The organism is Phenylobacterium sp. (assembly GCF_030693625.1).
GTDB classification, from domain to species: domain Bacteria; phylum Pseudomonadota; class Alphaproteobacteria; order Caulobacterales; family Caulobacteraceae; genus Phenylobacterium; species Phenylobacterium ferrooxidans.
The window spans coordinates 1-56,725 of record NZ_JAUYAF010000065.1 but is presented as its reverse complement, the minus strand read 5'-3'; the positions used below and the strand labels follow the sequence as shown (position 1 = coordinate 56,725).

Here is a 56,725-nt window from a genome sequence, read left to right as displayed (position 1 = left end):
GCGCCTCATCGCTCATCTCATCGAGATCGGCCCCCGTCAGCACCTGATCGGGATTTTGAAGCCCAATCTGTCTCCCGATGGCGGCGGCGGTCTTGCCGTGATCGCCTGTGATCATCTTCACACGGATGCCGGCGCCCCGGCATTCCCCAACGGCCGCAATGGCTTCCGGTCTTGGCGGATCGATCATTCCCACCATACCCAGCAAGGTAAGCGTGCCCTCCACATCGCGATGCTCCAGGACCGTGTGACCCGGCTTCACCGATCTCACGGCGAAGGCGAGCACGCGCTGACCAAGGGCGGCGATCCTGTCGGTTTGTTGGCTCCAGTAGACGTCGGCCAGCGGTTCGACGCCGCCCGCAGCCGTGCGTTGATCCTTGCACATCGAAATAATCCGCTCGGGCGCGCCCTTCACGAAGACACAGGCATGGCTCTCATGATCGTGAACCAAGGTCGCCATGAAACGGTGCTGGGAATCGAAGGCGATGGCGTCCGTGCGCGCCCATTCCGCCTGTTGCTTGCGGACATCGGTTCCGATCTTGCCGGAGAAGGTCAGGAGCGCCCCTTCCATCGGGTCGCCTTCCACCATCCAAACGCCTTCATGTTCCCGCAGGCCGGCGTCGTTGCAGAGGGCGCTCGCGCGGGCGAGTTCATGCAGAATATCGTGTTCGCTTGCATCGACCGCCGCATCCTCCAGCCGGATGACGCCCTTCGGTTCATATCCTGTGCCGTCCAGCGTAAAGAGGTGCTGAGGCGTGAGGACCGAGGCGACCATCATCTCATTGCGTGTCAGGGTCCCGGTCTTGTCGGTACAGATCACCGAGACCGCGCCGAGAGTCTCGATGGCCGGCAGGCGGCGCACAATGGCGTTGCGCCGCGCCATGGCTTGCACGCCGATGGCGAGCGTTATGGTCAGAACCGCAGGCAGTCCCTCCGGTATGGCCGCCACCGACAAGCCCACCACCATCATGAATATTTCTTCGAATTCGTAATGGCCGACGAAGTAGCTGTAGATAAGCAGCAGCGCGGCGAGCATGAGAATGAGGACGGTCAGCCACTTGGCGAACACGTCCATCTGCTTCACCAGCGGCGTGGTGAGCGTTTCCACCGTCGATAGCAGTCCACTGATGCGCCCTATTTCCGTCGCACCGCCTGTCGCCACCACGACGCCCTTGCCCTGGCCGGAGGCCACCAGGGTGCCGCTGTACGCCATGCCGAAGCGGTCACCCAGCGGGGCGTCAGCGCGGACCGGTTCGATGTGCTTTTCCACGGGCACGGATTCGCCGGTAAGGATGGCTTCCTGCACTGAAACGCCATGCGCCGAGAGCAGCCGCAGATCGGCAGGGACCTTGTCGCCTGCTTCCAGCAGCACGATATCGCCGGGCACAAGCGCCTCGCCCTCGACGCTCCGACGCTCGCCATCCCGCAGCACGTTTGCGTGGGGAGCCAGCATCTGACGGATGGCGTCCATCGCCTTCTCCGCCTTGCCCTCCTGGATGAAGCCGATGAGGGCATTGGCGACCACCACCGCCAGAATGACCAGCGTATCGACGAGATGATTGAGAAGCGCCGTGATGACGGCCGCCCCGATCAAGACGTAGATCAGAATATGATGAAACTGCATTAGGAAACGCAGGAACACGCTGCGCTTCTTGGCCTCCGGGAGGCGGTTCGCGCCGTAAATCTTGAGCCGCGCCTCAGCTTCCGCCTGGCTCAGGCCCGTCGACGTCGCCTTTAGATCTTGAAGCGTCTCCCCCGTTGAGCGGGCATGCCAAGGCGTATGACTTTCAATCATAGCTAAGGGCCTTTGCTGGAGAGACGAGACCGCTTTGCTTCAGCATCCCTGTTGATAAGGGCGGATGCGGCGCCACGCTCGCAGCCGCTTGTTCGAAGACAAGGCGGCGCATCACGCGCGCGACATTCAGGCCTCCACTCCCGGCATCAACGCGTGGCCCCGAACAGCGGAGTCCGCGCGCGGGGGCCAGCCGGGCGACGGAGGTGGCGACATCGAGCGCGGGATTCAGGGTGAGGGTCACGACATTGAGGTTCGGATTCATCCGCAAGGACTTTAGGCTGCGAAATCCAAGCGGATTTGACTGGGATCAAGAGTATTGTCCCCGTGTAGCATCACAATAATGTGCCGTTTTCAGGATGAAATCGTCCCATAAGGGCATGGGCGCGGCGCAACAGAGTGGATCAAACTCAAGGTAAGGCGCCCGATTGCCGTTCACCGTTGCTTCTTCTGCAATGAAGAGTGCCCGAAATGGACGCACCCGCGGTTAGCGCGAACCCGACGAACGGGCTGAACTACATTCGACCGTTCGGCAGTCTCGGGCTCGGCGACCCGCCTCTCGTCGGTGGCAAGACAGCGTCACTCGGCGAGTTGCGGGACCTGCTCGGCTCGGGTCCGATCGGCGGACCTGACGGGTTCGCCGTCACCGCCAAGCCTTATCGTGACGCCCTGACGGCAGCGGGCTCCGGGACGGAACTCCACGCCCTGCTCGATGATTTTGATAGCTCCAACGTCGCCGAACTCTCGCGACGTGCGGCGTTGGCGCGCGACATTGTCTACTCGATGAGCCCCTGCGGCCTCGCCCCTCGCCGCCAGCTCGCAGGCCTGGGCCGGACGGCTTCGTGACCGTGTTCGACGGCGGTGCGCAGGGGGCTGAACCTCAGCTATCTGGCGGCTGGCGTCGCCTCCGGGCGCGCTCATCTGCGCCCGATACGCATGGTTGGAGTTGATGCGGATCAAGCCGCGATCCACCTAACACCCGTATGGATATGTGAACTCGAAGTGGAGGTTTGTGCGGGATTTCGTGGCGGCATGGACTAAGATGACGGTCCTTGCTCGCTTCGACCTCCATTTGTCACTGCGCAGGGAGACCCCGCGCTTTACAATCATCTAAAGACGAGGAAATGCACATGTACAGTCACGTTCTCATCTCTACTGACGGTTCCGAAGTCGCGCAGAAGGGCGTGGAGCACGGCCTGTCACTTGCCAAAGCTCTGGGCGCCAAGGTGACGCTCATTACCGTCACGGAGCGCTTTCCTGTCTATGCCAGAGGTGTCGGCCTGGAATACGCGATGAGCCAACCCATGACGGCTGAATACGCCACAGGTCAGAAGGAGGCTGCGAATGCCGCACTGGCCGCCGCCAAGCAATTGGCCGACCGCCTCGGCATCTCGACCGAAGATTTACATGTGCCGGATGCTCATCCGGCCGATGCGATCATCGAGGCTGCAAGATCGCGCAATTGCAGCCTTATCGTCATGGCCTCGCATGGCCGTCGAGGGCTTGGCCGCCTCTTGCTGGGAAGCACGACCTCGGAAGTGCTCGCAGCAAGCCCCGTGCCGGTTTTGGTCGTGCGTTGATGCCTTAGGTGGAGCGAGCCACTCCTCGGTCATGTAGTCGGCCGACGTGAACGACGATCCCGGCGTCGGCCCGCCTGCTCGCATTCGCATAGGTCCCAGGCGGTGTCAGGGGCCCGGCAGGCGATCATCAGCGCAGAGCCGTCGGCGGGGCGCGCCCTAAGACCGCTTCCTGCTCGGCGGGCTGCAGAATCGCCTCAAGCGGAATCCCGAGCAATTCGGCCGCTGACGCGGCCAAGTGCGCCCAGGTGCAGCGGTTGGCGAACAGCATTCCGGGGGCGTCCAATGTCCCGCCGCGGCTGATATAGCCGTGAGCCCTCAGGCGCTTGGGCCCGCCATCAAGGCGACGAAGCACACCCAGGAGAGGCTCTGGACGTGTGTGGGTGACGAGCACCCGGGGGAGATCTGGCGGAAACAGCGCCTCGATCGCGGAGTCGGTCAGAACGAAGCGAGCTTCGAACTCATCGCGCGGCGACCGAAGTCGACCCGGCTCAAGAATGCAGCTGACGCTTACCCGGGTACCGCTTGCGCGAAGGCGTTCGGCCGCCCGGCGCGCCTCTATCAGTTGATAAGCGCCGACCGCCACCAGTTGAAGCTCGGCTTGCTCATCTGCCTCCACGACCGCCGCGCCTACCGTCACGGCCGCCTGCGCCTCGACGGGTCCAAGAACGCAGGGTGTGGACCGCTTAGGCGCAACTATGCAGCCGACCACGCCCCTGTCGGCATAGATGGCCCGTAACGCTTCCACCGCCGTGGCGGCATCGACCGGGAACATTACGCGCGAGACATCCGACATTTCGCCCAGCAGGGCCTCGCCGATGGTCGGGTCCTGATGGGACTGCTGGTTCTTGCCGTTTTCCCAAGTGTGGGACGTCGCGATGAGCGGCATGCCGATCCATTGCGGCGGCGCTCCGGCCTCGGTCTGCTGCCGTGCGAAGATTATATCCTGGCGCAGCGCGCCAAGCATTTTCACGGCAAACGCCTCGTAGGAAACTGCCAGGTTCAGTCCCCCCTTGTTGCCGAGCGCGGCCCCGATCACCGCTTCTTCGTTGAGCGCCGTGACGACGGCGCCTGTCACGGATTCTGGCGCACCGGCCTCGGGTCGGTTGACCCGATGCTTCAGGAGGTCGAGCGTCCCGCCCATCTGGTTGCTGCGCAGCTCGTCGGGGTTGCCGATCCTGAAGCGAGAGCCGGGGTTAGCCTTTACGAACTCCGTGAACCAGGCGTCCATCGCGGCCATCGCCGAGGCGTTGCCCTGGGAGGGCGCATCGGAGGCCGGAAGCGTCGGCGCCGGCGGGTTGCGATGGGCGAGCGCGTTGTCCCGCTCCTTGGGCCGCCCCTGCGCCTCATGTTGTAGGAACGCCCTGCGCGAGACGGCAAGGGTGTCGGCGGACACATGCAGAGCCGCCGCCCCGGCGTTGAACGCGGCGCGGGCGACCTCGTCCGTCCGAGGTATCGCGCTCAGCGGCAGATTGTGTGCGGCGTTCGAGCCTGCGCCCGGAAAACCATAGCCTTTCACCGTAGTCGCGATGACGAACGGAAGCCGGACGGGATAGGTCGCGCGCCCTGCGGCGACCTCGGCGGACGCCAAGCCGAGGCGCTCTTCAGCTTCCAAAATCGCCCATGCGTAGGCGGCCGGGTCCCGCCCGTCGATGATGATCGGGTCAAATCCATTGACGTCCAGGTGACGGCTGAGCCAAGCCGCGCCGCCGTCCTGCGCGACCTCCGTGCGCTGCTCGATGCGCCTCCCGTTGAGCACCATCATCGGCGCTACCAGCCCGCAGTCTTCGGCGCGCCACCACCGCTCCGACCAGTCGCTCCCGCGCTGCTCCTCGAACGCCCCGTCGCTTAGAATCGCCACGAGGCGTTCCCCTGGAAGCGGCATGTGGACGTACTGAACCTCGGCGAACCCGAGATATCCGCCTTCGGACACCCCACCTGCGGTATAGGCGTTCACGTGGCTGCCGACGGGGACGCTGGGACGACCATCCGGACCGATGGCGTAACTGTAGAAGTCGGCGCAAAGCCGGCTTAGTCCCGCATCGTCGGGCCCGTAGCGACCTTGTTGGGCGGGCGACAAATTGTCGACGAGGGCGTTGGCCGCTTCAATAGCCGCGACGCAATGGCCCTGGCCGAGGATCCAACCGCGTGTCGCGCCACTGAGCGCATTGGCCGCCAGATATCCGATGTAGGCCGGCGCGACATTCAACGCGCCGCCGGTATGGCCTTCCGGCGCGAGCTTGAAGGCGTCGGCCGGCAGTGGCGCGCCCGACAGGTCAACCCGCTCGGCATAGGTCATGTGCACCACCGTCCACATGGTCGCGCTGGCAAGTCGGTCAGCCGCGGCCAGCACAGCGAAGACCTCCTCCTGATCACGGGCGAGGCCCCGCGCCGCGAGCTGCTCGGCGAGGCGGAGCACTCGCACGCACGTCTCCGGCGCATGCTGGATCACGCCATAGCCACTCTTCCACTGATCGAAATTCATGCCGGGACCTTTTCCTCAGGCGCGGGGCGCCTGCGCCCAAACAGACTTCAGCGCACGGTCACCGTCGCTTTCATTGCGCGAGATCAAGTCGGGCCACAGTGGGTCGTGTTGAATAGGCTGAAACAAGCCAACCGGGACGAGATGAGATGACTAATCCATCGTGGCGCCAGGGACCGCCTCGAACAATTCTCTTGGCGACGGACTTAAGCAGTCGATGCGACAGGGCGGTGCAGCGCGGCCTGCAATTGGCCAAGCTCTGGAACTCACGCCTGATCATCTTGAATGTGATTGAGCCGGTCCACACGACCGACCGGAATGAAATGGGGGATCTCCCGATCTGGCGGCGCCCGGCGGATCCCCGCCGGGTCGCCCAGGATCAGCTTCGACGCCAGTTCGGCGAAAGTGTCCAAGGCGCTGAAGTCAGGGTTGTCGAAGGTGAGCCTGTGGCGGCGATCGAGGAAGCGGCCCGCGAACTCGGTGCGGACCTGATCGTTACAGGTGTGGCGCGGGACGAGGCCTTCGGTCGCTATGTCCTGGGCTCAACAGTGGACCGGCTTGCGCGGCAAACGTCCGTCCCATTGCTGGTCGTAAAGAGCCGGGTCTGGCCCTACGAGGAGATCCTCGTAGCCACCGACTTCTCGGAGGCCTCACAACAGGCGCTGACCGCCGCAGACCGGTTTTTCCCGACTGCGCCGCTGACGGCGCTGCATGGGTGGGAGGTGCCGTACGCCGGCTTTCTCGACGCGCCTGGCTTCCGCGAGCAATGGAAAGAGCAGGAGAAGCAGGGCTGCGAGGATTTCCTTCAGCGCTCGCAGCTCTCCTTTGAGGGTCGCGCACGCGTGAGGGTCCTTGTCGAGCACGGCTCTCCCGAGGTGCTGGTTCGGCAGTATATGCTCGACAAGGAGGTCGACCTCGTCGTGATCGGCACACACGGGGGAAGTGGACTGTTCGACAAGCGGCTGGGTGGCACGGCCAAGCGGATTCTCGAGTACGCGCCCGCCGATGTGCTCCTGATCCGGGAACCGCGCGCTGTGCGCCGCGGGGAGCCGTCCCGCTGACGTCGTGCGATCCGCTGGCTCAAACGAGGGATCTTTGGAGGCCTGCTCACCCCGCTGAAGGCTGCCAGGAGAGGCCGGAGAACAAGCCCGACCGTCGGCGCCCACCGGCGGTCGAAGGCGAAAGTCACGCCTCTGGAATGGCTCCAGGATGCGGCAGGCGAAATGGGCGAATGAGGGCGGGTTGGCGGCTCTCGGAGAGCCCGGCGCGCGTACCAGTATCCGCCTAACCGGCGGACTGCTCGGGACGAATTGGGCGCGGGAAAATCCGCCCGCGTCAGCGAGGGAAGAATTGGTCGTGGAGCCAGTCGGCGACCAAATGGTCTCCCGTTCCGATTGGCGATGGTCCTGCATCTGTCATCAGTTGCAGAGTCTAGCCAAAGACCTGCGGCGTCTGCGCAGTGCGCCACCATCCATTCTCTGCTTTTCCCTGTTTTGATATTTATCTTCCGCCGGATGGCGCGCGCCTGACGCTGCCTCGCCGGGCTCGCCTCGGGGGAACGGCCCTTTCGTCATCGGCTTGTACGTCGGGCCGGTGAAATAGCGTTTCAAGAACAGGGGATCGTTTGTTGCAGAACAGGGATGCCTCGGCAGCAAAACAGGGGCCTTCGTCATGACCGTGATGTCTCGCCAGGCCCTGTTCGAGGCGGCCTGGAAACGGCCCCTGACGGAGATCGCCGATGAACTGGGCATCACCTCGACCGGCCTGAAGAAGATCTGCGATCGCCACGATATCCCAACGCCGGGTCGCGGCTACTGGGCCCAAGTGCCGGCCGGCAAGACATTCCCCCGCCCGGCGCTTCGCCCCGTCAAAGATCCGCGTTTGGAAGAGGTCGGGATCCTTGGGGCGCGACCTTTGTCCCCCCTGTCGCCGCGGCTGTCCAAGCCTCGCGCGCCTTGGTGGCGGAGCGGCGCGAGACTCCATCGAAGCTGCCGGAGGCGGCGGCGCCCCCTCCACCCGGCGCTGCGCCCGCGCCCGCGGAGACCGTCGAGGCCAAGGCCGCATCGCTGGACCATAAGGATCTCGCCGCGACCCGCCGGGCCTTGTCGAAGGCCCGTCCCGATGGCGATGGATTCGCCTCCGTTTCCGGCGCGGGCATCGTCCCGATAAAGGCGGGGTTGGCCTCGCACCTGACGAACCAGCCTGCAGCAAACGCCGCGCGGTGATCGATCGTCGTTCACCCCTGGTGCAGGTGCGCACGGCTAGTTTGAGGGTTCGGCAGTCTACGCTGCGTACATTTCACAGAAGCTCGTTGGGAGTCCCACATGAAGAACCGCTTGTTCAGTCTTGCCGTCCTTGCCGGCGCAAGCGCCCTCCTCGCCACCAGCCCCGCCTGGGCTCATGCTCATCTGGTGAGCTCCGATCCGGCGGCCAGCGCCACCGTCGCCGCCGCCCCGAAGACGATCACCCTGAAGTTCAGTGAAAAGCTGGTGCCTGCCTTCTCCAAATTCGAAGTCACCATGCCTGAGCATGGCGGCATGAAGGTCGCTGTGAAGACCGCGGTCTCTGCGGACGGCAAGAGCATCACTGGGACGCCCCAGGCGAGTCTCGGCAAGGGCGCCTACAAGGTTGTCTGGACTGCCGCCTCGGTCGATGGCCACAAGATGAACGGCGAAGTGGCCTTCAAGGTCGACTGAAATGCTTGAGCCTGCGGTCGTCGCCCTGAGGCTTTTGCAGTACGCGGGCGCGATGGTCCTGATGGGATCATCGCTCTTTTTCATCTACGCGCTCCCGTCCTCTGGCGACGGGTCGGCAGCTCAATCCAGATGGACGCGCCCGCTGCTCATCAGTGCCGGGTTGGTCTTGGCTCTGGCTGCGATCCTCGGGCTCGCCGCTCAGTCCAGCGTTCTGGCCGGCTCTGTTAGCGAGGGCCTGAAGGTCGAGACGTTGAAGGCGGTGGTGTCTGGCATGGACCTGGGCAAAGCGGCCATCGTCCGGGCGGTCGCGGCGATACTGGCTGTCGTCTGCCTGGTGGCTTTCAAGCCCGACCGGCGGTCATGGACCGTCGCCGCCGCCCTGGGCGCGATCGCCACCGCTAGCCTGGCCTGGATGGGACACGGCGCGGCCACCGAGGGGGCGCTGGGACAGTTGCACCTGGCAAGTGATGTTTTGCATGCGCTCGCTGCGGCCTTCTGGATCGGCGCCCTCGCGGCCTTCTTCGGTCTACTGGCCGCCCCACCGGCGGCCTCCGCTGCGCGTCAGACCGTGTACCGCGCTCTGCACGGGTTTTCCGGCATTGGCTCAGCCTTGGTGGCCGTTCTGGTGGTCACCGGGTTGATTAACAGTTGGATTCTGGTGGGGCTGGATCACTTGTCGGCGCTTTGGACGACGCCTTACGGGCGGCTCCTGAGCCTGAAGTTGATCCTGTTTATCGCTATGCTGGGTCTCGCGGCGGCGAACCGCTTTCGACATACCCCGGCTCTTGGCCGGGTGCTGGGCGACAACACGTCTTCGGAACCGGCCCTCCGCGAGCTTCGGCGGAGCGTGGTTCTCGAAACGGCGCTCGGAGTGGGAGTCCTAGCCACCGTCGCCTGGCTAGGCGCCCTGGCGCCGCCGATGGCGATGTAGCGACCTATTGATGCCGGGCGAAAATCCGGGTCTTCCCCCCGGCGAGCAACAGCAGCGTATTGTAAGGTTCCTTGCGCCCATCAGGCGTTTCCATACCCGGCGAGCCAAGCGGCATGCCTGGAACGGTCAGGCCAAGCGCCTTGGGACGCTCCTTCAAGAGGCGCGCTATATCGGCCGGCGGTACGTGCCCGACAGTGACGTAGCCGCCAATGGTGGCGAGATGGCACGAGGAAAGTTCAAACGGCACGCCATGCTTCTTGCCGATCGGACTGACGTCTTCGATCACCACCACCTTCGGGCTGTAGCCGGCCCGGGCCATGATGGTGATCCAGCCTTTGCAGCAGCCACACGAAGCGGTCTTGTAGACCGTGAGCGGTGGGGAAGCAGCCCAGGCCGGAGGCGCGCAGACAAGCAAGGACACGGCTGCCACGAGCGCGCGCCGAGTGATCGTCGGGCCCGTCTGCCCACGAGGGACGGACGCCAAGCCCTGCTCGTGATCAGTGCTGGTGCTGCGGGGCACTGGCAGGCGCGTTCGGAGTGGTGGCGGGCTTCTTTTCACAGCAGGCCATCTTGCCGTCCTTGTCCTTGCAGCAGCAATCGGCGGCAAGCGCGGAACCAGCCGTAAGCGCCGTGAACGCGATGGCGGCGAGTGCGGAATTAACGATCGTCTTCATTGGATTGGTCCCTTGGCTCGAGACGAAGGCGATCATGCTCGCCCCAACTATTTTGTACAGCTGCGCGCACAGCGGTCCTTAACAATGGCGCCGTTAGGAGTGGGATAGACCACGCCTTGACCGCTGCGCTTTCGTTAGAACCAGGTCTGCACCCCAACCACAAACCGGGTCGTATCGGCGTCCTCGCCTGCAGCGCGGGCGAAGTCTGCCGTCCGGCCAAAGGTGCGCTCGTACGTTACGCCGACGTAGGGCGCGAATTCTCGACGGATCTCGTAACGCAGGCGCACCCCGAACTCGCCCTTGGAAAGGCCAGAGCCGATCTCACTCCGATCGATATCCTGCGCGGCGAAGTCCAGTTCCGCGCGCGGCTGCAGCACTAGGCGCTGTGTGAGCCGGAAGTCGTAACTGCCCTCGATCCGGGCAAGGAGATCGCCTTCCTGGGACAGGAAGAGCGAGCCCTCGGCCTCGAACCAGTAGGGGAACATCGCGTCGACCGCGAGGACAGCGTAGGCAAGGGAACGCGGCTCCAAGTCGTAACGAACCCCGGCCTGAACGTCGGTATAGCGGGCGACGGCGCGGGAATAGAGGAGCTGCACTTCGGCAGCTTCAATTCCTTCGCCGGACTTGCCCTCGCCTTCGGTTTTGAACGCAAGCCGATTGAGGTCGCCGCCGTACCAGCCTTCGACGTTCCAAAGATAGCCGTTCCCGTCGGGCGCCCACTCGAGCAGGTCAGCTTGAACCTTTTGGACGCGCGTTCCGCCGTGCTCATCGGCAAGGAGCGCGCGAGCCGGTTGCATCGCTCCGACTCCGAAGACCTGATCAGCTAAGGCGTCGGTGATGATCGCCGGCGCCGCTGCCCTGCCGACAGGAAGGTCAGCACCGCTCTGAACGGCGCCTGTCGCGCCCATCGCGTGCCCGGCATGGGGATCGGCTGGCGCGGCGGGCGTCCCTGGCATGGTGTGGCCTGCATGAGGATCGGCCGCGGCCTGCGGCGTCGGCATCTGATGGCCCGCATGCGGGTCGGCCGGCGCTGCAGGCTGCGCTGGCGTCACACGTCCAGCACGTGGGACCGCGACCCGGGGTGGCTGAGCTTTCCTCGGAGCCGCTTTAGGGGCGGCCGGTTTTGCGGGCATGACGTGACCGGCATGGGGATCGGCAGGTTGCGCAGCCGCTACGCTCCCAGAGCCAGCGAGCACGAGTGCGAGGAGAGACGACCGGATCATGCCGCGACTCCTTGCGCCGGCCGCACCTTGAACACTTGGAACATGCCGGCGTGCATGTGGTAGAGCATGTGGCAATGGAAGGCCCAGTCGCCCGCCTCGGCGGTCATGTCGAAGGTCACCTTTCCGCCGGGCGCCACGTTGACGGTGTGCTTTCGGGGCATGTGTCCGACGGGACCATGCACCAGCTCGAAGAAGTGCCCATGCAGGTGAATCGGGTGTGTCATCATGGAGTCATTGATCAAGGTGACGCGCACCCGCTCTCCGGTGCGGAACGCGTAGGGCGGCGGGTTCTCGCTGAACTTCCAGCCGTCAAAGCCCCACCAGAAGCGCTCCATGTTTCCGGTCAGGTGGATATCCAAGGCTCGATCGGGCGGCCGGGAATCGGGGTTCGGCTCGAGAGCAACCAAGTCCTTGTAGACCAGCACCCGGTGGCCCACGCTTTCCAGTCCAAGGCCGGGCTCGCCGGTGCGGTCCATCGGCATTGGCGCGATCATTTGCACGCCGGGGCCCTTCTTGACCCCGGGCGCCTTCGACCAGTCGAGCATGTTCATATCCATGCCGCTCATGTCGCCCATGACGTCAGAGCCGCGCTTGCGCGGCGGGGCCATGCCGGGCGGCGGACTGGCCGCCATCGCCTGGTGATCCATCCCTGGCATGCTGGCGTGGTCCATTCCAGCCATGGCGTCGTGGCCGCCGTGCGCCGACATGTCCATGCCCATATCTTTCATGGTCAGGATCGGGCGCTCACGCAGGGGCGGAACGGCGGCCCTCATCCCAGCGCGTGGCGCGAGGGTTGCGCGCGCCATGCCCGACCGGTCAATGGCTTCGGCGACCAGGGTGTAGGCCCCGTCCTCCGTCGGCTGGACGATGATGTCGTAGGTCTCGGCGTTGCCGATCTGGAATTCGTCCACCTCGATTGGGCGCACATTCTGGCCGTCCGCCGCCACGACCGTGAGCTTGAGGCCCGGAATGCGGACATTGAAGATCATCTGGGCCGCGGCGTTGACGAAGCGCAGCCGCACCCGCTCTCCGGGGCTGAAGAGCCCGGTCCAGTTGTCCTTGGGACCATGGCCATTGACCAGGAAGGTCTGCGCCGAGCCGGTGACGTCGGAGATGTCCGTCGGGTCCATGAGCATCTTCGCCCACTCGATCCGCTCGGCAAGCGTCTGGTCCTTGCCTGCCAGCAGGCCGGCGATCGTCTGGCGCTGGAAGTTGAACACCCCCGCCTGCTGCTTCAAGCGCTTGAAGACCAGGTGCGGGTGCATCTCGCTGTGATCGGCGAGCACGATGACATGTTCTCGCTCGGAGACGACCGGATCGGGCTTGGCGGGCTCGATCACGATGGGGGCGTAGTGGCCCTCCGCCTCCTGGAGCGAGGAATGGCTGTGATACCAGTAGGTCCCCGACTGGATGACCGGGAACTCGTAGACGAAAGTCTCCCCAGGCGGGATGCCGGGGAAGCTCACGCCGGGCACGCCATCCATCTGAAACGGGACGAGGAGGCCATGCCAGTGGATGGAGCTCTCTTCGTCCAAAGTGTTGGTCACCGAAATTCGCGCGCGCTGGCCTTCCCGCAGCCGCAATAGCGGACCAGGGACCGTGCCGTTGATGGTCACCGCATGCTGTGACTTGCCGTCGATGGTGACCGGCGTGTGGCCGATGGTGAGTTTGATGTCGTCGCCTGACACCGTCGGCAGGGTGGAGACCACCCCTGGAGAGGCGCTGAGCGCCCAACTAGGCAGCAGCGCACTAACCGCCGCGCCGGCGCCGAGAATGGCGGCGCCTCGAAGGAGCGAGCGGCGGTCAAAGTGAGGTAAGGGCCGGGGCATCAGCTGTCCTGCGTCGTGAATTCAGCGGTATCGGGCTTCCCGCGGGGGGAAGGTCAAGCGCCCACTGCACGATAGAACTACGCAGCGTGAGGCGGCCGCCCCTGAGGAATGTGGAGCTTAAATCGCGGTGCGGTCGAGAAGCTCAGCGAGTCGCTGCCGGGCGCGGTACACGCGCGTTTCGATGGCCTTCACGGTGACGCCCAACAGGTCTGCGGCCTCCTCCTGGGTCAATTCATCGAAGTAGGTCAGGAGCAGCGGCTCCTTGAGTTTCGCAGGAAGCGTCTCAATCGCCTTTTGGATGATGGCCCGGCGCTCGGCGGAGATCAGTTGCGCTTCGCCGAGAGGTGCCGGATCAGGCTGTGCCTGGGCTTCAGGCGAGAGGTCGTCCTTATCGCCCAGGATGAAGCGGCGAACGGCTAACCGTCTTCCTCGGTCGCGGCACTTGTTCAGCGCAATGGCGCGAAGCCAGACCCGGAGTGGTCGGCGCCCGTCGTAACGCGCGAGCGCTAGCCATGCGGCGATGAATGTCTCCTGGACCACGTCGACCGCAACGTCGGCGTCGCCGACGTATCGGCGCACGAAACCGAAAATCGCTGGTTTGTAGCGTCGTAAAAGCTCACCGAACGCTTGGTCATCACCGTCCCGCGCGCGCGCGACGAGATCGGCGTCGAGATCTACGTCCTCTTTCACGTGGCCTGTTCGGTCAGGGACTCGGCGATACGCTTATCGAACCGCACCGCCTGCTCGGGCGTCATGACTGCGCGCATGGCAAGCACGTGGAGAATTGTCTCCTTTTGCAACTCGCCCATAGCGTCATGGAAGCGTTCCACAGCCGCCTGCACTTCAGGTGAGTACTCATGGCGGGCCTGGATGGCGCGGGCCAGTTCGGCGTTGGCGGCGCGAAGCTCCGCCTCGCGTGCGCGGCGACGCACCGCGAAGTCTTGCTCGAGGACCTCAAGCCGGGAGTTCTGCTCCGCCGTAAGCCGTAGCTCTTCGTGCACGAACTCATGCAGCGAAGGTTGGTGACGTTGGTCGTAGATGTAACGCGCGCCGATCCAGGTGCCGGTGATCGCCGCCAGGACAGTCAGGATGAGGGTAAGTACGAGCCCACGGCCGATCCCTCTCACCTTTGGTGACCCAGCAGGGTCGATGGCGCGAGCTCCGCCTGAACTGAAAAGGCGGAGATCTCCCGGCCCTCGGCGGCTACCGCTACGGCAGCGGCGGCGCCCGTCGCGACCCCGAGGCTCAGCGCCCCGACTAGCGCGGCGGCGCGCGCGGCGTACAGCGCCGGCGCCGCCTCTCGCGCCTTACGCGCGGCGGCGATGCCGCGCAAAACGCGAGGCTCAATCAGCTCATACGACGCTGGTGTTTGCTCCGCCCTTAGCGCTCGTAAGTCGTCGTCTAAGTCCAAATTCATCGTCGGTCCCCGATCTCGCGCCCCTGCGAATCTATACGCCGGGCGCACGCCGCGCCCCTCACTTATGGGGCCCGCGGGCGCGTTGCGCTTCTTCACGATGGGCAGCGCGGAAGGGAGGCACGGTTTAAGTGCGCGACCGTCGATCTGACTTTCGACGATCCGCAGGCGCGAGGCGCGCGCTTCTACGCGCGCTTCTAACGGTGTCGTGGCGTGACTAGCGCTTAGCCGCCGCAGCCCGCGACGACCAATGCACATGGACGATCCGCCAGGCGCCGGCCGTCTTCCGCAGGATCATCGTTTCGGTGGTGATCTGATCCACGTCGCGGTCCTTGTATCGCCCTCGGGTGCGCCCTTCGCTAGCCACCCAGGCGATGTCTGCGCTTGCGCCACCGGTGCGTCGCGTCAGCTCCGAGGGCAGAGCTTTTGCGAAGGTTGCGTCGGCCGCGAGGTGGCTCGCGGCGTACTCAGACCTAGATCGCTCAGCCCCTCCTCCTTCGAAGATGAGCACCGCCTCGCTTAGCATCTCGGCGGCGCGCGCCGTATCGCCGCTGGTCAGCGCCGCATGGAAGTTGTCGACCACCGTGGCCGCGTCCACGGGGGCCGCAGCAGGCGCGCCTGTCGCGGGCGCGTGGTGAGATTCGGAATGGGCGGAGGCGCCGGCGGGCGTGGCGAGGAGCAAGGCGCCGAGGATCAGACCATTGCAGCGAGCAGTCAGGTTCATCGATGATTTCCAGCGTGGAGGGTTATCGGGTGCGTCGGCGTGGCCCCATTGACGTAATCTGATCGTGTCCGTCGCGCGCCGTATTCAACCTCGTTAGCCGAGCTCTCGTCCAGCCATCTGATCGTCGGCCCTGTGCCGAATGTTTACACAGAGAGCAACGAATCGACGCTGCCGGCGGTTCAGTGGGTGAGACCGCGGCTTGATTGACTCGAGCCGGGGCCAAAACAGAAACTGGAATGTAGAATGCAAAAGTCTCTTGGCGTCCTTGCCGCGATTTCCGTCTTCGCAATCGCCCCGGCCTCCGCGCTTGCTCACCCGCAAGGAGAGATGGACCACGCCAAGATGAAGGGCATGGACCACTCGAGAATGGATGGCATGAACAAGGGCACGAAGGGGGTGAGCTCGCACATGGACAAAGCCATGGACGGTTTCATGACCTCCATGAAGACAATGGACCACGCGATGATGAACGCGAAGGGCGCGACCATCGACTCGACCTATGCTCGGAAGATGATCGCCCACCACCAAGGGGCCATCGACATGGCCAAGGTCGAGCTCATGCACGGTTCAGACCCCTCGGCCAAACGGCTGGCGCAAATGACCATCGATGAAAACACAAAAGGCATCGCCGACTTGCGCGAATATCTGCGGCAGAAGGAAGGGTGACCGGGCGCCCCCGCCAGCCCTCCCGCGCCTAGCGGCCACTCCAAAGCCCCATCTTGCGCGGCATCACTTTTCCGACCCACGAAGAGACGCTCACACCAGCCGTTTCAGCCCGTCGAAGTCACCTGTTACTTTCAGAGTGACCGTAACTGGTTTGCCGGCGCGGTTCCGCCAGAACCAACCGTGCGAACCATCGAAGGCGGCCGTGAGGACCCCTTCTGACCGGCTTTCCGAGCCTTTGCCGTAGCCGTGGTATGAGATGCCGGTCCCGTCGCCGTGGGTATCGAAGTTCAGCTTCGGACCATCGGTGACCCAGACATAGGTCACTGAAGCGCCCTTGCGCATCTTGGCCTTGATTTCCACGCCTTGCCCGGGGGCGAGGGTCAGGGTCGTCTCTTCGGTCTTTGGCGCGCGCACCGTCTCTACTGGAGCGGTAGCTTGGACTCGCGCAGGGACGGCGGCGTCCGGCGCGCGCGGCGCTCGGGCCGTGAGTACAGCTGCAGACGCCGTCGCGGCTGTGGCCTCCTGTTCAGCCTCCCTCAAGGTGGCCATCTTCACTGTCCCCATGTCAGTCAGGCCGAGCAGACGGCCCATTCCGGTGGGATCCACGGCGTATTCGGCGGGAAGCACCACCGTGACCAGCAGGGTCGCAGCGACGCCCACAGCGATGGCGGTGGAGCGCAACAGCCTGCTCGTGGTGGGCAGGTCGGCAGGGTCGGGCTTTTGATTGTTGTACATAGGTGTGATCTCCGGTCAGGCGACGAAGTAGCCGACGAGTTGGTAGCCGGTGAGGACGAAGCCGGCGATCATGAGGCCGACGTTGGCGGTGTAGGCGTGGGTCCAGAACCCGGAAGTGCGCCGCCAGAAGCCCATGGCGATCAGGATCGCGCTGAGCGCCAGGATCTGGCCGAACTCAACACCAATGTTGAAAGCGACCAGGTTGACGAAAAGCCCGTCGGGGGAGAGCTGGAAGTCCTGCAGCTTGGTGGCCAGGCCAAACCCGTGGAACAGGCCGAAGATCAGGGTGGCGGCCTTTGTGTTGGGCTGCACCCCAAACCAGCGTTGAAATGCGCCGAGGTTGTCGAGCGCCTTATAGACAACCGAGAGGCCAATGATCGCGTCGATCAGGTAGGCGCTGACATTGACACCCACCATCACGCCCAGAAGAAGGGTGATGGAGTGACCGAGGGCGAACATGGTCACATAGAGGCTGACGGCCTTGAGCCGGTAGAGAAAGAAGATCACCCCGAACAGGAACAGCAGGTGATCGTAGCCGGTGATCATGTGCTTGGCGCCAAGGTAGACAAACGGCATGAACAGGACGCCGGAACTCTCCTGTATGTAGCCCTTGTCGCCCTCGGCGACGCCGTGGGCCAAGGCTTGTGACAACAGACCGGTGAGCAGCAGCAGAGCGAGGCCGAGCCACAAGCGCCTAGACCAAGTTGCGAAGGAAGTTTGCAGCATGGGAGGTCCTTGGAACGGTCGCCATGACCTTCGTCGGGGCGAGGATCGCGCCGGCGAGTCCGCCGACCGTCATCAGCAACACATTGGAACGGCCATGTCTCTTCGGACTGACGGCGCGTCGGCTCTAGCGTTCCTCACCGCCCTGACATCCGCAGCTGATCCCAAACAGATAGGCCAGTGGAATTCCAAAGACCTTCATTGAAGTCATTTTGCTGAAGAGCACGCTTAAGAGCGCGCCATTCGCCAAGGCGATCAGCGCTGTAAGAACCAACAGCACCCAGCTGGCACGTGGTCCTAGACGCAGAGGCCGTGGTTACTGATTGACTATCACGCGGCGCTCGGCTGCCGGGCCGCTGCATTGCGCGGAGACCATTCGTCCCAGTTCGACCCGCAGGGCCTCAAGCTGGGCTGTCTTGGCTTCCACAGCCTGCAGCTGGTCCTGCGCAATGGTGTTGGCTGCCTCACACGCGCGTTGAGCGCCTTCGTCGCGCCGCCTTGAGGGGTGGGGGCCTCTCTAGACGTATATCCAACGGAGGTGCGGTGGGCATGAACATCGGTCGGGCGGCGGAAGCCTCAGGCGTCTCAACCAAGATGATCCGCTATTACGAGCGGATCGGCTTGGTGCGTCTCACTGACCGGACCGAAGGGAACTACCGAAACTTCGGCTCGCGCGAGGTCAATGAGCTGACTTTCATACGGCGCGCCCGAGATCTTGGGTTTTCCGTCGAAGAGATAGCTCGGCTTCTCGGGCTCTGGCGTGAGCGCGAGCGCCCAGCAGAGGAGGTTCGGGCGACAGCCGACCAGCATCTCGCCGACCTTGAGACGCGCATCGCGGGGCTGCAAACCCTGGCCGACGTGTTGCGCGACTTGTCGTCGGCCTGCGCGGAGGGGGAGCGCCCGGAGGCGCCTATCCTTGGCAAGGTCGAACGGACCCCACCCACCGGCTCGCGGTGAAGGTGAAGTCCGGCGCTGAACTACTTCCTTTGGATCGCTGTCGCCGTGGTCGCACCGTTCATTTGCATAAGCTTGATGCGGACGGCCTGGCCGGTCTTTGCGCTCTGCAGGGTCGAAGGCGGTGTCGCCTTGAACGGAATAGTCATGGCCGGCCACTTGAGCGCGGGGATGGGGGCGAGCTGGATCGTCGGTCCCGACCCTGGCGTCGACCGACTTCACCACGCCTTCGCCGTCGGCCAGAGTCATGCCGGCGTGGTCTGCAGCATGCGCGCCCGGCCTGGCCTCTATAGCTCCGCCGGTCTGAGCGACGGTCGCTCCAATGGCCGTGAAGGCTAGGGCCGCGGCTAGCAGCAGTCTCATGGTTGATCTTCGTTGAGCTTTGTTTGGCCCCGCGCAGGGGCGAGCAAGGCGGTCTGGGGAATATGCACGGCGCCTGCCGGGTCCCTCGCGGGGTTCGGCGAAGGCGCGCGATGGGCGGCGCGGCGAGCACACAAGCAGAGCGCTTTGTGGGCTCCTGGGTGACGGACAGGAACGGGACGGTCGCGCGGAAACGCCGACGAGTGGTCGTGAGCACCCGTCGGCGCCCTCCGTCGCCGCGCCAGGGGATAACCGGCGTGGCGGGGAAGCTGGCTAGCCGGGCAGACCCGGTGTGGCGGGCTGAGCCTGCGGGTCGCCCCCGGGCGTCATGGGCCGCCGGTGCAGGGCGCCGGCGTCCTTCATCATCGGGCAGACGCAGTGGGTCTCGCCTTGGTTGGGCTTGGCGACCCGATCGGGTGCCGGGCGCGGGGCTGGCGCTAGGCTGTAGTTGCCGCCCTTGCCATAGGGTTGGGCGGCGGCCGGGGCGGTAAGGGTCAGGACAAGGCCGAGCGATAGCGCGCTGGCGGCCAGAAGATCACGGATGGACATGGGAAGGCTCCCTTCAAGGTTCGATGGCTATGGCCGGATGGAGTCCGGCCGGCTGGCGCGCAGGTGCGCGCGATCCCGCCGGCGCAAAGCGCCGCGGGTTCAGCCGATCGATTTGGGAGGTCGTTCGAGCCGGGCCGGCGTCTGCGAGGTCGGCGAGGTCATCGAGGTCGGGCGGACAGCGGCGGCGGTCGCATAGCAGGCGACGGAGATTGCCGGGCTCGGCAGGGCCACAATGACAGCGCAGGCTGCGGCGCAGGCCCGGACGCAGCTCAGGTCAGCCGTCTTGGACTTTCCCGATTGGTCGCAGCAGGATTCGGCGGTCGCCGTCTCGGGGCTTGCGTGAGACATGTCCGGCATCGTGGCGATGCCCATGCTGCTCATGGCAGTCGCGTCCCCATGGGCGGTGCAGGCGACCTGAGCGGCCCCCGCGGTCGCCGGGTTCCCGAGCAGGGCCAGGACGGCCAGAAGGGCGAGCAGGAGTCGCATCGTCTCGTTTCTACAGCTCTGGCGCGCCAGGTCGCATGATCAAGATCAATTGCCGGCGGCCACCGCCGCCGACCGCGCTCCAAGCCGGGTGCGGTCGCGTTGGAAGGGGAGGCCGTGGCGGCGCATGGCGTCGCGCGCCGGGCGTTCGACCAGGTGGTGCAGGACCATCGCTGCGGGAACGACGCCGACGACCAGGGCGAGCCAAAGCGGCAGGGGCAGTGGCCCGTCGGGGAGACCCAACCCCCGGTGGGCGGCCTTCACGAAGACCAGCTGCCAGGGAATGCAGACCATGTAGACGGCGAAGCTGACCTCGCCGAGATAAACCAGGGGCGCGGCGGTCAGCAGTCGCGACCCGGCGCTGGCGAGGCCGGCCAGGCTGAAGATCAGCCCCCCGAAGAGCCCGATGGCAACCGCGTCCGGTGCACCGGCCTGAAGAGCCAATAGGATCGCGCCGAGGCTCACCGCAGCGCCCGCGATCGCCAAGGCCGGCCGGCGGATCGGATGGGCTGACCACAGGAGGTAGACGGCGCAGCCCAGGGCAAAGCAGGGTACGATTCGCAGCGCGCCCCAGGCGATGGTCGCCTGAGTGAGAGGGAAGCCAGCGAGCCGCTCGAAACCGGTCTCCAAAGCCGCAACGAGCACTAGGGCCAAGAGCACGGCGACGCCGGGGCGGTGGCGCAGACGCCAGGCCGCCCACGCGAAGACCGGGAAGGTCAGGTAGGCGAACCATTCGGCCGAGATCGACCAGGAAGGATGGTTCCAGCCGCCCTGCAGGCCCAGACCCCAGGCCTGGGTGAGGGTGAACTGGGCCGGCAACGAGGACCAGACCAGCACTTTGCCGCCGGCCTCAACGCCCAGCAGCGTGGCGCCGGCGATTAGGGCTCCCATGCCGAGGAGAGTCGCTAGGTGGACGGGATAGACGCGCGCCAAGCGAGCCCAGAGGAAGTCGGCGTAGCGGAATCTGCGCGCCCCAAAGCCCTGCAGATAGACGTGGCTGAGAATGAATCCGGACAGCACGAAGAACAACTCGACGCCGAGATAGCCCTTGCTCACCAGGCGCGGCGTGACGGCTGTGAGGTCATGCCAGTAGTCGAAACTGACCACCCACATGGCCGCGATAAAGCGCAGACTGGTCAGGGCTTTGAGGTTCTGCGGCATCGCGTATCCGGCGTGTTGGCGCGGCCTTGGACAGAAGGCCGCCTCCAGTCTGCCGTCTTGGTCCTAATGGAAAGCAAATGTCGAAGAGAATTGGAGAACATTGACACGGTGGGAATGTTATATCGCAGCGCTGAATACAATATGATTACATGCCCCGTTGGGCTGGTCCGACCATTCAGGCGTGAATCTGGGGAACAGCGCTCCGTCTCATGGCTTGCCGGCGTAAGCTTCGCGACCGCCTAAGTCCGTGGCTGCCGGCGGGGCCAGGGTTCCCACTAGGCTGACCAGGCAATCCGTTGATCGGGCCGTAAGCGTCCCGCGTCTGCCGCGTCCTAACCTGCGTCGCCCTTGAGGGCGCGTGGTGGAGGCAGGCGCGTGACCCACGATTGGGCCGAGGTGTGGAAGGACGGCTATGGCGTCCTGGAGCGCCAACCGGACACGGTGGCGAAGGTCGAGGCGCTGGTCGAACGTCTGGTGCGGCGCGGCGGCTGGCCAGACGCTGAAAGCATTTATCGCGTGCTGGCTGCGGCCGACCGTCTGACCCGCGCGGCCATGTGGCTGATCGTTCACATGAGCTACGCCCGCAAGGTCGATCTCAGCGGGGCGGCGCTGCCGGCCCAGAGCTTCAAGTCCGATCCCGAGGGCCATACGGGCGGATCGCTCAACATGGCCCCCGCCTTCGCCGGCTACCTAGCGGCGAATGTGCTCTCAGGCGTCACCCGCGCGTGGGTGATGGGGCAGGGTCATTGCGTGTCGGCGATAGAGGCGATCAACGTCCTGACGGGCGATGTCTCGCCGGCCCAGCGCCAGCGCTACGACCGCACCGAGGCCGGCCTCTCGCAACTGGTCAGCGACTTCTACGGCTACGGGATCCGGGCGGACGGGACGCCGGCGGCGCCGCTCGGCAGCCACGCCGGGCCGCAGACCGCCGGGGCGGTCTCAGAAGGTGGCTATCTCGGCTTCGCGGAACTCCAGTACGTCCACATGCCGTTGCGCGGCGAGAGCCTAGTGGCCTTCCTAAGCGACGGCGCGTTCGAGGAACAGCGGGGCTCCGACTGGGCGCCGCGCTGGTGGCGCGCTGAGGACAGCGGCCTGGCGACGCCGGTGATGATCCTGAACGGCCGGCGGATCGAGGAGCGCTCCGAGATCGAGCAGGAGGGCGGAGAAGTTTGGCTGGAGCGCCACCTCGCGCTTAGTGGCTTTGACCCCGTGGGGATCGATGGGCGCGATCCCGCCGCCTTCGCCTGGGCGATCCTGGAAAGCGAAGAGCGCCTGAAGCGGTTCAGCGCCGACCCGGAGCGCCGCTATCCGGCCCCCTTGCCGTATGTGATCGCTCGGACGATCAAGGGGTTCGGGTTCCCGGGCGCCGGGACGAACCGCGCCCACAATCTGCCCCTCTCCGGAAATCCCAGCACCGACGCTGGTGCGCGCGAGGCGTTCAACGCCGCGACCGCGCAGCTCTTCGTGCCCATGGCCGAGCTCGACGCCGCCGTGGGTGTCCTGCGGACCCATGCCCTGCAGCATCGGCCGCCCGAGAGCCTGCACCCTGCCGCCACCCGTCGGCCCGAGGCGCCGCGCGAGCCCGCGCTCAACCCCGTCATGGGCGAGGCCTCACCGATGGAGGCGCTGGACGCCTGGTTCGTGGACCTTGTGGCGGCGAACCCGCACCTACGGCCCCGGGTCGGCAATCCGGACGAACTGCGCAGCAACCGCATGGGCAAGACCCTCGACCGCCTCAAGCACCGAGTGAACCGACCCGAGCCGGGGACGGCCGAGGCGGTGGATGGGGCGGTGATCACGGCGCTGAATGAAGAGGCGGTGAGCGGGGCGGCCCTGGGCAACAAGGGCGGCCTCAACCTGATCGTCAGCTACGAAGCCTTCGCCATGAAAATGCTGGGCGCGTTGCGCCAGGAGATCGTTTTCGCCCGGCGCCAGCGGGAGGCCGGTGCGCCGGCGGGCTGGATCTCCATCCCACTGCTCGCAACCTCCCACACCTGGGAAAACTCCAAGAACGAGCAGTCTCACCAGGACCCGACCCTGGGCGAGGCCCTGCTGGGCGAAATGTCCGACACCGCGCGGGTCCTGTTCCCCATCGACGCCAATAGCGCCGTGGCGGCGCTGCAAAGCGTCTATCGCACCCGCGGCCAAATCGCCTGCCTAGTGACGCCCAAGCGCGTCCTGCCTTGGCTGCTCGACGCGGCAGGGGCCGCGGATCTGGTGGCCCGGGGCTGGGCGCATCTGGCCGGGGCGCCGGACGACGCCCAGGTGCAGATCGTGGCGGTCGGCGCCTACCAAGCGCTTGAGGCCTTGAAGGCCCGCGACAGGCTCGAGGCCCGCGGACATCGCGCCTGCGTCACCGCGGTGCTCGAGCCCGGCCGCCTGCGCGCGCCGCGCGACGCCCTGGAAGCCGAATGCACGCTCGCCGACGCCGAGATCGAAGCGGCCTTTCCCCGCGCGCTCCCGCGGGTGCTGGTGAGCCACACGCGGCCCGAACCGATGCAGGGGCTCCTGCGCAGGATCGACGGTGGCGGCGATCAGCTGATCTCGCGGGGCTATATCGGCCGCGGCGGCACGTTCGATGTGTTCGGCATGCTGTTCGCCAACCGCTGCACCTGGGCCCACCTGATCGAGGCGGCGGCGCGGAGCCTGGACGTCTCGCCCAGCGACCTACTCACCGAACCCGAACTGAAAGCCGTGGCCGGTCGCGCCAACCCGCGCGCCCTCGACATGGCCGCATTCTGAGGAGGACAAAAACGTGATCAGTCTCACAAGTCTCGGCGGCGCCGGAACCGTCACCGGCTCGAAGCACCTCTTGGAGACGGACGGCCAGCGCCTGCTCGTCGACTGCGGCCTGTTTCAAGGCCTGAAGGCCCTGCGGGAACAGAACTGGCGTCCCCTCCCGGTCCAGCCGGGCTCCATCGACGCCGTGGTCCTGACCCACGCCCACCTCGATCATTCGGGCTATCTTCCGAAGCTGGTGAAGGACGGTTATCGCGGACGGATCCACGCCAGTTCGGCGACCCAGGACGTGGCGTCGCTGATCCTGCGTGACAGCGCGCACATCCAGGAGAAGGATGCGGAGGACGCCAACCGCCACGGCTACACCAAGCATAAGCCGGCCCTGCCGCTCTACGGGGTTCACGACGCAGAGCGGACGATCGAGCAATTCGAGACAGTCGCCTTCCACGAGGAGGCTCGGCTGGCCGGGGGCGCGCGGCTCACCCTGCGCCGGGCGGGCCACATCCTGGGGGCGGCGACCGCGCAGGTGGATTGGAAGGGGACCAAGGTCGTCTTCTCCGGCGACCTGGGCCGCTATGGCGATGCCACCATGCTCGATCCCGAGCCGGTGGAGGACGCCGACTACCTGGTCATCGAGTCGACCTATGGCGACCGCAAGCATGATGACCGCGACTCCGACGACGCCCTTGGCGAGATCATCGAGAGGACCACCGCCCGGGGTGGGACGGTGATCATCCCGACCTTCGCCGTGGGCCGCGCGCAATCGCTGCTCTATCACCTGTGGCGGCTGAAGCAGCAGGGCCGGCTGGGCCTAATCCCGATCTTCCTGGACAGTCCCATGGCGATCAGCGCCACGGACATGCTCTGCGCCCACCTGGAGGACCATCGGCTGCCCGCGGACGTCTGCGAGGCGTCCTGCGCGGTGGCGACCTATGTGCGCGACGTTGAGGCCTCAAAGGCGCTGACGTCCAACACCATGCCCAAGGTGATCCTAGCGGCCAGCGGCATGGCCACCGGCGGACGCGTCCTGCACCACATCAAGGCTTATGGCCCGGACCGCCGCAACACCATCCTGTTTTCCGGTTTCCAAGCCGCCGGCACCCGCGGGCGGGCCATGGTCGAGGGCTCCAAGGAGGTCAAGATTCACGGCCAATGGATTCCTATCAACGCCGAGGTGCAGAACCTGCAGATGCTGTCGGCCCACGCTGACGCCGATGAAATCCTGCGCTGGCTCTCGGGGTTCCGCCGGCCGCCGAAGAAGACCTTCATCGTGCACGGTGAGCCGAATGCGTCGGACGCCCTGCGCCTGCGGATCACCGATAAGCTGGGATGGGATTGCGTGATCCCGCAGATGATGGAGCGGCACGAGCTGTGAGCCTTCGCCCACCAGACCTCGCGCCCAGTCCGCAGCTTCGCGCCCGGCGGCTTGGCCTGTTCGCGCAGCATGAGGCCATCGTGCTGATGCGGCGCGACTGCCATGTCTGCCGCTCCGAGGGGTTGTCCGCCCGCGCCCAGGTCTTGCTGACCGCGGGGGACCGGGAGGTCTATGCGACCCTCTTCCAGCTCGACGGCGACCTGATCGCGCTCGATGAGGCGGCGCTCTCGGAAGAGGCCTGGCGGCTGCTTGGCGTGCAGCCGGGCGATCCCATCGGGGTGCGCCATGCTCCGGCGCTCGAATCCTTGTCGAGCGTCCGCCGCCGCATCTATGGCAGCCGGCTCGACGCGCCGGCCATGGCGGCCATCGTCGGCGACGTCGCGGCGGGGCGCTACACCGACATCCATCTGGCGGCCTTCCTCACTGCGTCGTCGGCCATGCCGCTCGACGAGGCCGAGACTGTGGCCCTGACCCAGGCGATGGTGGACGTCGGCGACCGGCTGACCTGGGACGCCCCGGTGGTGATCGACAAGCACTCGATCGGCGGCTTGCCGGGCAACCGCACGACCCCCATCGTAGTGGCGATCCTCACCGCATGCGGCCTGATGGCTCCGAAAACCTCCTCGCGCGCCATCACCTCGCCGGCCGGCACGGCCGACACCATGGAGACCCTGGCGCCCGTCGACCTCAACCTCGCCGCCATGCGCCGGGTGGTCGAGGCGGAAGGGGGATGCCTAGTCTGGGGCGGAGCGGTGAGCCTCAGTCCGGCCGACGACATCTTCATCCGCATCGAACGCGTCCTGGATGTGGACACCGAGGGCCAGCTGGTCGCCTCGGTGCTGTCGAAGAAGATCGCCGCCGGGTCAAACCATGTGGTTCTGGACCTGCCCGTCGGCCCGACGGCCAAGGTCCGCTCCGAGGCCGCCGGCCAGCAGCTCGCACAGCGCCTCACCGAGGTCGCGGCGCGTTTCGGGGTCAAGGCGCGCTGCCTGCTGACGGATGGCAGCCAGCCGGTGGGGCGCGGCGTCGGCCCCGCCCTAGAAGCCTGGGACGTCCTAGCGGTGCTGCAAAACCTCTCGGACGCGCCCCAGGACCTGAGGGCCCGGGCCTGCCTGTTGGCCGGCGCCGCGCTGGAGCTGGCGGGCGCCGCGGTCGCCGGGACAGGCGCCGGCGTCGCCGAGGCCGTGCTCGCCAACGGTCGGGCCTGGACCAAGTTCCAGCGGATCTGCGAGGCGCAGGGCGGGATGCGCACCCCGCCCAAGGCGGCGGTCCGCTCGCCGATCCTCGCGCGCCGGGCCGGCCGCGTGGTGCTCATCAACAATCGACAGGTCGCCACCCTGGCCAAGCTGGCGGGCGCGCCGGACCGCAAGGCCGCCGGCTTGACGCTCGAGGCGAGGCTGGGCGACGAAGTGGCGCGGGGGCAGCCGCTGTTGACCGTGAACGCGGAGACCTCGGGCGAACTCGCCTATGCGCTCGACTACGCCACAGCGCACCCCGACATGATCGAGATCGAGGCATGAGCGCCTTTCCGATCGTCATGCCCCTGCCGGGCTCGGAGGCCTTGGGACGGGACCTGGCCGCCCAATTGCGCGCCGAGCTCGGCGTGCTGGAGACCCGGCAGTTCCCGGACGGCGAATCCTATGTCCGCGTGCGATCCGACGTCGCGGGCCGGACGGCGATCCTCGTCTGCAGCCTGGCCCGCCCGGATGCGCAGTTCCTGCGCCTGGTGTTCGCCGCCCGGACGCTTCGCGAGCTCGGCGCGACCCGCCTGATCCTGGTCGCGCCCTATCTGGCCTATATGCGCCAGGACAAGCGCTTCCAGCCTGGAGAGGCGGTGACCTCGACCCACTTCGCGCAGCTGATCTCCGCCGAAGTCGACCGGCTGGTGACCATCGATCCGCATCTGCACCGCCACGCCGCTCTGTCGGAAATCTACAAGGTCCCGGCGACGGCGCTGCACGCCGCGCCGCTGCTCGCCGACTGGATCGCCGCCCAGGTGGACAGGCCCCTGATCATCGGCCCGGACAGCGAGAGCGAGCAGTGGGTGACGGAGGTGGCGCGACGGGCCGGGGCGCCGCACCTAGTCCTGGAGAAGTCCCGGCATGGCGATCGCGACGTCGAGATCGCCATCCCCGACCTGACGCCCTGGCGCGACCGGCGTCCGGTGCTGATCGACGACATCGTCTCCTCCGGACGCACGATGATCGAAGTGGCCGACGGTCTTCGCGCCCGTAGGCTGCCGCCGCCCGTCTGCGTGACCGTGCACGCCCTGTTCGCCGAGGACGCCTTCGCCGAACTCGCCCGGCGCGCCGAACGGATCGTCTCGACCGACACCCTCCCCCACCCAAGCAATGGGATTTCGGTGGCGGGCCTGCTCGCCGACGCTCTGCGGGACGAGGGCGCGGTCGGCTGAGTCGCTCCGCGCCGCCTCAGGCGATGCGGTCGAGGAAGCGTTGGGCGAGTTCACAGCGGGTGGCGCAGGCCGCGCAGCGCGCCTGCATGGCCTGGCGCAGCGCCTCGCGGGCGCGATGCACCCGCACGCCGGCGTTGTTGGCGGTGATCCCCAGATCGCCCGCCAAGCGGCGCAGGGGGGTCGCCTCAAGCTCGGCGCGGCGCAGGAGGTCGCCGGTTCCGGGCTTCAGCTCCGTTAGCGTGTTCGAGAGGCAGGCCAGCGGCGCCTCCAGTTCCGTCTCGGCCTCGACCGGCGCCGCGGGCTCGGCCTGGGCGGCCTGCTGCAGCCGGGCGCGCCCGGCGTTGCGACGGTAGCGGTCGAACAGGGCGTTGCGCAGGGTGACGGCCAGCCAGGCGTCGACCTTGGCCGGGTCGGTCAAGCGTTCGGCGCCCTGGACGGTCTTGAGGGCGAACTCCTGAAGCACGTCCTCGGCGTCCTCCCGCGAGCGCAGGCGGCTGCGCAGGAATCGCATCCGTCCGGCCTGGCCCTCGCGAAGGCGCTGTTCGACCAACCGCAGGATCTCGGCGCGTGGCGTCGGTCGGGCCATCAGGTGAAGATAGGCGCCGGGGGCCGGCGGACCTTCGACGATGGCGCGGGCGACTTGGGTCATGGGGGTCCGATCTCGGTCTGCGAGCGAAGATCAATCGCAACTGGCGAAAACTCTTTGATGGAGATCAACTGACGGTCCGGAAAGGACAGCAATCGATGGAAGGCGACCTGAATCTCGGAATAGTCGACAGAAAAGAACAAGATTCCAATTGTGGTAAGGTTTGAATACATCTCCGAACCCTTGCCGTAACTGTAAGGTTGCGATTTTAGTCCGCGTCGAATTCCTATCCGTACAGATAGATAACTCCATCCAGGAACACCTCGGCCTCGCAGGCTATCGGGCGGGCGCGTCTTCGACGCGCGCCTCCGTCTGGGCGGGCAGGGCGGTGATCTGCGAGCGCAATGCGGACTTCGGCCACGGCCGGCGTGGCGATGGTCGCGCCGACCCACCTCACCAGAAGGGATTCGACACGGAGGACGTCGGGCAGGTCGGCGACGATGCGGCGGGCGACGGCCTGGGCGGCCACGGAGGTGTCGGTCACTGTGAGACAGACTTCGCTGAGGTCGGGGCGGCCGGCCGCGTTCACCGCGACCTCGACCGAGGCGAAACCGAAGCCCGCCGTTTCAGGACCAGGGCCTCCAGCGGGGACTTTCGCCCTGATAGGCTCGAGGTTTGGCAGGTGGCTCAAATCATGGCGCTGGAGAGGGTCAAGCCTACTCGGTCCCCGGATGGGACCCCATGACCTAGACGTCCTCGCCCAGGCGGGGCGCTGGCCCGGCTCGGCCTGGGCCACCACGGCGCGTTCGACGGCGAGCACCATGCGCTCACGCGGGCTCAGGGCGCATAGCCCACGCCTATGGGGGTGTCGTTGGCCCGCGGAACCCCAGCCCGGGCGGTGTCGAACAGGCTACGAAGGTCCGCCGATCCGGGGTGGCGCCTGTGGCGTTTCGGCCCTGCCGGTCGACGTCGAGCGCGTGAAGATGGTTCGCGAGCCGGCGCAGGCGCCTTCGACGGCGATTTCCGCCGACGCACCTCCGCCGAGATCGGCGTGAGGATAAAGGCGTCCATCCGACGCTAGGGAGCGAGCTCTAGGTCCGAGGCGCGGCGAAGACGTTGTAGAGCCAGCCGCAGACCAAGGCGACGTACCAGCCGCAGGCGAACGCCCAGGCGGCGCCGGCGATGATCAGGGCCGGGCTGGTCCAGTCCAGAGCGGGATAGAGCGCCGAGAGGAAGTGCAGGTTCTCTAGGCCGGGAAGGAAGCCACCGAGCGCGCACAGCAGGAAATTGCCGGACAGGAACAGCGAGAGGGTGAGGCCGAGCGGAATGATGGCGACACCGCCGGTCGTAGCGCGCGCGACGCCGGACGGGTGCTCAAGCGAGGCGGACATGGGGTCTCCTCCAGAGGCGCCGCAGGGGCGGCGTGCTTGGGATAAGACGTTGGTCGCGCCCCGGCCTTACAGGCAGGGGTCTTTCTGTCCTGCGAGCGCGTCAGCGCGCCCTCAGATCCCGGGCGATGCTCTGGTCCTGGCGTCCGGGGCGGCGACAGTCTTCGCGCCCAGGCGGGTGCGTTTCAGCATCAGGGCGTTGACCGCCACCAAGGCCGAGCTGCCGGACATCGCCAGGGCGGCGACTTCGGGGCTGAGCGTGATGGGATAGAGCACCCCGGCCGCGAGCGGGAAGGCGACGACGTTGTAGCCGACTGCCCACCAGAGGTTCTGATGCATCTTGCGGAGGGTGGCCCGCGAGAGCTCGATCGCCTTGACCACGTCGGCCGGATCGCTGCGCATCAGCACCACGTCGGCGCTTTCGATGGCCACGTCGGTGCCGGCGCCTATCGCAAAGCCCACGTCGGCCTGGGTCAGCGCCGGGGCGTCGTTCACGCCGTCGCCCACCATCCCCACCTTCTGGCCCTGAGCCTGCAGCTCCTTGACCTTGGTCGCCTTGTCCCCCGGCAGGACGTCGGCGAGCACGATGTCGATGCTGAGCTCGCCGGCGATCCGCTGGGCGGTGCCGAGGTTGTCGCCGGTGATCATGGCGACCTTAACGCCCAGTTCCTGCAGACGCCGGATCGTGGCCTTTGCGGTCGGGCGGACGGCGTCGGCGACGGCGATCAGCCCGATCACGTGTCCGTCGCGGGCGATGTGCACCACCGTGCGCCCGGCGCCCTGCAGCCGCTCGGACTCCGCCGCCAGTTCGCCAAGGTCGACGCCGTTGTCGGCCATCAGCATACGGTTGCCAGAAAGCACGGTCTTGCCCTCGACCGTGGCTCTAAGGCCCTTGCCGCCGAAGGACTCAAAGCCGTTGGCCGCCAGCACCGGCAGGGTCTTCGCCCGTTCCAGGACCGCCTTGGCGATGTGGTGCTCGGACCCGCGCTCGAGAGCCGCGGCCGTGGTCAGGATCATCGCCTCATCGAACCCCGCGGCGGGGGTGACCTGCACCACCTTCGGCTCGCCCAGGGTGAGGGTGCCGGTCTTGTCGAAGATGATGACGTCGAGCTTGACGGACTCCTCCAGCGCCGCGGCGTCCTTGATGAGGATGCCGTGCTGCGCCCCGAGCCCGGTACCCACCATGATCGCCATGGGCGTCGCCAGGCCCAGGGCGTCGGGGCAGGCGATGACGAAGACGGTGATCGTCAGTGTCAGGGAGAACAGCAGCGTCTCCCCGATCACCCAAAACCACACCGCGAAGGTGGCGAGGCCGACGGCGATGGCCGCCAGGACGAGCCACTGCGAGGCCCGGTCGGCGAGCAGCTGGGCCGGGGCCTTGGAGTTCTGCGCCTCCTGCACCAGCTTGACGATCTGGGCGAGCGCGGTGTCGGCCCCCACCTTGGTGGCGCGGTAGCGGAAGGCGCCGGTCTTGTTGATCGAGCCGCCGATCACGGTGTCGCCGACCGTCTTAGACACCGGCAGGGACTCGCCCGTCAGCATCGACTCGTCGATCTCCGAAGCGCCGTCCTCGATGGCGCCGTCCACGGGGATCTTGCCGCCGGGGCGGACGACGACCTGGTCGCCGACCTGCACTTGTGAGGTGGGAACGTCAATCTCGACCCCGTCTCGCAGCACCTTGGCCGTGGGCGGGGCGAGGTCCATCAGTTTGCGGATGGCGTCCGACGCTCCGGCGCGGGCCCTCATCTCCAGCCAGTGGCCGAGGAGGATGAAAACCAGTAACAGCGCCGAGGCCTCGTAGAACTGCTCGGCCTCGAAGAAGAAGGTCGCCCCGACGCTGAAGAGGTAGCCGGTGCCAACGCTCAGCAGGACCAGGACGGCCATGTTGAAAACCCGCCGGCGGAGCGCGCGGACGGCGGCGACGAAGAACGGCCAGCCCGGATAGAGGATAGCCGCGCTGGCCAGCACGAAGAGAGTAGGCTTCAACGGCAGGCCGAAGGGGGGATCGACCCGCATGGCCTCCATGCCCATCGGCGCCAGGAAGAAGATCGGGATCGTGAAGACCAGGCTGACCACGAAGCGGTTGCGCATGTCCCGCGCCATCGCCTGCATGTCCATCCCGGGGCCATGGCCCATGCTGGCCATATCGTCATGGTCGGCCTTCTCTGCGGCCTTCGGCGCCGTACCGCCATGTCCGGTGTGGTCGTGGCGGCCGGGCCCGTGGGACACGGTGTCCTCGCCCGGCGTGCAGACATGGCGCGGGACCACCTCGCCGCGGCAGTGGAATCCGCAATCCCGCACCGCCTGTTCGAGGTCCGCGGCACCCACCCTCGCCGCGTCATAGTCGACGCTGGCGGTGGCGGAGGCGAAGTTGGCGGTGGCCTTGCGGACACCCTTTAGCCCCTGCAAATGCTTCTCGATGACGAGCGAATCCAGCGGCGTCCGGAAGCCGGACACATCGACGGTGATCGTGGACATCGGACCTCGACTAGCTTGGGTGGCGGATCAGGAGCGTCCGGGCGCGGTGTCGGCGCTGCGATCGCGGCGGGTGAGCTTCGGGAGGAACGCCGGGGTGACGCGCGTGTAGGCGGCGTAGCGCGCGCCGAAGGCGGCCAGCGTATCCTTCTCCTCCGACCTCGCCAGGCGCCAATACATGAACACCAACACCGGGAACATCGCCAGGGTGAGGATCGTCGGCCACTCTAGGAGGAAGCCGAACATCACCAGCACGAAGCCCGCGTACTGGGGGTGGCGGACCGATCTGTAGGGACCCGTGGTGGCGAGCTCACCTGTCCGTTGGGCGTTGTAGAGCACCCGCCATGCGGCCGAGATCAGCCAGAAGCCGCCGCCGATGAACAGCGCGCTGATGATGTGGAACGGCCCGAAGTGCGGGTTGGCCTTCCAGCCGAACAGCGTCTCCAGCAGGTGGCCGGCGTCGTGCGAGAACCAGTCGATGCCCGGATAGCGGCTCTGCAGCCAACCGGACAGGACGTAGATCGTCAGCGGGAAGCCGTACATCTCGGTGAACAGCGCCACCAGGAAGGCGCTGAAGGCGCCGAAGGAGCGCCAGTCGCGCGCGGTGTTTGGCTTGAAGAAGCTGAACGCGAAGAAGATGAAAAGCACCGAGTTCAGGATCACCAGGGACCAGAGCCCGTAGGCTTGCGGTTCTAGCATCGCCGGCTCCTTAGGATTGCGGTTGTTGGGGGGGAGTCCGATCACCCGGGTTGGCCGGATCGGGCGGGTGGCCGTGGCCGCCATGTCCCTCGTGTCGGCCATGCATGGTCATGTGCAGCAGCGGGCAGGCGAGGAGGAACAGGAAGGGTAGGTAGCCCAGCAGATGCACCCGGTGCTCGCCGAAGAAAAGATAGGCCAGCGCCGCGCCGAAGGCGGCGATCATGAGTCCGCGAAGCAGGCTGCGTGAATTGGGGAGGTCGGGCACGGTCTTGTGTTCCTCTCGGCTAGGCTGGCCGTTCCAGCGTGAAGCGGGCTCCTACCGGCTGGTGCTTGCCGGATGGCGTGACGCGGAATTCGAGCCGATAGGGGCCGGGTTTGGGCAGCACGACGTAATGGCCGTAGCTCGCCTGGCCGTTTACCGACATCGGCTCCCTGGGCGCGATATTTGTCCACGGATGGCCGGAGCCAGAGAGCCCCACCGCCACTTCCGAAGCATCGACCTTTTGGCCGGTCTTCGCGTCGGCCACGCTCAGCACCACGTGGTAGGTGTGCGGCTGGGCGGGCGCGCCGCCATGCATCGATGGATCGGGATGGCTCGCGGGCGGGGCGCCGCGAGCCGGTTCGGCGACGAGGCCATAGTCGAACTTGAGGCCATCGACGACCTGCGACTGGCCCTGGACGGGACGGGGGGAACATGCGGCCAGAGTCGCCGCCACCACTGCGATCGCGGCAAGGGTGCGGCTGGACCCGGTGCGAGCAGCTTGCATGTCCATGTCCTTTCGCTGTCGCAGACGCCGAGGAGACCCGGGCCTGAGGGAGAGACGTTCAGTTTGACGCCGGACGCGCGCAGCCATTACGCGAGGGCCTGGCGACTGGCCGTGGGCTCGCCGCGCGGCTAGTCGCCAGGCCTCTGGAGCAGCGCTACCTGCCAGTGGCAGGCGTCGGGGCGAAGATCGGCCATCGCCCCCTTCACCGAGCGCAACGGGGAGAGCGTGTGTGTGTCCTACAACCGGCCGACGCGCCCGATGCCGAGGCTAGCGTTGGTGCGCGAGATCGAGGCGCCTGGGTCTGGCGTGCGTCCGCTGAGCGCCCGGATGGCGTCGATGGTTGCGGGGATCACGATGGCCTGGTTGTCGACCATGTAGGCGTAGAACAGCTCGTCGTCCTGAACCCGCAGCATGTCGGACCAGAGCGCGACTTCGTAGAGGTCGCCGTGCGGCCGGCCGAGGTCGTGCATCATCTCCTTGAGGGCGTTGAGCGCGCCCAATCCGTCGGCGACGCGCACCTGGGCGATCCGCTCGGAGAGGGCGAAGGCGGCGAGCACCTCCTCTTTCGGGACGGCCCGGGTCATCTGCACCGTCCAATAGTGAAGGTGACCGATGGTTTCCGGGACCTTCACCGCCATGGTCACCACGTCCAGCTCCGGGTCCACGCTTTGCGCGTCCGGACCCTGATGGCTGGGGATATCCGGCTCCGGGACCAGGGTGTTCATGATCCCGCTGTGGTCGCTCTCCCAAGGGTCCGTGGCGCGCCGCAGCAGGGTTCCCCGTGCTCTGCGCAGGAGCCCAGCGCGTTTCAACGCGCCCAGGGTGCGGACAATGGAGGTCGTGTTGCAGGACACGACGCGCGTGGCGTCGCGGCCGACCGCGCTCGCGTAACTGGACTCCGCGACGAACGAGTGACCGGTGACGCTGTGCGTCTCGCCGCCCTGCACGATAAATTTCAGGCCGCGCTCAGCGTAGTGCGCCACATTGGCCGCGGCGACCTTCTTGGGCGTGCAGTCGACGACTACGTCGGTCGATCCCAGTAGGTCGCCGAGCGCGCCGCGCACGTCGATCCTCGCCGCGCCCATGGACTCGGCGGCGTCCGGCGTCGCCGCATAGACCGGGACGCCCTGTTCGGCCGCCACCCTCAGGCGCCAGTCGGCGCTCAGGTCCGCCACGCCCGCGAGCGTCATGTCGTCCTGCAGGGCCACGGCGGCGGCCACGCGCTTGCCGATGACGCCGTAGCCGTTCACGGCAACCCGGATCTGTTCGCCAGTCATCGCGCGCTCCCTTGGCCTCCGCGTAATGGTCGCTTGCCGCGGGCGGTGCGAGATCGGACCTCTGGGAGGCGCCGACTCCAAAGACGCCGCGGCTTCGTCGACATTACCGCGGCCGTCGTTTTGTCCGCGTAAGGGTGGAGGGGCTTCCGCGTCAGTTGAATGATCCTGCCCGCCCGCGGCGGCATCGCCGTCGCTCGGCGGTCGCCCCCGCTTGTCGAGATTGACGCCATGCGTGAGCCCGCCCCTCCAAGCAACCACCCGGCGTTCGCGCCGTTCCTGGTGCAGCTCAGCATCGACTCGATCTCGGTCAACCCAGACAGCTTCGTGGCCGTGAAGACGGTCGTGGCCGCGGCCGAGAAGACGGCGCACACGGCGCCCGAGCCCACCTTGGCGACCGGCTGAACCGAGCGTGCGGGGACGCCCATGACTCAGCATGTTCTCGCCGTGAACACCGGCTCCTCGACGACCAAGCTGGGCGTCTTTGACGTTGAGGGCTCCGATGCGCGGCCCGTCCTTCGCGCGCGCCTGAGCCATGGACCCGTCGATCTCCGGATCCAGGCTTGGGACGCCGAGGGCGTAGCGCTGCCGGCGCCTTCGCCTGTGCGGAGCGCACAGGAAGGCGAGGCCGTTCTCGACCTGCTGACCTTGTTCGAGGGCCAGCTTGAGACGCCTGTCCAGGCGGTCGGCCACCGCATCGTCCACGGCGGTTCGCAATTCCGCCAGCCGATGATCCTTACTCAGGAGATCGCCGAGGCTTTGAAGGCGCTCGCGCCGCTCGCCCCGCTCCACCAGCTTCCGGCACTCACCCTTGCGGCCACGATCGGTAAGGCGCGCCCGGACCTGCCTCAGGCGCTCGCCTTCGATACGGCGTTCCATCATGGACACGATCCGGTGGTGGACCGCCTCGGCCTGCCGCGCGAGTTTGAAGCGCAAGGGCTCCGCCGCTTCGGCTTCCACGGCCTATCGTATGAATACCTCGCGGGCCGCCTTCGGGCGTGCGACCCATCGGTCGCCGGCGGGCGGGTGATCGCGGCCCACCTCGGGTCGGGCGCGAGCCTCTGCGCCTTGTTTGGAGGGCGCAGCGTCGACACAACGATGGGCGCGACGCCGCTGGAGGGTTTGCTGATGGGAACCCGCTGCGGATCCATCGACCCCGGCGTGATCCTCTACCTGCTGCAGGTGCAAGGCCTGGACGGGTCGCAGTTGAGCGGCCTGCTTTACGAAAGGTCCGGTCTGTTCGGCGTCTCGGGGCTGAGCGCCGACATGCGGGTGCTGCTTCAAAGCCATGAGGCGTCGGCTCGCGAAGCCATCGAGCTCTTCGTGTTTCGGGTCGCGCGTGAGGCGGCGGCGCTTGCCGGAACCCTCGGGGGGCTGGACGCGCTCATCTTCACGGCCGGCGTCGGCGAGAATTGTCCGGAGGTCCGCGCCGCGATCTGCCAACGCCTGGCGTGGCTTGGCGTGCAACTCGACGACGCGGCCAATCGGCGTGGAGACGCCAAGATCAGCACCCTGGGGAGCAGCGTCGCCGTCTGGGTCATTCCAACGGACGAGGAGCAGATGATCGCGATCCACACACGAGAGGCGATGGTCTCAGCGCCGCCAAGCGTCGCTCAAAATGGCCAGCCCGCATTGGAGACGCCCCGATGAGTTGCGGCTGTGAAGACAATTCGTCCGAGGTTGCCACGAGAGCCGGGCGGCTCAACGCGGGCTGTTTCTGCCGAACGCTGGATGAAGCCGCGCTCTTGGCCGCGCTCAGAGGAAACCTCGGGGATCTCGCCGCCCCCATGCTGGAGGCCCGCCCGCACCTGTTCTCCCGCGCGCCGGTCTTCTTGTCCGCCGGCGAGGTCGCGGAGCTGCGGGCCGTCGTCGCGGCGATCGAGGAGGTGGTTCGCAATCCGTCCTACCAGCGGGCCGCGCTCGCCTGGGCCCCGCCGATCGCGGCGCGCGACTTCGGGCCGCGCGGGGCCCTGATGGGCTACGACTTCCATCTCACGGCGCAGGGGCCCCGCCTGATCGAGGTGAACACCAACGCCGGCGGCGCCTTCCTGAACGCGCTGGCCGGGCAGGCGCAGCGCGTCTGCTGCGCCGACGCCGGCATCGGCCTGGCGCCGGGAGAAGCCGAGGGGTTCGCCGAAGCCGCACGCGCCATGTTTATCCGGGAATGGTCGCACCAGGGCCGCGCCGGCGCGCCTCGGCGCATCGCCATCGTCGACGAAGCGCCGGCGGAGCAGCATCTCTATCCCGAGTTCCTGATCGCCCAGCGGGTGCTGGCGGCCGACGGCGCTGAGGTGCTGATCCTCGATCCAGCCGATCTGAGCTACTGCGACGGCGTGCTGTCCGCGGTCGGCGCGCCGATCGACCTCGTCTACAACCGCCTGGTCGATTTCGCCTTCGACGAGCCGCGCCACACCAAGCTCCGCAGCGCCTATCTGGACGGCGCCGTGGTGGTCACGCCCAACCCGCATCTGCACGCGCTCTATGCGGACAAGCGTGACCTCATCCTGTTGTCGGACTTGCCGACGCTTGCTTCATGGGGCGTCAGCGCCCCGGCGCTCGAGGCGCTGAATGCCGTCCCCCGGACGATCCGCGTCACGCCGGAGAATGCGGAGGATCTCTGGCGGGAGCGCAAGCGGTGGTTCTTCAAGCCGACGCGCGGCCACGCCAGCAAGGGCGTCTATCGAGGCGAGAAGCTGACCACGCGCGTCTGGGCGGAGATCCTCGCGGCCGACTATGTGGCCCAGGCCTATTCGCCGCCGAGTGAACGCCAGATCGCCATCGATGGGCGGCCGCAGACGCGGAAGCTGGACGTCCGGCTCTACACCTATGATGGCGAAGTCCTGCTCTCGGCGGCGCGTCTCTACCAGGGGCAGGCCACCAATCTGCGCACGCCCGGCGGCGGTTTCGCGCCGCTCTTCGTCGTCTGAGGCGCAGGTTCGTGGCAGCGCCGTCCCCGTCACGGCCACTGGATCGGTCCGCGCGGAACCGCGCGGTCGTCTCGCTGATCGCGGCCACCTTCGCGATCTCCATCACCTTCGGCCTCAACATGCCGCTGCTGCCGCCGCTGATCGCGGCGGTGACGGCGGGCGGCGAGGCCGTGAGCATCCCCCTGCACGCGGGGCTCCTGGCCGCGGTGTTCACTTTCGCCCTGGGCGCCGCCGCGCCGGTCTGGGGCACCTGGTCGGACCGGGTGGGACGCCGACCGCTCCTGCTGATCGGTATGGGCGGGTTCGCCGCGACCCTGCTCGTCTTCGCAGCGCCCGCGGGCCTCCCGGCGCTCTACACCGAACAGTTGCTCGCCGGCGTCACGGCCGCGGCCGTGATGCCGGTGGCCTCCGCGCTGGTCGCGGACCTGGCGCCGGACGACCACTGGCGGGCCAGCCGCCTCGCCTGGCTGAACATGGCGCTGGTGGCCGGTTTCGTGCTGGGCCCGGTGGCTGGGACGATGGCCGACCGGTTGCTGCTCCGCGACGTGGCCGGCCAGACCGTGCTGGTCACGCCCTTCCTGGCGGCGGCGGTTCTGGCGCTGCTGGTGCTGGCGATGCTCTGGTGCTGGGCGCCCGGGACTCCTTCGGACCTCTCGGCTCGTCGCGCCGGACCGGGGCCGCAGGTGGGCGTCCGGGCGCTGCTTGCGCTGACCTTCATGGTGTCGCTTTCCATCGGGGTCTTCGAGGTCTCCATCGCCATCCGGGGCGGGCGAACCCTGGGGCTGGGCTCCGGTCAGGTGGGCGCGCTGTTTGTCGGCTGCAGCCTGCTCATGTTCGCCGCGCAGGCGGCTGTGTTCTCGCCACGGGTCCAGCCGCGTGGCACGGCCGAGCTGTTGGGGCCGGCGTTCGTCGTACTGGCCATCGGCATGGCTGTGGCCGGGTTCGCGACCTCGTTTCCGCTCTATGCCGTCGCTGTGGCGCTCTTCGCGGTCAGCGGCGGCGTGCTCGTGCCCGTGCTGGCCTACTGGGTGTCCCGTCGCGCGGGCGGCGCGCAGGGCCGCCAGCTCGGCCGCCAGACCGCGGCGGCGGGATTGGGGCAGGCCGCGGGATCCACCCTCGCGGGCGTGTTCTTCGCCAGCGCCGCGCCGTCGGGCGCAGCGCTCTGGCTGGGCGCGGCCTTGGTCCTGGGCGCGGCGCTGTTCGCGTTCGTCCAGCGCCGGACGCTGCTCGACCCGGCCGCCCACCGCGCTTGAGCTGTAACAAGGCGCCGGTCGCTGCGTCCTTGTCCAATGCCGGCGCCATGCGATCAGGAGGGTGGGCCTTGAAGTTCTCGCCAAAATCCGCCGCGGTGCTCGTCGCGCTCGGGCTCGTCGCCATCGCGTCAGCGTCTGGCGTCGCCTACTGGCGCATGCGGCCGGAACCCCTGCCGGCGCAGCTGATCTACGGCAGCGGGCGCATCGAGGCGGACGAGGTGCGGATCGCGCCCGAAGTGTCCGGCCGCGTCGTCGAGAACCGCGCGGTCGAGGGCCAGTCGGTCCGGGCGGGCGAGACCTTGGCGCGTATCGATCCCGCCGACTACACGCTGCTGGCCGAGCGGGCCAAAGCCCAGCGGGTGGCCGCGCTGCGGACCGCTGCGCAGATCGACGCCCAGATCGGGCTCGCCGCCCACCATGCGCGGACCGCCCGGACCGACCTGGCGCGATACGAGGCGCTCGAACGGCAAGGCTGGATCCCCGCGCAGCGGCTCGACGTCGCGCGCAACAGCTACGCCGCGGCAAGCGACCAGGTGAGCGTGCTGCGCCAACAGCGCGCGGAGGCTGACGCCCAGGCGATGGTGGCGACGAAGTCCCTTGCGCTCGCCCGTTCGCAGATCGCCAAGACCGAGGTTGTCGCGCCGCTCTCGGGCGCCGTCCTGGAGCGCCTGGCCGAACCCGGCGAGGTGGTGGCCGCCGGACAGCCGGTGGCTGTGCTAGCGAACCTCGCCACCGTGAGGCTGAAGGTCTTCATCCAGGAAAGGGACCTGGGAAGGCTGCGCCTGGGCGCGCCCGCGCGCATCCGGGTCGACGCCTTTCCGGGTCGCGATCTCCCCGCCCGCGTGGCGCGTGTCGACGCCCAGGCCCAGTTCACGCCGCGCGACGTCCACATCGCCGACGAGCGCAGCCGCACGGTGTATGGCGTGACGCTGGAGGCGGCCAATCCCGAGGGCCTGCTGAAGCCGGGGATGCCTGCTGACAGCTGGATCCTGTGGGACGCCCGGCGCGGCTGGCCGGCCGCGCTCCGCGTGCCGGACTAGGCGGGTGGACGCGACCCCGGTCATCGAGGCGAACGGGCTTGGCCGCCGCTTTGGCGGGCGCTCTGTCCTGCAGGACGTGGGCTTCCGCGTCGGGGCTGGCGAGGTGTTCGGCGTGGTCGGGCCGGACGGCGCCGGCAAGACGACCCTGCTGCAGATGGTGGCCGCCATCCTGCGTCCCACGGAGGGCGCCTGCAGGGTGCTGGGCGAAGACGTTCGCAAGCGGCCGGACCGCGTTCAGGCCCGTGTCGGCTACATGTCGCAAGGCTTCTCGCTTTACGACCGGCTGACGGTGGCCGAGAACCTCGCCTTCGCGGCCGCCATCCGGGACGTCCCGAAGGAGGCCTTCGCGCCTCGCAAAGCCAAGCTCCTAGCGATGGCGGGCCTGGAGCGCTTCCAGACGCGGCGCGAGGGCGCGCTCTCCGGCGGGATGCGCAAGAAGCTCGCGCTCTGCGCCAACCTCATCCACGAGCCGCCGCTCCTGATCCTCGACGAGCCCAGCCTCGGCGTCGACCCGCTCTCGCGTCGCGAACTCTGGCGGATCCTGGATACGGCGCGCGGCGAGGGGCGGTCGATCCTCTTCGCCACCTCCTATATGGACGAGGCCGACGCCAGCGACCGCGTGCTGCTGCTGCGCGACGGCCGGCCGCTGGCGATGGGCGCGCCGTCGGAACTTCGCGGGATGGCGCGGGGGCGGGTCTACAGCGTGCGCACCCCCGATCCGGCGGCGGCCGAGGCGGCGCTGCTGACCTCGCCGGAGGTGCTGAGCTTCCAGCGACGCTCGGCCGAGGAGGTCCGCGTCCAGCTTCGCGCCGCCGACAGGCCGCCCGCCCTCGGGCTGCATTGCCGCGAGCTGAAGCCGGTCGAGCCGACGATGGAGGACGTATTCACCGTGGCGGCCTCCGGCGACGGCCCGGCCGACGCCCTGCCGCCGGAACCCGTCCGCATCGCAAGGTCGCAGGTGCTCGTCGCCGCCGAGCACGTCACCCGCCGGTTCGGCGACTTCGTCGCGGTCAGTGACGTGACGGTGGCGGTCAAGGCCGGCGAGGTGCTGGGCCTGCTTGGTCCCAACGGCGCGGGCAAGACCACCTTGATCCGCATCCTCTGCGGGCTGCTGGTGCCCAGCGAGGGCTCGGCGAGGGTGGCCGGCTTCGATGTCGCCCGCCAGAGCGAACAGGTACGGTCTAGCATCGGCTATGTGTCGCAGAAGGTCTCGCTGTTCGCCGACCTCACCGCCGGGGAGAACCTGACCTTCTTCGCGCGAGCGTACGGGGTCCCCGGGGCCGAGATGAAGGCGCGCATCCGGTGGGCCTGCGACCGCGCGGGCTTCCCGACGGCGGACCAGGGCCTGGTGCGCAACCTCTCTAGCGCGCTCCGCCAGCGCCTGGCGCTGGCCTGCGCCATTGTCCACCGGCCGAAGGTGCTCTTCCTCGACGAGCCGACGTCCGGCGTCGACCCGCTATCCCGGTTCCGCTTCTGGCGGCTGATCTCGGCCCTGGCCAGCGAGGGCGTCGCGGTGATCGTTTCGACGCACTACCTGGAGGAAGCCACCTACTGCGACCGTCTCGGCCTGATGATGGACGGCCGGATGATCGCGCTCGGGACCCTGGCCGCCCTGAACGCGGAGCTCGGCCTTGCGGAGGCGCGCGTCGAAGACGTGTTCCTCGGATTCATCGCGCGGGCCCGGGGCGAGGCGAGGGCGGCATGAAGCTCTCGCGCATGCTCGCGTTCGCGCACAAGGAGGTCCTGGAGATCGTCCGCGATCCGATCACTGTCTGGATCGCGCTCTTCATGCCGCTCGTGATGCTGTTCTTGTTCGGCTACGCGCTCTCCTTCGACGTGGAGAACGCCCCGCTCGTCATCGTCGACCACGACAAGAGCGCCGCCAGCCGCGCGCTCTCGAACCAGTTCCTGAACACCCGCTACTTCCGGTTCGCGGGCGCCCCGGAGGACAAAAGGGTCGCCGAGCACGCCCTGATGCAGGGCAGGGCGCGCGCCGTGCTCTCCATCCCGCCGGGGTTCGGACGGCGCCTCTCGCGCGGCGAGGCGGCCCCGGTCGAGTTCCTGGTGGACGGCACCTATGCGTCGACGGCGTCCATCCTGTCCGCCTACGGCCGCGCGATCATGTACGCCTTCCCGAACGGGACGCTGCAGATGCCGGTCCAGCCGGAGGTGCGCGTCTGGTACAATCCCCAGCTGCGCAGCCGCGACTTCATCGTTCCGGGGCTGTTTGCGGTGATCCTCATGGCCTTCCCGCCGCTGCTCACCGCCCTGGCCGTGGCGCGCGAGAAGGAGCTGGGCACCATCGCCCAGATCTACGCCTCTCCCCTGACCAAGATCGAGTTCATCATCGGCAAGCTGCTGCCGTATGTCACCATCGCCGCCCTGCAGCTCGCCATCGTGTTGGCGGCGGGCTTCCTGTGGTTCAAGACGCCGATGCACGGGAGCCTGGCGCTCCTGGCGGCGCTCGGGCTCGTGTACGTCGTCTGCACGGTCTCGATCGGGCTCCTCGTGTCCACCCTGGTCCGCACCCAGGTGGCCGCCATGCTAGTGACGCTGATCGTGACGTTGATGCCGTCGTTCCTGTTCTCCGGCTTCGTCTATCCGGTCTTCACAATGCCCGAGTTCTTCCAGGGCTATTCGGCACGGATTCCCACGATGTACTTCGTGAACATCTCGCGCGGGATCGTCATGCGTGGGGCGGGGGTGGCAGAGCTCTGGACCAATGTGGCCGTGCTCGTGGTCTACACCGCCGTCGTCCTGGCGCTCGCTACCTGGCTCTTCAAGAAGCGGATCGCCTGATGGTCCGCGGACGCCTCTATGGCCTGATCGCCAAGGAATTCGCGCAAATGCTGCGCGACCCGGTGGTGCTGTTCCTGATCTTCTGGCTGACCACCGTCGAGGTGGTCATGTGCACCATGGCGCTGGGCTTCGACGTGAAGGACCTGAAGCTCGGGGTGATCGACCACGACCGTAGCGCGGCGAGCCGCGCCCTGGTGCGCGAGCTCACCTCCGCCGACACCTTCGTGCTGCACGACGAGTTCACCTCCATGCGGCAGGCGGAGAGCCAGCTGCAGCGCGGCGCGGTGGACGCGGTCGTGGAGGTTCCGCCGGACTTCGGGGCGCGCATCGCGGCCGGTCGCCGGGCGTCCCTCGGCGTGGTCGTAGACGGTTCGAACGCCAATGTGGCATCCCGCGCCCGGGCCTATATCGTCGAGATGACCGCGAGCTTCACCCGCGAGCAGCTGATGGGATCGATGGCCATGCGGGCCGGCGTGCAGCCCGTGGTGCGCGTCTGGTACAATCCAGACCTCACCAACACCCGCTTCATGGCGCTCGGCATGCTTGCGCAGGCGGGGTTCATGCTGGCCGTGATCCTGCCGGCCGCGGGGATGGTCCGTGAGAAGCAGAACGGCACGCTGGAGCAGATCCGGGTCACGCCGATCCGGGCCCACGAGCTCTTCATCGGCAAGGTGACGCCGCCGATCGTGATCTGCCTAGGGTCTCTCTTCCCCACCCTGCTGGTGCTGCGCCTGCTGGGCGTGCCGATGAACGGCAGCCTGACCAACCTCATTGGGCTGGATCTCCTGTTCCTGCTGAGCGCCGTGTCGATCGGGGTGTTCGTGGCGACCATCACCACCACCTTGCAGCAGGCCATGCTGACCAGCTTTTTCGGCCTCTTCCCGTTGCTCTTTCTCTCGGGGAGCATCGCGCCCATCGAGAGCATGCCGGCCTGGCTGCAGCTCGCGACCGAGATCAGCCCGCTGCGCCACTTCATCGAGAGCATCAGCGGCCTGTTCCTGAAGGGCGCCGGCATAGGCGAGCTATGGCCTCACGCCATTGCGCTCGCGGCGATCAGCGCCCCCATGTTCCTGACGAGTTGGCTTCTCTTCCGTCGTCAGTGGTGAGCCCGTTTCAGGCGACGCTTTTCGCCTAGGGGAGCCAGCTCCTCGACGAGGCTGTCGATTCCGAGCGCGCTCGCCTGGGGCTGCGCGGCGCCGAGCCCGTGGTGCTCTTGGTCACCGCGTCATGTGCCGCCAATTCCCAGGGGCTGGGCAGACTGACCTCGCCCTTCTGGCTGGACCAGCCCAACGTGGGTGGCCGGTGTGGGTAGGCGAGTTACTTCAGGGGCGGGCCTGAATCTACCCCTCGTCGCCCTACGCGTCCGGCTGCTGCTCGGGCGGTGATCTCGGGTTTCGGAAATCCTGCGTCGCCCGCGACGAATCTGTCGACCTCATCCTCCTGGCCTGGAAGTGAAACTGGTCCCCCGAACACGCAGAGGCCCACAAGGCCATCGTGCGTGAATCCGCGTGTTCCGCGATGGTCATACGTATGTGAGCCGGCTGCTGCGTCCGTCACTGGCGCGCTTGCGCCACGTCAATTCGCCGAACCGAGATTTGCGCGAAGGTCGCCAGGCCATCGAAGGGCGAAACCCATGACCACCACCGACAGTCTGATACAGGCCACCTGCGCGGATCAACCCTCGTGAAGGTGGCCGTCTTCGAAGCCGCCGAGTGGGAACACGACGCCTGCCTTCGCCTCGAGCCGAAGCACGAGATCCGCTGCACAATCGAGCGGCTGACGCCCGCCCTCGCGCGCAAGTTCGCCGACGCCGAAGTGGTGACGACCTTTATCAAGTCCGAACTCACCGCCGCGGTGATCGCGGAACTGCCCGCCCTCAAGCTCATCGCGACGCGCTCGACCGGCTATGACCACATCGACCTAGCCGCCTGCGCTCGGCGGGATGTCGCCGTCTGCAACGTCCCCGACTACGGCGATCCCACAGTGGCCGAGCACGCCTTCGCCCTGCTGCTGGCGGTGTCGCGGCGGATCGTGGAGGCGGCTGCGCGTACCCGCGCCGGTGACTTCGGGATGGAGGGGCTCCGTGGCTTCGACCTCGCCGGCCGGACTATCGGGGTTGTGGGGGCGGGCCGCATCGGGCGGCGGGTGATACAGATCGCGCGCGGGTTCGGGATGACGGCGGTCGCGACGGATGCGGTTACCGACGCCGAGGCGGCGCAACGCCTCGGATTTGAGTACTTGAGCCTCCCCGAACTCCTTCTTCGGTCCGACGTGGTGAGCCTGCACGTCCCCGGCAGCACTGAGACGCGGGACCTGATCTCGGACGCCGAGTTCGCGCAGATGAAGCCAGGCTCGGTGCTCATCAACACAGCGCGCGGCGGCGTGGTGAGCGCAGCCGCGCTGGTACGCGCGCTGAGCAGTGGACGCCTGGCCGGGGCGGGGCTGGACGTCCTCTCCGAGGAGCCGCTGCTGCGCGAGGAGGCGGAGATCTTCCGCACCGACATGCCGCTTCCGGCTGAGCGCCTACGCGCCCTGGTGGCCGCCAACACGCTCCTGCGCCTGCCCAATGTCGTGGTCACGCCCCACATCGCCTACGACACGGCCGAGGCCCTGGGGCGGATCCTCGGCACGACGCTCGACAACATCGAAGCCTTCGCCCGGGGCGAGCCTCGGAACCTGGTGGTCCGGCCGGGGGAGGCGGGAGGTGAAGGGGAGACCCGTCCGTGACCCGCCATCGCCAGGCCTCCGTCCAGGTCGCTGCGACCCCTGAGCGGCTGTTCGCCCATCTCGACGACCAGACGCGGCTGGCGGCGCACATGGCTCGTCCCTCGATGATGATGGGCGGCGGGCGGATGACCTACGATTTCGATGAGAGGCGCGGCCAGGCGGTCGGCTCGCAGATCCGGATGGGCGGCCGGGCGTTCGGCCTTGAGCTCTTCGTCGACGAGGTGGTCACCGAGCGTAACCCGCCGCGCCGGAAGGTCTGGCGCACCGTGGGCCGGCCGCGGCTGATCATCATCGGCGACTACGAGATGGGCTTCGAGGCGACGCCGGTCCCCGACGGCGCCGCCTTGCGCGTCTGGATCGACTACGAGCTCGCGCCGGCCGGCCTGGGCCGCCTGGTCCCGGCCCTGGCGGACGCCTATGCGCGCTGGTGCGTCGAGCGGATGGCAGGCGACGCCCGCCGCACCTTCGGCGCCGTCGCGCCGGTCAGAGCCGGACGCCCCTCAGCCTAAGCGCGTTGGTCACCACGCTGACGCTGGACAGCGCCATGGCGCCGGCGGCGATGGCGGGCGAGAGCAGCCATCCGAACACCGGGTAGAGCAGGCCGGCCGCGATCGGCACGCCGGCGACATTGTAGGCGAAGGCGAAGAACAGGTTCTGGCGGATGTTGCCCATCACCGCCCGCGACAGCCGCCGCGCCTTGACCAGCCCCTGTAGGTCCCCCTTCAGCAGGGTGACCCCGGCGCTTTCGATGGCGACGTCGGACCCGGCGCCCATGGCGACGCCCACCTCGGCGGCGGCCAGAGCCGGGGCGTCGTTCACCCCGTCGCCGGCCATGGCCACCTTACGGCCTTCGCGGCGGAACTTCTCGACGACGGCGGCCTTGTCCTGCGGCAGCACCTCGGCCTCGACCTCGGTGATCCCGAGCTTGCGGGCGACGGCCAGGGCCGTGGTGCGGTTGTCGCCGGTCATCATCACCAGTCGCACGCCCTCGGCCTGCAGGGCCTGCACGGCCTGCAGGGTGGTGGCCTTGATCGGGTCGGCGATGGCGAAGACGCCGGCCACCGCGCCGTCTACCGCGGCGAATATCGCCGTGGCGCCGTCGGCGCGCAGGGTCTCGGCCTCCACATCCAGGGCGGAGGTGTCGACGCCTTGCTCAGCCATGAACTTGCCGGATCCGAGGCTCACGCGCCGACCGTCGATCACGCCCAGCACCCCCTTGCCGACCGGGGAGTCGAAGTCGGCCGGCTGGGAGAGCGTGAGCTTGCGGTCGCTGGCGGCCCTCAAGATGGCGTCGGCGAGCGGATGCTCGCTGCCGCGCTCCAGGCTGGCGGCCAGCCGCAGCAGTTCAGCTTCGTCGAAACCCGCCGCCGGGCGAATGGCGACCACGGCCGGCCGGCCCTCGGTCAGGGTGCCGGTCTTGTCGAGGACGATGGTGTCGATCTTCTCGAAGCGCTCCAGGGCCTCGGCGTTCTTGATCAGTACCCCGGCCTGGGCGCCGCGACCGACGCCCACCATGATCGACAGGGGCGTGGCCAGGCCGAGCGCGCAGGGGCAGGCGATGATCAGCACCGACACGGCCGACACCAGGGCGAAGGCGAACCGCGGCTCGGGGCCGACGGTCGCCCACACCGCAAAGGCGATCGCCGCCACCAGGATCACCGCCGGCACGAACCAGCCGGAGACCATGTCGGCCATGCGCTGGATCGGCGCGCGGCTGCGCTGGGCCTGGGCGACCATCTGCACGATCTGGGAGAGCAGGGTGTCGGCGCCGACCTTCTCCGCCCGCATGAGGAAGGAGCCGGTCTTGTTGATTGCGCCGCCGATCACCTTGTCGCCGGGTTCCTTGGTCACCGGCATGGACTCGCCCGTCACCATGGACTCGTCGATCGCGACCCGGCCCTCGACGAGTTCGCCGTCGACGGGGACCTTCTCGCCGGGGCGGACGCGCAGGTTGTCGCCCACCAGGATCTGGTCGAGTCCGACCTCCTCGTCGGTCCCGTCCGCGCGGATCCGCCGCGCGGTCTTGGGCGCGAGGTCCAGCAGGGCCTTGATGGCCCCGGAGGTCTGCTCGCGGGCGCGCAGCTCCAGCACCTGGCCCAGCAGAACGAGCACAGTGATGACCGCGGCGGCCTCGAAATAGATCGGCACGCTGCCGTCGGCGCGGCGGAAGGCCGGCGGGAACAGGTTCGGCGCGACGGTGGCCACGACGCTGTAGGTCCAGGCCACCCCGACACCCATGGCGATCAGGGTGAACATGTTCAGGTGGCGGGTGACCAGAGACTTGGCGCCGCGCTCGAAGAAGGGCCAGCCGGACCATAGAACGACCGGGGTGGCGAGCCCGAACTGGATCCAGGCCGAAGTCTGGCCGCTCAAGCTCATCATCAGACCGGTGAGGTGGCCGCCCATCTCCAGCGCGAACACCGGAACGGAAAGGACCAGCCCGATCCAGAACCGGCGCGTGAAGTCGATGAGCTCCGGGTTCGGGGCGCTATCGGCGGTGACCAGTTCGGGCTCGAGGGCCATGCCGCAGATCGGGCAGGAGCCCGGCCCGACCTGCCGGATCTCCGGGTGCATTGGACAGGTGTAGATGGTTCCTTCCGGCGCGGTCGGCGGCTCGGCCTTGCGGCCGTCAAGATACCGCGCGGGCTCCGCCGTGAACTTGGTGAGGCAGCCAGCTGAGCAGAAGAAGTAGGGCTTCCCGTCGAACTCGGCCCGATGAGTGGTCGTCTGCGGATCCACGGTCATGCCGCAGACCGGGTCGAGCGCCTTGCCGGCCGGCGGGGTCTCGCCATGGCCCGCGTGATGGTGGTGGGCGCCGTTGTGATCTGGGGGGGAAGGGGCGTTCGGCATGGCCGGATATCTCCGCAGTGAGTAACACGCGATATACCCCCATGGGGCATGTTGTCAAATACCCATACGGGGGTATACTGACGCCTGCATCGGAGGACGCTCTTGAACCATAACGACAAGCCAAAGCTGCTCAACCGGCTCAGCCGCATCGAAGGGCAGGTGCGGGGCATCGCCCGCATGGTGGACGAGGGTCGCTACTGCATCGACGTCCTGACCCAGCTGCAGGCCGTACGCGCGGCGCTTCGGCGGGTGGAGTCGGAAATCCTCAAGGACCACCTGGATCACTGCGTGACCGGCGCCTTGGTGGATGGGGACGAGGCGGAGCGCCGCGCCAAGGCCGCCGAGCTCATCGCCGTTCTGGACCGGGCGCTGACCTAGCCGCGGGAGGCCGCCGGGTCGAACCTTGCCGGGTTGCCCGTAATGTCGGCGGCCACGCGCGTCATTCCTATGGCAACCACCACCCCATCGGGAGATCCGGACATGCGTCCTTCTATTTTCATCGCCCTGGCCGCCGCGGCCGCCCTCGTCGCCGGCCCGGGCTTCGCCCAGGAAGCTCACGGCGCCCACCATCCCGCCTCGGACGCCAAGCCCGCGGTCGCCGCGCCTGCGCCCGGCGGCATGGAGGGGATGAACCAGACCGACATGCACAAGATGTGCATGGGCATGATGGGCAAGGACATGGCGCCCCAGGCGGTCCACGAACACAGCCGCGAGAAGAGCGGCATCGCGATGTGGCCGAACGGCAAGCCGCTGAGCAAGGACGAGATGGCGGCGATGCATAAGAAGTGCGCCGGCATGATGGAAGGCGATCACGCCGCGCCGCAGCCCGCGCCCAAGTAAAACCCGCCTCTCGCCCCTCTTTGGCCGCCCACCGATCTCCTTCGTGCAACGCGCGCGGGCGATCGGAGGGCGGTGACTGACGGCCAGGAACGGTGGGTCAACCAGCCCTAGTCGGAGTCCGTGGCAGGTCCTTGCCGACGTTTGCGACGAGAGGATCGAACGCCCCCTCGCATGGGACCCCCTATTGTAGCTGGGTAGCCGGTTAGCCGGCTTCCGGGGCGGGCGGCCCGGCAGCCATGACCTGACGCCGGCGCCATATCGAATAGGCCGCCGGCAGAACCAGCAGTGTTAGCACCATGCAGGACCAGAGCCCGCCCACAACGGGGGCGGCGGTGCGGGCGGCGACGTCCGCTCCCACGCCGGCTTCCCACAACAGGGGCATCAGCCCTAGGACAGTCGTCGCGACCGTCATGACCAGTGGCCGAACTCGCATCGCGGCGCCTTCGACCACGGCTGCATCGACATCGTCCGGCGTCCTGATCTTGCCCTCGCGCATGTGGCGCTCGAAGGCCTCGTCCAGGTAGACGATCATGACGATGCCGGTCTGCGCCGCCACGCCGGCTACCGCGATGATCCCGACCCAGACGGCAGCGGACATGTTGTAGTCCATGGCCGCCAACAGCCAGACGCTCCCGGCGATGGCGAATGGGAGGCTACACAGGACCAGCAGGGTCTGCATCCAGCCCCTGGTGGACAGGTACAGCAGCACGACGATCAGCAGCAGCGTGAGTGGCAGCACGTAGCGTAGCCGCGCTTCCATCTCCGCCAGGAACTCGTACTGGCCGGTCCACTGGAGCCGGTAGCCGGGTGGCAGCTTAAGGCGCTGGTCGACGAGGGTCTTGGCGTCCTCGACCCATCCACCGAGGTCGCGAGCGGTCGGGTCGATGTCGGCGTAGACGTAGCCGACCAGCACGCCGTTCTCGTCCTTGATCATCGGCGGTCCGGTGGTCACCCGTATGTCGGCGATTTGGCCCAACGGGACCGAGGCGCCCGGTGGCCGGTAGCGGTCCGTCACCTCCTCTGAAGACGCCGAGGCCGGTGCGCCGCCCATCCGCGGGGACGATGGCGCTGAGCCCATGGCGGCGGCGCCGGCCATGCCCGTGTCGGAGGCGCCCCCCATGCCGCCCATTCCACCGCCCGAGCTTGGGGCGCTCACCCTCGGCGGAGCGGCCGGGCTCGCGCCCGCTCCGCTGCCGGCGCCCCCGTAGCTCACCGGCGGCCCGCTGGCCTGGACGGGGATCAGCAGCGCTCGGAGCGCCTCTGGGTCGCCGCGGAAATCGGCGGCGTAGCGAAGATTGATCGTGAAGCGGGCGCGGCCGGCGATAGCCGTCGAGACGTTGGCGCCGCCAATCGCCGCCTCCACGGTGTCCTGGACGTCGCGCACGGTCAGGCCGTGGCGGGCGATCCGGTCCCGGTCGGGGATGATGTCGATGTACTCCCGGCCGGTCTGGCGCTCCGCGAAGGTGCTGCGAGTGCCCGGGACGTCGCGCAGCATCCCCTCGAGCGCGACGGATATCCGCTCGATCTCGTTCAGGTCCTCTCCGAAGACCTTGACGCCCACGGGCGTGCGGACACCCGTGGTGAGCATGTCGATGCGCGTGCGGATCGGCGGCGCGATCGCCATCTGGTAGCCCGGCATCCGCAGCGCCGCGTCGAGGTCTCGGGACAGCTGCGCCAACGTGCGTCGCGACCGATCGGGCCAGATTAGTCTCAGCAGCGGCTTCATCCCGTCGGGCGCGCCGGCGCTGTACCAGCGCTCCACCGGACGGAGCGGCCAGTCCTTCCACGGGCGGAGCGTTACGACCGACTCGTTCATGTCGAGTTGGGCCGGGTCGGTCGCCGTCTCGGCGCGGCCGGTCTTCCCATGCACCGAGGCGACCTCCGGGAAGTTCATGATGACGCGATGCTGCGCCTCGAGCGCGCGCCGGGCGTCCTCTATAGCAATGCCCGGGAAGGTGGTCGGCATCACCAGCAGAGACCCTTCGTCCAGCGGCGGCATGAACTCCGATCCCAGGCGCTGGAAGACTGGCACTGTGACGATCATGAGCAGGGCGGCGGCGCAAACAACGGCGATCCTGTAGTGAACGACGAAGCGCGCGATTGGGAGATAGGCGCGCGTGAGCGCCCGACCCACGGGGTTCTCCGCTTCGGTGCGGAAGCGGCCGCGCAGCAGCAGCACCATCAGGGCCGGGGCGAGCGTGACCGAGAGGATCGCCGCGGCGAACATCGCGAAGGTCTTGGTGAAGGCGAGCGGCGCGAAGAGATCTCCAGCCTGCCCCGCCAGGGTGAAGATCGGTAGGAAGCTGACGGTGATCAGCAGCAGGGAGAAGAAGATCGGCCGCCCGACCTCCTTGCATGCGTCGATGATGATCCGCCGCCGATCCGCGCCCGGCGGGGCGGCCGCCAGGCGGGTGTTGGCGTTCTCCACCAGGACGATTGTAGCGTCGGCGAGCTCTCCGATGGCGATGGCGATGCCGCCCAGCGACATGATGTTGGTGGTGAGCCCGAGATAGCGGATGCCGATGAACGACAGCAGCACGGAGACCGGCAGCACGATCATTACCACGAGCGCCGAGCGGAGGTGGAACAGGAACACCACGCAGATGAGGGTGACGATCACCCCCTGGCTGATGAGCGTGTTCCGCAAAGTTTCGACCGAACCGCGGATGAGGTCCGAGCGATCGTAGGTCGGAACGAGCCGCACCCCGGGTGGCAGGGAAAGCTCGGCCGTCGCCACCTTCACGCGATCGATCACTTGAAGCGCGTTGGAGCCGATGCGCATGACCACGATGCCGCCCACCGCCTCGCCCCGGGCGTTCCAGTCGGCGGCGCCGCGGCGGATCTCGGGGCCGAAGCGAACGGTCGCCACGTCGCCGAGCCGGATCGGCACGCCGCCCGGCCCCACGGTGACGACGCTCTTTTCCAGGTCCTCCAGGTCTCGCACGAAGCCGCGGCCCCGCAGCACGTACTCCCGGCCCGCAAGCTCCAGGACCCGCGCACCGACCTCGGCGTTGGCGTCCCGAACGGCCCGCGTGAGGTCGGCCATGGTGAGCCCGAAGCCGACGAGCCGTTCCGGGTCGACCACGACCTGGTACTGACGCTCGAACCCGCCGATCGAGGCGACTTCGGCCACGCCTGGCACCGCCTGCAATGCGGGCCGCACCGTGAAGTCCTGCAGCGCGCGGAGCTCGGCCAGATCAAGGCGGCCGCTCTTATCCTCCAGGACGTACTGATAGACCCAGCCGACGCCGCTGGCGTCCGGGCCCAGCGTCGGGACAACGGCTGGCGGCAGTAGCTGCTGGACGCGGCCGAGCTGCTCCAGCACCCGGGTTCTCGCCCAGTAGACGTCCGTCCCGTCCTCGAAAATGACGTAGACGAAGCTCATGCCGAACATCGAATATCCGCGAACGGTCCGCACCGAGGGCGTACTTTGGAGGGCCCGGATCAGCGGATAGGTGATCTGGTCTTCGATGAGATCGGGGCTTCGCCCCATCCACTCGGTGTAGACAATGACCTGCGGGTCGGAGAGATCGGGCAACGCGTCCAGCGGGGTCTTCCTCGCCGAGTCCGCCGCCCAGATGGCGAGCGCCGCCGCAATCACCAAGACCGCCCAGCGGAAGCGCACCGACAGCTCGATGACGCGCTCGATCATCGTGGCGCCGCGTCGTGCCCGGCGTGGGCGTCGGTCGTTGGCGAAGGAGAGGCCGGCGGTCTGGAAAGGCCAAGCTTCGGCGCGCCGCCCACGGGTGGCGACGAAGCCATTGATCCGTGGCTGTGGCCGCCGCCGCCGCCCGTGGCGCGCAGCCGACTCTCCGAGTCGAGGAGGAAGGTCCCGCTGGCGACGAACTGCTCCCCCGGGGTTAGGCCCTTGAGGATCACGACCCGGTCACCGACCCGTTCTCCCACGATGACGGGCCGGGGCTCGAACATCCCGCCACTCGCCACGAACAGGTGCTGGCGACGCCCGGTGTCGACGAGGGCGTCCCGCGGCACCGACAACGCGGGCGGGCGAGCAACGTCGAAGATTGCCGTTCCGTAGGCGCCAGGGATCAGGGTTCGATCCGGGTTGGGAACGGAAAAACGGACGCGGAGGGTGCGCGTGCGCTCGGAGAGGGTCGGATAGACGAACTCCGCGCGGCTTGCGATCATGCCCGAACCCGAGGAAGGAAACTGAAGCCGGGCTGGCGTCCCCGGCCGTACCACACCGACCTGCCCCTCCGGGATTTCCGCGAACACCCAGACCGTCGACAGGTCCGCCAGCGTCAACAACTCGGTCGAGGGATCCACGGCGGCGCCGACGCTGACGCCCCGGTTGACGACCACCCCGCCGCGCGGCGCCGTCACCGTCACCAGCCGGATCGGACGGCCGGAGCGCTCGATCCCCCTTATCTCGCCCTCGGACATCCCCAACACCTGGAGGCGCGTGCGGCCGCTCGCGGCGACGGAGGTCGCCAGACCCGAGGCCGCGAAGCGGCGGGCGGCCAGATATTCGGCCTGCGACGAGACCAGCTCCTGGGAGAAGATGCGCGCCACCGGCTGGCCGGCGCGCACGCTTTCCCCGGTCGTGTTGACGAAGAGCTGCTCCACCCAGCCCGAGACTCTCGGGTTCACGCGAGAGAGGCGCGATTCGTCGAACGCTATGGTGGCCACGCTGTCGATGCTCGCGACCACCTCCCCGATCCGCGCGGTCTCCAGCCGAATACCCAGCCGGGCCAGGTCGGCAGGTCTCACGTCAACGGGCGCCCTATCGACAGCGGCAGCGCCCGCCGGGGAAGCTTGGGCGGTCGCTCCCGGCGCCGCGGGGCTCACACGGGGTGAAAACGGCCAGCCGCCACGCGCACTTTGGATCAGGCCCACAATGATCACGACCGTGAGCGTGAGGGCAACTGCGAGCGCCAGCTCCAGGCGATGTCGAGACCGGGGACTCACAAGGTGATCAGTTCATAGGAGCCGGTGGCGCGGCCCAGCCGGACCCAGGCCAGGCCCACCTGCATGTCCGCGTCGATCAGTTCGTTTTCAACGGACCAAAGCGTCTGTAGGGCCTCCATCACCGAGACGAGCGGCTGGCGCCCGGCGGCGTAGGCGGCAAGGGCCGGATCGATCGCGAACCGCGCCCGCGGCCCGATCTCCGCCCGCAGCGAGCGCTGCAGCTCGCCCGCGGCCTTGAGTTCGTTCAACGCCTGGGCGGCCTCGCCTTCGGCCATCCGCGTCATCGCGCGAAGGTCGGCCCGGGACATCTCACGCATCGCCTCGGCCTCCCGCACGCCTGCGCTCAGCTTCGAGCGCCAAATGGGCACACTCACGCCCACCATCAACATCGCGCCCCACTTGTTGTCCATGTCGTAGGCGGGGCCAGCGCGCACGGTGGCCATCGGCTTGTACATGTCGCGCATCACGCGCACCTCGGCCTCGGAGCGCCCGATCTCGGCGCGTCCGGCCTGAAGCCGGGGCAGCGAAGGCAGTCGCGCCTCGACCTCGGCCCACGTGGGCGCCGGGCGGTCGAGCACCGGCGGCCGTAGAGGCCGCACCGGCCGATCGACCTCCTGGCCCAGGCTCGCGTTTAGCATGGCTTCCGCCGCCGCGACGCGGCCCGTGGACGCCTTCAGCTGCGCTTCCACGCGAGCGACTTCGACCTCGGCGCGCAAGACGTCGGCCTGCTCGCCCGTGCCACCACCGTAACGCGCGTCGGCCGCCGCGACGATCGCGCGGGCGATCTCACGACGCTGATGGAGCAATTCCGCCGTGCGGCGGCGCTGCTGCAGCATCAGGAAGGCCGAGGCGGCTTCGGCGGCTACGCCGAGTTGCTTGTCCTCGGCTTCGGCCCTCAGCCGGGCGATGTCTGCTTCGGCCGACTGGCGTCGGTCCTGCCGGAGCGACCCGAGCGGAATGCGCTGCTCGATGGCGAAGCTGTAGTCCATGCCCCTCATGTTGAATGGCTTGTGGTCGATGGACGCCGAGATCATCGGATCTTCCAGCGCCGATACGACCGCCGGCCGCTCGACGCTCGCCCGCACCCGCGCATGAGCGGCGGATAGCTCCTGGCGCTGGCTGGCAGCCAAGCGGATGACCTCACTCAGCCCCATCGGGGCCGGCTGTGCTTCCTGAGCCCAAGCGGATCCTCTGGTGGCGTCTGTCCCTGAAAGAAGGGCTGCGACCAGAGCAGCCGAGAGCGCCGAACCGCGGAAAAGACGAGGTCGCTTCACTGTTGTTCCCTGGACCTTAGTGCAGCCGCCGCAAGCTGGTCTTACCAACACCGGCTGGTTCAATGAAACGGGCGCTTGATCCGCAGGTCGCGGCAGAACCGCCCCAAGGTATAGGTAGCACCAGCACTGAAGCTGGGCCTTGACCCATATCAAGGCTCTCTACTCTTCCGACGAAGAGAGCGCGGACCGCCGCGGGGATAGTGGACGGCGGTCCGCGCATCGCCTGCAGCGCGCGCCCTGAGGCGCGCGCTGCAGGCGGCTACTTCTTCAGCATGGCGCGGCACTTCGCGTGCGTCATGCCCATCGCATGGTGCCATGCCAATGCGGACCGGGTGCAGATCACCGCCGCTGGAGCCATCGGCCCGGTGTTCAGCGCGCACGGCGACAATCTCTATCCTTCCTGATCAGCCCGGACGGGACGCTGACGCTCTATATGGGCGGGCTCGCCAGGCGGCCGGTGTTCGAGGCTGCGACCGAACGCGACGCCTGGCGCGAGCAGCTGAACCTTGCCCTGCGGGATCCACTTCCAAGCGACGCCATCGTAAAGCAGCCTCGACTGGCGCTGGCCGACTTCACGCCCACCACGACGTCGACCTTCCTGCGCGCCATGGACTGGTTCAAGGCGAGGCTGGCTTAGCCAGGCGCTCGCAACCGCCTGCGCTCGCCCACCCAGCGCCGCTGGGGCGGCTTGCGGATGTGGGCGTCGCGCGTGAGGTAGCGCAGGGCCTGGCTGGTGGCGTCGACCTGATCGTCGTGGCGGCCGTTAGGGAACGCCGTGAGCTCGCTGACATAGTCGGCGAGCCATGGCGCCTCCGCCGGCAGATGCACCTGGCCGGTCTCGAAGCGAGCGGCCTGGGCGAGCAGCCGGGCTTCCTTGTCGAAGGAAGGTGTCTGCAGGATCGGACGGAGTTCGCCGGCCACCCGTATGTCCTGGACCAGCGCTCGGCCGAGCTCGGTGTTCTCGACGATGGTGACGTCCGCCCTCCAGTGGCTGGAGAGCTCCATGATCCTGCGGCGCAGGTCCGGGGTTTCGAACCGCCCGCGCACCACATCCAGGAGATAGAAGTCCATGCCGACTGATCCCCAGACCGTGCCAACGGAATAGTCGCTGGTCTCCTGCAGGGTGGAGGCGGTGTCCCAGGAGACGACGATCCGCTCGAAGACGGACGGCTGCTGCTCATAGAACCGCAGCCACTCACGCTTGATGACCACGCCGTCCGCGGGAACCGGCTGCTGCTGGTACTGGGCCTGGAACAGCATCCCATCTGTGGACGCCCCCTTCAGCGCAAGAGCGGATTTGAGAGCTTCTGGTCGCTTGGTCGGATGCTGCCATCTGTCCGGCCTGTTGACGCACCCTTGACGGCGCTGGCCTGTATGGGAGTTCGCGGATCAGGTCCAAA

54 protein-coding genes (1 of these 54 cut by a window edge) are annotated in these 56,725 nt (G+C 67.6%); 26 read left to right on the top strand and 28 right to left on the bottom strand.

Annotation, left to right across the window (positions count from 1 at the left end):
- Positions 1–1,792: the 5' portion of a cation-transporting P-type ATPase gene (locus Q8N10_RS14385; protein WP_304778828.1), read on the bottom strand. The gene continues 926 nt to the left of window position 1, outside the view; the window shows 1,792 of its 2,718 coding nt (coding positions 1–1,792); its start codon is at positions 1,790–1,792; its stop codon lies beyond the left edge, outside the window.
- Positions 1,793–2,260: 468 nt separating this feature from the next.
- On the opposite strand from Q8N10_RS14385, the gene Q8N10_RS14380 reads away from it, so the two are divergent.
- Both Q8N10_RS14380 and Q8N10_RS14375 read left to right on the top strand, forming a co-directional pair.
- Positions 2,261–2,635, top strand: a complete 375-nt coding sequence (locus Q8N10_RS14380; protein WP_304778825.1) for a PEP/pyruvate-binding domain-containing protein — start codon at positions 2,261–2,263, stop codon at positions 2,633–2,635.
- Positions 2,636–2,919: 284 nt separating this feature from the next.
- On the top strand, positions 2,920–3,369 hold the full coding sequence (locus Q8N10_RS14375; protein WP_304778822.1) for a universal stress protein: 450 nt from the start codon (positions 2,920–2,922) through the stop codon (positions 3,367–3,369).
- Positions 3,370–3,496: 127 nt separating this feature from the next.
- Here Q8N10_RS14375 and Q8N10_RS14370 read toward each other — a convergent pair whose 3' ends face one another.
- Positions 3,497–5,851 (bottom strand): xylulose 5-phosphate 3-epimerase, encoded by a 2,355-nt coding sequence (locus tag Q8N10_RS14370; RefSeq protein WP_304778819.1) that lies wholly within the window; start codon positions 5,849–5,851, stop codon positions 3,497–3,499.
- 146 nt (positions 5,852–5,997) lie between these two features.
- Here Q8N10_RS14370 and Q8N10_RS14365 point away from each other — a divergent pair, with 146 nt between their 5' ends.
- From Q8N10_RS14365 to copD, 3 genes are all read left to right on the top strand, one after another.
- Positions 5,998–6,909, top strand: a complete 912-nt coding sequence (locus Q8N10_RS14365; protein ID WP_304778817.1) for a universal stress protein — start codon at positions 5,998–6,000, stop codon at positions 6,907–6,909.
- Between the two features lie 1,263 nt (positions 6,910–8,172).
- Complete coding sequence (gene copC, locus Q8N10_RS14360; RefSeq protein WP_304778814.1) at positions 8,173–8,544, top strand: copper homeostasis periplasmic binding protein CopC; 372 nt, start codon at positions 8,173–8,175, stop codon at positions 8,542–8,544.
- A gap of 1 nt (position 8,545) precedes the next feature.
- Positions 8,546–9,475, top strand: coding sequence for a copper homeostasis membrane protein CopD (gene copD, locus Q8N10_RS14355; RefSeq protein ID WP_304778811.1), 930 nt, complete (start codon positions 8,546–8,548; stop codon positions 9,473–9,475).
- A gap of 4 nt (positions 9,476–9,479) precedes the next feature.
- Here the strand turns inward: copD and Q8N10_RS14350 are convergent, their stop codons facing one another.
- The 7 genes from Q8N10_RS14350 to Q8N10_RS14320 form a co-directional block, all read right to left on the bottom strand.
- On the bottom strand, positions 9,480–9,794 hold the full coding sequence (locus Q8N10_RS14350; protein ID WP_304778809.1) for a DUF411 domain-containing protein: 315 nt from the start codon (positions 9,792–9,794) through the stop codon (positions 9,480–9,482).
- A 178-nt stretch (positions 9,795–9,972) separates the two neighbouring features.
- Complete coding sequence (locus tag Q8N10_RS14345) at positions 9,973–10,185, bottom strand: hypothetical protein (protein ID WP_304778806.1); 213 nt, start codon at positions 10,183–10,185, stop codon at positions 9,973–9,975.
- Between the two features lie 98 nt (positions 10,186–10,283).
- On the bottom strand, positions 10,284–11,150 hold the full coding sequence (locus Q8N10_RS14340; protein WP_304778804.1) for a copper resistance protein B: 867 nt from the start codon (positions 11,148–11,150) through the stop codon (positions 10,284–10,286).
- A 218-nt stretch (positions 11,151–11,368) separates the two neighbouring features.
- A complete protein-coding gene (locus tag Q8N10_RS14335) occupies positions 11,369–13,201 on the bottom strand; it encodes a copper resistance system multicopper oxidase (RefSeq protein ID WP_304778800.1) in 1,833 nt (610 codons plus the stop codon).
- A 117-nt stretch (positions 13,202–13,318) separates the two neighbouring features.
- Positions 13,319–13,891, bottom strand: coding sequence for an RNA polymerase sigma factor (locus tag Q8N10_RS14330; protein WP_304778792.1), 573 nt, complete (start codon positions 13,889–13,891; stop codon positions 13,319–13,321).
- Positions 13,888–14,328 carry a periplasmic heavy metal sensor gene (locus tag Q8N10_RS14325; protein ID WP_304778789.1) on the bottom strand — a complete coding sequence of 147 codons (441 nt, stop codon included), beginning with the start codon at positions 14,326–14,328 and terminating at the stop codon, positions 13,888–13,890. The genes Q8N10_RS14330 and Q8N10_RS14325 overlap by 4 nt, the downstream gene beginning before the upstream one ends.
- A 504-nt stretch (positions 14,329–14,832) precedes the next feature.
- Positions 14,833–15,339, bottom strand: a complete 507-nt coding sequence (locus Q8N10_RS14320) for a nuclear transport factor 2 family protein (protein ID WP_304778786.1) — start codon at positions 15,337–15,339, stop codon at positions 14,833–14,835.
- Positions 15,340–15,582: 243 nt separating this feature from the next.
- On the opposite strand from Q8N10_RS14320, the gene Q8N10_RS14315 reads away from it, so the two are divergent.
- Entirely contained in the window at positions 15,583–16,005 is a 423-nt protein-coding gene (locus tag Q8N10_RS14315) for a DUF305 domain-containing protein (RefSeq protein ID WP_304778783.1), read from the top strand.
- A gap of 90 nt (positions 16,006–16,095) precedes the next feature.
- Here Q8N10_RS14315 and Q8N10_RS14310 read toward each other — a convergent pair whose 3' ends face one another.
- Positions 16,096–16,740, bottom strand: coding sequence for a transmembrane anchor protein (locus tag Q8N10_RS14310; protein WP_304778780.1), 645 nt, complete (start codon positions 16,738–16,740; stop codon positions 16,096–16,098).
- Positions 16,741–16,755: 15 nt separating this feature from the next.
- Positions 16,756–17,466, bottom strand: coding sequence for a HupE/UreJ family protein (locus Q8N10_RS14305; RefSeq protein WP_304778777.1), 711 nt, complete (start codon positions 17,464–17,466; stop codon positions 16,756–16,758).
- Positions 17,467–18,012: 546 nt separating this feature from the next.
- On the opposite strand from Q8N10_RS14305, the gene Q8N10_RS14300 reads away from it, so the two are divergent.
- Entirely contained in the window at positions 18,013–18,420 is a 408-nt protein-coding gene (locus tag Q8N10_RS14300) for a MerR family DNA-binding protein (RefSeq protein ID WP_304778774.1), read from the top strand.
- Positions 18,421–18,440: 20 nt separating this feature from the next.
- Here Q8N10_RS14300 and Q8N10_RS21060 read toward each other — a convergent pair whose 3' ends face one another.
- Positions 18,441–18,566, bottom strand: a complete 126-nt coding sequence (locus Q8N10_RS21060; RefSeq protein ID WP_370690204.1) for a hypothetical protein — start codon at positions 18,564–18,566, stop codon at positions 18,441–18,443.
- On the opposite strand from Q8N10_RS21060, the gene Q8N10_RS14295 reads away from it, so the two are divergent.
- A complete protein-coding gene (locus Q8N10_RS14295) occupies positions 18,565–18,756 on the top strand; it encodes a hypothetical protein (RefSeq protein ID WP_304778772.1) in 192 nt (63 codons plus the stop codon). The genes Q8N10_RS21060 and Q8N10_RS14295 overlap by 2 nt on opposite strands.
- 294 nt (positions 18,757–19,050) lie before the next feature.
- Here Q8N10_RS14295 and Q8N10_RS14290 read toward each other — a convergent pair whose 3' ends face one another.
- From Q8N10_RS14290 to Q8N10_RS14280, 3 genes are all read right to left on the bottom strand, one after another.
- The gene (locus Q8N10_RS14290) at positions 19,051–19,326 is read right to left on the bottom strand and encodes a hypothetical protein (protein ID WP_304778767.1); all 276 of its coding nucleotides are present in this window, start codon (positions 19,324–19,326) and stop codon (positions 19,051–19,053) included.
- Positions 19,327–19,425: 99 nt separating this feature from the next.
- Complete coding sequence (locus Q8N10_RS14285; RefSeq protein WP_304778764.1) at positions 19,426–19,812, bottom strand: hypothetical protein; 387 nt, start codon at positions 19,810–19,812, stop codon at positions 19,426–19,428.
- A 45-nt stretch (positions 19,813–19,857) separates the two neighbouring features.
- Positions 19,858–20,970: an acyltransferase gene (locus tag Q8N10_RS14280; RefSeq protein ID WP_304778760.1), complete on the bottom strand. Its 1,113-nt coding sequence runs from the start codon at positions 20,968–20,970 to the stop codon at positions 19,858–19,860.
- 375 nt (positions 20,971–21,345) lie between these two features.
- On the opposite strand from Q8N10_RS14280, the gene Q8N10_RS14275 reads away from it, so the two are divergent.
- Genes Q8N10_RS14275 through Q8N10_RS14260 form a run of 4 tightly spaced genes read left to right on the top strand, consistent with a single transcriptional unit; the run spans position 21,346 to position 27,497 of the window.
- Positions 21,346–23,712 carry a xylulose 5-phosphate 3-epimerase gene (locus tag Q8N10_RS14275; RefSeq protein ID WP_304778758.1) on the top strand — a complete coding sequence of 789 codons (2,367 nt, stop codon included), beginning with the start codon at positions 21,346–21,348 and terminating at the stop codon, positions 23,710–23,712.
- Between the two features lie 13 nt (positions 23,713–23,725).
- Positions 23,726–25,084: an MBL fold metallo-hydrolase RNA specificity domain-containing protein gene (locus tag Q8N10_RS14270; protein ID WP_304778755.1), complete on the top strand. Its 1,359-nt coding sequence runs from the start codon at positions 23,726–23,728 to the stop codon at positions 25,082–25,084.
- On the top strand, positions 25,081–26,604 hold the full coding sequence (locus Q8N10_RS14265) for a thymidine phosphorylase family protein (RefSeq protein WP_304778753.1): 1,524 nt from the start codon (positions 25,081–25,083) through the stop codon (positions 26,602–26,604). Before Q8N10_RS14270 ends, Q8N10_RS14265 begins: the two co-directional genes overlap by 4 nt.
- A complete protein-coding gene (locus tag Q8N10_RS14260; protein ID WP_304778751.1) occupies positions 26,601–27,497 on the top strand; it encodes a ribose-phosphate pyrophosphokinase in 897 nt (298 codons plus the stop codon). Before Q8N10_RS14265 ends, Q8N10_RS14260 begins: the two co-directional genes overlap by 4 nt.
- 16 nt (positions 27,498–27,513) lie before the next feature.
- Here Q8N10_RS14260 and Q8N10_RS14255 read toward each other — a convergent pair whose 3' ends face one another.
- From Q8N10_RS14255 to Q8N10_RS14220, 8 genes are all read right to left on the bottom strand, one after another.
- Complete coding sequence (locus Q8N10_RS14255) at positions 27,514–28,146, bottom strand: sigma-70 family RNA polymerase sigma factor (RefSeq protein ID WP_304778748.1); 633 nt, start codon at positions 28,144–28,146, stop codon at positions 27,514–27,516.
- Between the two features lie 223 nt (positions 28,147–28,369).
- Positions 28,370–28,672, bottom strand: coding sequence for a hypothetical protein (locus Q8N10_RS14250; protein WP_304778745.1), 303 nt, complete (start codon positions 28,670–28,672; stop codon positions 28,370–28,372).
- 502 nt (positions 28,673–29,174) lie between these two features.
- Entirely contained in the window at positions 29,175–29,474 is a 300-nt protein-coding gene (locus Q8N10_RS14245; RefSeq protein ID WP_304778742.1) for a hypothetical protein, read from the bottom strand.
- Between the two features lie 111 nt (positions 29,475–29,585).
- Complete coding sequence (locus Q8N10_RS14240) at positions 29,586–31,949, bottom strand: cation-translocating P-type ATPase (protein WP_304778739.1); 2,364 nt, start codon at positions 31,947–31,949, stop codon at positions 29,586–29,588.
- A gap of 27 nt (positions 31,950–31,976) precedes the next feature.
- Positions 31,977–32,645 carry an isoprenylcysteine carboxylmethyltransferase family protein gene (locus Q8N10_RS14235; protein ID WP_304778737.1) on the bottom strand — a complete coding sequence of 223 codons (669 nt, stop codon included), beginning with the start codon at positions 32,643–32,645 and terminating at the stop codon, positions 31,977–31,979.
- A gap of 10 nt (positions 32,646–32,655) precedes the next feature.
- Positions 32,656–32,910 (bottom strand): DUF2933 domain-containing protein, encoded by a 255-nt coding sequence (locus Q8N10_RS14230; protein WP_304778734.1) that lies wholly within the window; start codon positions 32,908–32,910, stop codon positions 32,656–32,658.
- Between the two features lie 19 nt (positions 32,911–32,929).
- Complete coding sequence (locus Q8N10_RS14225) at positions 32,930–33,412, bottom strand: hypothetical protein (protein WP_304778732.1); 483 nt, start codon at positions 33,410–33,412, stop codon at positions 32,930–32,932.
- 236 nt (positions 33,413–33,648) lie between these two features.
- On the bottom strand, positions 33,649–34,689 hold the full coding sequence (locus tag Q8N10_RS14220) for a type II glyceraldehyde-3-phosphate dehydrogenase (RefSeq protein WP_304778729.1): 1,041 nt from the start codon (positions 34,687–34,689) through the stop codon (positions 33,649–33,651).
- Positions 34,690–34,917: 228 nt separating this feature from the next.
- Between Q8N10_RS14220 and Q8N10_RS14215 the strand changes: the two genes are divergently transcribed.
- The 10 genes from Q8N10_RS14215 to Q8N10_RS14170 all read left to right on the top strand — a co-directional run bounded on the left by Q8N10_RS14215 (position 34,918) and on the right by Q8N10_RS14170 (position 45,941).
- Positions 34,918–35,091, top strand: a complete 174-nt coding sequence (locus Q8N10_RS14215; protein ID WP_305663945.1) for a hypothetical protein — start codon at positions 34,918–34,920, stop codon at positions 35,089–35,091.
- Positions 35,092–35,112: 21 nt separating this feature from the next.
- Positions 35,113–36,336: an acetate/propionate family kinase gene (locus Q8N10_RS14210; protein WP_304778724.1), complete on the top strand. Its 1,224-nt coding sequence runs from the start codon at positions 35,113–35,115 to the stop codon at positions 36,334–36,336.
- A 95-nt stretch (positions 36,337–36,431) separates the two neighbouring features.
- Positions 36,432–37,613, top strand: coding sequence for a hypothetical protein (locus Q8N10_RS14205; protein ID WP_304778722.1), 1,182 nt, complete (start codon positions 36,432–36,434; stop codon positions 37,611–37,613).
- Between the two features lie 11 nt (positions 37,614–37,624).
- Complete coding sequence (locus Q8N10_RS14200; protein WP_304778719.1) at positions 37,625–38,866, top strand: MFS transporter; 1,242 nt, start codon at positions 37,625–37,627, stop codon at positions 38,864–38,866.
- Positions 38,867–38,934: 68 nt separating this feature from the next.
- Positions 38,935–39,906: an HlyD family secretion protein gene (locus Q8N10_RS14195; RefSeq protein ID WP_304778716.1), complete on the top strand. Its 972-nt coding sequence runs from the start codon at positions 38,935–38,937 to the stop codon at positions 39,904–39,906.
- Positions 39,907–39,910: 4 nt separating this feature from the next.
- Positions 39,911–41,611, top strand: coding sequence for an ATP-binding cassette domain-containing protein (locus tag Q8N10_RS14190; protein ID WP_304778714.1), 1,701 nt, complete (start codon positions 39,911–39,913; stop codon positions 41,609–41,611).
- On the top strand, positions 41,608–42,705 hold the full coding sequence (locus Q8N10_RS14185; protein ID WP_304778712.1) for an ABC transporter permease: 1,098 nt from the start codon (positions 41,608–41,610) through the stop codon (positions 42,703–42,705). The genes Q8N10_RS14190 and Q8N10_RS14185 overlap by 4 nt, the downstream gene beginning before the upstream one ends.
- A complete protein-coding gene (locus tag Q8N10_RS14180; protein ID WP_304778710.1) occupies positions 42,705–43,811 on the top strand; it encodes an ABC transporter permease in 1,107 nt (368 codons plus the stop codon). Before Q8N10_RS14185 ends, Q8N10_RS14180 begins: the two co-directional genes overlap by 1 nt.
- Positions 43,812–44,388: 577 nt before the next feature.
- Positions 44,389–45,432 (top strand): hydroxyacid dehydrogenase, encoded by a 1,044-nt coding sequence (locus Q8N10_RS14175; protein ID WP_304778707.1) that lies wholly within the window; start codon positions 44,389–44,391, stop codon positions 45,430–45,432.
- Positions 45,429–45,941, top strand: a complete 513-nt coding sequence (locus Q8N10_RS14170) for an SRPBCC family protein (protein ID WP_304778704.1) — start codon at positions 45,429–45,431, stop codon at positions 45,939–45,941. Before Q8N10_RS14175 ends, Q8N10_RS14170 begins: the two co-directional genes overlap by 4 nt.
- Here the strand turns inward: Q8N10_RS14170 and Q8N10_RS14165 are convergent.
- Positions 45,916–48,282, bottom strand: coding sequence for a heavy metal translocating P-type ATPase (locus Q8N10_RS14165; protein ID WP_304778702.1), 2,367 nt, complete (start codon positions 48,280–48,282; stop codon positions 45,916–45,918). The genes Q8N10_RS14170 and Q8N10_RS14165 overlap by 26 nt on opposite strands.
- Before the next feature lie 102 nt (positions 48,283–48,384).
- On the opposite strand from Q8N10_RS14165, the gene Q8N10_RS14160 reads away from it, so the two are divergent.
- A complete protein-coding gene (locus tag Q8N10_RS14160; protein ID WP_304778699.1) occupies positions 48,385–48,660 on the top strand; it encodes a metal-sensitive transcriptional regulator in 276 nt (91 codons plus the stop codon).
- Positions 48,661–48,762: 102 nt separating this feature from the next.
- Positions 48,763–49,122 (top strand): hypothetical protein, encoded by a 360-nt coding sequence (locus Q8N10_RS14155; RefSeq protein ID WP_304778697.1) that lies wholly within the window; start codon positions 48,763–48,765, stop codon positions 49,120–49,122.
- A 202-nt stretch (positions 49,123–49,324) separates the two neighbouring features.
- Here Q8N10_RS14155 and Q8N10_RS14150 read toward each other — a convergent pair whose 3' ends face one another.
- The 3 genes from Q8N10_RS14150 to Q8N10_RS14140 form a co-directional block, all read right to left on the bottom strand.
- A complete protein-coding gene (locus Q8N10_RS14150) occupies positions 49,325–52,774 on the bottom strand; it encodes an efflux RND transporter permease subunit (RefSeq protein ID WP_304778694.1) in 3,450 nt (1,149 codons plus the stop codon).
- Positions 52,771–53,853, bottom strand: a complete 1,083-nt coding sequence (locus tag Q8N10_RS14145; protein ID WP_304778691.1) for an efflux RND transporter periplasmic adaptor subunit — start codon at positions 53,851–53,853, stop codon at positions 52,771–52,773. Before Q8N10_RS14145 ends, Q8N10_RS14150 begins: the two co-directional genes overlap by 4 nt.
- A 194-nt stretch (positions 53,854–54,047) precedes the next feature.
- The gene (locus Q8N10_RS14140) at positions 54,048–55,205 is read right to left on the bottom strand and encodes a TolC family protein (RefSeq protein WP_304778688.1); all 1,158 of its coding nucleotides are present in this window, start codon (positions 55,203–55,205) and stop codon (positions 54,048–54,050) included.
- 320 nt (positions 55,206–55,525) lie between these two features.
- Between Q8N10_RS14140 and Q8N10_RS14135 the strand changes: the two genes are divergently transcribed.
- Entirely contained in the window at positions 55,526–55,729 is a 204-nt protein-coding gene (locus tag Q8N10_RS14135) for a hypothetical protein (RefSeq protein WP_304778685.1), read from the top strand.
- Positions 55,730–55,758: 29 nt separating this feature from the next.
- Positions 55,759–55,962, top strand: a complete 204-nt coding sequence (locus Q8N10_RS14130) for a hypothetical protein (RefSeq protein ID WP_305663944.1) — start codon at positions 55,759–55,761, stop codon at positions 55,960–55,962.
- On the opposite strand, the gene terL is transcribed toward Q8N10_RS14130, so the two are convergent.
- The gene (gene terL / locus Q8N10_RS14125; RefSeq protein WP_304778679.1) at positions 55,959–56,585 is read right to left on the bottom strand and encodes a phage terminase large subunit; all 627 of its coding nucleotides are present in this window, start codon (positions 56,583–56,585) and stop codon (positions 55,959–55,961) included. The genes Q8N10_RS14130 and terL overlap by 4 nt on opposite strands.
- Between the last annotated feature and the right edge of the window lie 140 nt (positions 56,586–56,725).

Coding starts and splice junctions, on each gene's coding strand:
- Q8N10_RS14155 (WP_304778697.1), top strand. CDS start 48,763: ATGCGTCCTTCTATTTTCATCGCCCTGGCCGCCGCGGCCGCCCTCGTC.
- Q8N10_RS14255 (WP_304778748.1), bottom strand. CDS start 28,146: ATGACCCAAGTCGCCCGCGCCATCGTCGAAGGTCCGCCGGCCCCCGGC.
- Q8N10_RS14225 (WP_304778732.1), bottom strand. CDS start 33,412: ATGCAAGCTGCTCGCACCGGGTCCAGCCGCACCCTTGCCGCGATCGCA.
- Q8N10_RS14185 (WP_304778712.1), top strand. CDS start 41,608: ATGAAGCTCTCGCGCATGCTCGCGTTCGCGCACAAGGAGGTCCTGGAG.
- Q8N10_RS14320 (WP_304778786.1), bottom strand. CDS start 15,339: ATGAACCTGACTGCTCGCTGCAATGGTCTGATCCTCGGCGCCTTGCTC.
- Q8N10_RS14210 (WP_304778724.1), top strand. CDS start 35,113: ATGACTCAGCATGTTCTCGCCGTGAACACCGGCTCCTCGACGACCAAG.
- Q8N10_RS14365 (WP_304778817.1), top strand. CDS start 5,998: ATGACTAATCCATCGTGGCGCCAGGGACCGCCTCGAACAATTCTCTTG.
- Q8N10_RS14165 (WP_304778702.1), bottom strand. CDS start 48,282: ATGCCGAACGCCCCTTCCCCCCCAGATCACAACGGCGCCCACCACCAT.
- Q8N10_RS14375 (WP_304778822.1), top strand. CDS start 2,920: ATGTACAGTCACGTTCTCATCTCTACTGACGGTTCCGAAGTCGCGCAG.
- Q8N10_RS14180 (WP_304778710.1), top strand. CDS start 42,705: ATGGTCCGCGGACGCCTCTATGGCCTGATCGCCAAGGAATTCGCGCAA.
- Q8N10_RS21060 (WP_370690204.1), bottom strand. CDS start 18,566: ATGACTATTCCGTTCAAGGCGACACCGCCTTCGACCCTGCAGAGCGCA.
- Q8N10_RS14220 (WP_304778729.1), bottom strand. CDS start 34,689: ATGACTGGCGAACAGATCCGGGTTGCCGTGAACGGCTACGGCGTCATC.
- Q8N10_RS14260 (WP_304778751.1), top strand. CDS start 26,601: ATGAGCGCCTTTCCGATCGTCATGCCCCTGCCGGGCTCGGAGGCCTTG.
- Q8N10_RS14370 (WP_304778819.1), bottom strand. CDS start 5,851: ATGAATTTCGATCAGTGGAAGAGTGGCTATGGCGTGATCCAGCATGCG.
- Q8N10_RS14150 (WP_304778694.1), bottom strand. CDS start 52,774: ATGATCGAGCGCGTCATCGAGCTGTCGGTGCGCTTCCGCTGGGCGGTC.
- Q8N10_RS14315 (WP_304778783.1), top strand. CDS start 15,583: ATGCAAAAGTCTCTTGGCGTCCTTGCCGCGATTTCCGTCTTCGCAATC.
- copD (WP_304778811.1), top strand. CDS start 8,546: ATGCTTGAGCCTGCGGTCGTCGCCCTGAGGCTTTTGCAGTACGCGGGC.
- Q8N10_RS14380 (WP_304778825.1), top strand. CDS start 2,261: ATGGACGCACCCGCGGTTAGCGCGAACCCGACGAACGGGCTGAACTAC.
- copC (WP_304778814.1), top strand. CDS start 8,173: ATGAAGAACCGCTTGTTCAGTCTTGCCGTCCTTGCCGGCGCAAGCGCC.
- Q8N10_RS14305 (WP_304778777.1), bottom strand. CDS start 17,466: ATGCTGCAAACTTCCTTCGCAACTTGGTCTAGGCGCTTGTGGCTCGGC.
- Q8N10_RS14235 (WP_304778737.1), bottom strand. CDS start 32,645: ATGCTAGAACCGCAAGCCTACGGGCTCTGGTCCCTGGTGATCCTGAAC.
- Q8N10_RS14340 (WP_304778804.1), bottom strand. CDS start 11,150: ATGCCGACGCCGCAGGCCGCGGCCGATCCTCATGCAGGCCACACCATG.
- Q8N10_RS14280 (WP_304778760.1), bottom strand. CDS start 20,970: ATGCCGCAGAACCTCAAAGCCCTGACCAGTCTGCGCTTTATCGCGGCC.
- Q8N10_RS14335 (WP_304778800.1), bottom strand. CDS start 13,201: ATGCCCCGGCCCTTACCTCACTTTGACCGCCGCTCGCTCCTTCGAGGC.
- Q8N10_RS14215 (WP_305663945.1), top strand. CDS start 34,918: ATGCGTGAGCCCGCCCCTCCAAGCAACCACCCGGCGTTCGCGCCGTTC.
- Q8N10_RS14285 (WP_304778764.1), bottom strand. CDS start 19,812: ATGCGACTCCTGCTCGCCCTTCTGGCCGTCCTGGCCCTGCTCGGGAAC.
- Q8N10_RS14300 (WP_304778774.1), top strand. CDS start 18,013: ATGAACATCGGTCGGGCGGCGGAAGCCTCAGGCGTCTCAACCAAGATG.
- Q8N10_RS14130 (WP_305663944.1), top strand. CDS start 55,759: ATGGGCGGGCTCGCCAGGCGGCCGGTGTTCGAGGCTGCGACCGAACGC.
- Q8N10_RS14140 (WP_304778688.1), bottom strand. CDS start 55,205: ATGGGGCTGAGTGAGGTCATCCGCTTGGCTGCCAGCCAGCGCCAGGAG.
- Q8N10_RS14345 (WP_304778806.1), bottom strand. CDS start 10,185: ATGATCGCCTTCGTCTCGAGCCAAGGGACCAATCCAATGAAGACGATC.
- Q8N10_RS14245 (WP_304778742.1), bottom strand. CDS start 29,474: ATGTCCGCCTCGCTTGAGCACCCGTCCGGCGTCGCGCGCGCTACGACC.
- Q8N10_RS14350 (WP_304778809.1), bottom strand. CDS start 9,794: ATGGCCCGGGCCGGCTACAGCCCGAAGGTGGTGGTGATCGAAGACGTC.
- Q8N10_RS14240 (WP_304778739.1), bottom strand. CDS start 31,949: ATGTCCACGATCACCGTCGATGTGTCCGGCTTCCGGACGCCGCTGGAT.
- terL (WP_304778679.1), bottom strand. CDS start 56,585: ATGCTGTTCCAGGCCCAGTACCAGCAGCAGCCGGTTCCCGCGGACGGC.
- Q8N10_RS14295 (WP_304778772.1), top strand. CDS start 18,565: ATGGCCGGCCACTTGAGCGCGGGGATGGGGGCGAGCTGGATCGTCGGT.
- Q8N10_RS14290 (WP_304778767.1), bottom strand. CDS start 19,326: ATGTCCATCCGTGATCTTCTGGCCGCCAGCGCGCTATCGCTCGGCCTT.
- Q8N10_RS14310 (WP_304778780.1), bottom strand. CDS start 16,740: ATGTACAACAATCAAAAGCCCGACCCTGCCGACCTGCCCACCACGAGC.